This is a genomic window from Massilia sp. BSC265, from assembly GCF_000740675.1.
Classification (GTDB): Bacteria; Pseudomonadota; Gammaproteobacteria; order Burkholderiales; family Burkholderiaceae_D; genus Telluria.
The window spans coordinates 337,656-394,362 of record NZ_JPXI01000037.1; the positions used below are offsets into that span (position 1 = coordinate 337,656).

52 protein-coding genes (2 of these 52 only partly in view) are annotated in these 56,707 nt (G+C 65.4%); 18 read left to right on the plus strand and 34 right to left on the minus strand.

Annotated elements, in window-relative coordinates:
- Positions 1–477 carry the 5' portion of a glutathione S-transferase gene (locus MA09_RS18335; protein WP_036251618.1) on the minus strand. 195 nt of this gene lie to the left of the window's left edge, so only the first 477 of its 672 coding nucleotides appear in the window; its start codon is at positions 475–477; its stop codon lies beyond the left edge, outside the window.
- Between the two features lie 81 nt (positions 478–558).
- Here MA09_RS18335 and MA09_RS18340 point away from each other — a divergent pair, with 81 nt between their 5' ends.
- Positions 559–1,449, plus strand: a complete 891-nt coding sequence (locus tag MA09_RS18340) for a DUF72 domain-containing protein (protein WP_036251620.1) — start codon at positions 559–561, stop codon at positions 1,447–1,449.
- A gap of 42 nt (positions 1,450–1,491) precedes the next feature.
- Positions 1,492–1,869, plus strand: coding sequence for a lipoprotein (locus MA09_RS18345; RefSeq protein WP_036251621.1), 378 nt, complete (start codon positions 1,492–1,494; stop codon positions 1,867–1,869).
- A gap of 13 nt (positions 1,870–1,882) precedes the next feature.
- On the opposite strand, the gene MA09_RS18350 is transcribed toward MA09_RS18345, so the two are convergent.
- Genes MA09_RS18350 through MA09_RS18360 form a run of 3 tightly spaced genes read right to left on the minus strand, consistent with a single transcriptional unit; the run spans position 1,883 to position 4,291 of the window.
- Positions 1,883–2,146 carry a DUF6587 family protein gene (locus MA09_RS18350; RefSeq protein ID WP_051933570.1) on the minus strand — a complete coding sequence of 88 codons (264 nt, stop codon included), beginning with the start codon at positions 2,144–2,146 and terminating at the stop codon, positions 1,883–1,885.
- A 2-nt stretch (positions 2,147–2,148) separates the two neighbouring features.
- Positions 2,149–4,029, minus strand: coding sequence for a ferrous iron transporter B (locus MA09_RS18355; RefSeq protein ID WP_036251624.1), 1,881 nt, complete (start codon positions 4,027–4,029; stop codon positions 2,149–2,151).
- 4 nt (positions 4,030–4,033) lie between these two features.
- Positions 4,034–4,291 (minus strand): FeoA family protein, encoded by a 258-nt coding sequence (locus tag MA09_RS18360; protein WP_036251626.1) that lies wholly within the window; start codon positions 4,289–4,291, stop codon positions 4,034–4,036.
- 234 nt (positions 4,292–4,525) lie between these two features.
- On the opposite strand from MA09_RS18360, the gene MA09_RS18365 reads away from it, so the two are divergent.
- Both MA09_RS18365 and bfr read left to right on the plus strand, forming a co-directional pair.
- Entirely contained in the window at positions 4,526–4,735 is a 210-nt protein-coding gene (locus tag MA09_RS18365; protein ID WP_036251628.1) for a bacterioferritin-associated ferredoxin, read from the plus strand.
- Between the two features lie 264 nt (positions 4,736–4,999).
- Complete coding sequence (gene bfr, locus MA09_RS18370; RefSeq protein WP_027866505.1) at positions 5,000–5,470, plus strand: bacterioferritin; 471 nt, start codon at positions 5,000–5,002, stop codon at positions 5,468–5,470.
- A gap of 68 nt (positions 5,471–5,538) precedes the next feature.
- Here bfr and MA09_RS18375 read toward each other — a convergent pair whose 3' ends face one another.
- Together MA09_RS18375 and MA09_RS18380 are read right to left on the minus strand one after the other, a co-directional pair.
- The gene (locus tag MA09_RS18375; protein WP_036251631.1) at positions 5,539–6,486 is read right to left on the minus strand and encodes a PfkB family carbohydrate kinase; all 948 of its coding nucleotides are present in this window, start codon (positions 6,484–6,486) and stop codon (positions 5,539–5,541) included.
- Positions 6,483–7,097: a glutathione S-transferase N-terminal domain-containing protein gene (locus MA09_RS18380; RefSeq protein WP_036251633.1), complete on the minus strand. Its 615-nt coding sequence runs from the start codon at positions 7,095–7,097 to the stop codon at positions 6,483–6,485. The genes MA09_RS18375 and MA09_RS18380 overlap by 4 nt, the downstream gene beginning before the upstream one ends.
- 157 nt (positions 7,098–7,254) lie before the next feature.
- Between MA09_RS18380 and purB the strand changes: the two genes are divergently transcribed.
- The gene (purB, locus tag MA09_RS18385; RefSeq protein WP_036251636.1) at positions 7,255–8,646 is read left to right on the plus strand and encodes an adenylosuccinate lyase; all 1,392 of its coding nucleotides are present in this window, start codon (positions 7,255–7,257) and stop codon (positions 8,644–8,646) included.
- Positions 8,647–8,692: 46 nt separating this feature from the next.
- Here purB and MA09_RS18390 read toward each other — a convergent pair whose 3' ends face one another.
- A complete protein-coding gene (locus MA09_RS18390) occupies positions 8,693–10,675 on the minus strand; it encodes a TonB-dependent siderophore receptor (protein ID WP_081897673.1) in 1,983 nt (660 codons plus the stop codon).
- A gap of 206 nt (positions 10,676–10,881) precedes the next feature.
- Here MA09_RS18390 and MA09_RS18395 point away from each other — a divergent pair, with 206 nt between their 5' ends.
- The 3 genes from MA09_RS18395 to MA09_RS18405 are packed head-to-tail and all read left to right on the plus strand — an operon-like array spanning position 10,882 to position 12,618.
- Positions 10,882–11,430, plus strand: coding sequence for a cytochrome b (locus MA09_RS18395; protein ID WP_036251639.1), 549 nt, complete (start codon positions 10,882–10,884; stop codon positions 11,428–11,430).
- 8 nt (positions 11,431–11,438) lie between these two features.
- Positions 11,439–11,987 (plus strand): YceI family protein, encoded by a 549-nt coding sequence (locus MA09_RS18400; RefSeq protein WP_036251642.1) that lies wholly within the window; start codon positions 11,439–11,441, stop codon positions 11,985–11,987.
- 55 nt (positions 11,988–12,042) lie between these two features.
- Positions 12,043–12,618, plus strand: coding sequence for a YceI family protein (locus tag MA09_RS18405; protein ID WP_036251644.1), 576 nt, complete (start codon positions 12,043–12,045; stop codon positions 12,616–12,618).
- A gap of 74 nt (positions 12,619–12,692) precedes the next feature.
- Here MA09_RS18405 and MA09_RS25375 read toward each other — a convergent pair whose 3' ends face one another.
- The gene (locus MA09_RS25375) at positions 12,693–14,198 is read right to left on the minus strand and encodes a hypothetical protein (protein ID WP_036251647.1); all 1,506 of its coding nucleotides are present in this window, start codon (positions 14,196–14,198) and stop codon (positions 12,693–12,695) included.
- 284 nt (positions 14,199–14,482) lie between these two features.
- On the opposite strand from MA09_RS25375, the gene MA09_RS18415 reads away from it, so the two are divergent.
- The 3 genes from MA09_RS18415 to MA09_RS18425 all read left to right on the plus strand — a co-directional run bounded on the left by MA09_RS18415 (position 14,483) and on the right by MA09_RS18425 (position 18,406).
- Positions 14,483–14,752 carry a GlsB/YeaQ/YmgE family stress response membrane protein gene (locus tag MA09_RS18415; RefSeq protein WP_027866498.1) on the plus strand — a complete coding sequence of 90 codons (270 nt, stop codon included), beginning with the start codon at positions 14,483–14,485 and terminating at the stop codon, positions 14,750–14,752.
- Positions 14,753–14,830: 78 nt separating this feature from the next.
- Positions 14,831–16,108 carry a cardiolipin synthase gene (gene cls / locus MA09_RS18420; RefSeq protein ID WP_081897674.1) on the plus strand — a complete coding sequence of 426 codons (1,278 nt, stop codon included), beginning with the start codon at positions 14,831–14,833 and terminating at the stop codon, positions 16,106–16,108.
- Between the two features lie 132 nt (positions 16,109–16,240).
- Complete coding sequence (locus MA09_RS18425; RefSeq protein ID WP_036251650.1) at positions 16,241–18,406, plus strand: S46 family peptidase; 2,166 nt, start codon at positions 16,241–16,243, stop codon at positions 18,404–18,406.
- A gap of 134 nt (positions 18,407–18,540) precedes the next feature.
- On the opposite strand, the gene MA09_RS18430 is transcribed toward MA09_RS18425, so the two are convergent.
- Positions 18,541–19,182, minus strand: a complete 642-nt coding sequence (locus MA09_RS18430; protein WP_229440776.1) for a CatA-like O-acetyltransferase — start codon at positions 19,180–19,182, stop codon at positions 18,541–18,543.
- Between the two features lie 16 nt (positions 19,183–19,198).
- Complete coding sequence (locus tag MA09_RS18435) at positions 19,199–20,659, minus strand: APC family permease (protein ID WP_036251652.1); 1,461 nt, start codon at positions 20,657–20,659, stop codon at positions 19,199–19,201.
- Positions 20,660–20,914: 255 nt separating this feature from the next.
- Here MA09_RS18435 and hmpA point away from each other — a divergent pair, with 255 nt between their 5' ends.
- Positions 20,915–22,102, plus strand: coding sequence for an NO-inducible flavohemoprotein (gene hmpA / locus MA09_RS18440; protein ID WP_036251654.1), 1,188 nt, complete (start codon positions 20,915–20,917; stop codon positions 22,100–22,102).
- 120 nt (positions 22,103–22,222) lie between these two features.
- On the opposite strand, the gene MA09_RS18445 is transcribed toward hmpA, so the two are convergent.
- From MA09_RS18445 to MA09_RS18490, 10 genes are all read right to left on the minus strand, one after another.
- Positions 22,223–23,092, minus strand: coding sequence for a head GIN domain-containing protein (locus MA09_RS18445; protein WP_036251657.1), 870 nt, complete (start codon positions 23,090–23,092; stop codon positions 22,223–22,225).
- Positions 23,093–23,235: 143 nt separating this feature from the next.
- Positions 23,236–24,348 (minus strand): NADH:flavin oxidoreductase/NADH oxidase, encoded by a 1,113-nt coding sequence (locus MA09_RS18450; protein ID WP_036251659.1) that lies wholly within the window; start codon positions 24,346–24,348, stop codon positions 23,236–23,238.
- A 119-nt stretch (positions 24,349–24,467) separates the two neighbouring features.
- Positions 24,468–25,466: a succinylglutamate desuccinylase gene (locus MA09_RS18455; RefSeq protein ID WP_036251662.1), complete on the minus strand. Its 999-nt coding sequence runs from the start codon at positions 25,464–25,466 to the stop codon at positions 24,468–24,470.
- Positions 25,467–25,470: 4 nt separating this feature from the next.
- Positions 25,471–30,180, minus strand: a complete 4,710-nt coding sequence (locus tag MA09_RS18460) for an NAD-glutamate dehydrogenase domain-containing protein (protein ID WP_036251664.1) — start codon at positions 30,178–30,180, stop codon at positions 25,471–25,473.
- 194 nt (positions 30,181–30,374) lie between these two features.
- Positions 30,375–31,718 carry an N-succinylarginine dihydrolase gene (astB, locus tag MA09_RS18465; protein WP_036251665.1) on the minus strand — a complete coding sequence of 448 codons (1,344 nt, stop codon included), beginning with the start codon at positions 31,716–31,718 and terminating at the stop codon, positions 30,375–30,377.
- Between the two features lie 14 nt (positions 31,719–31,732).
- Complete coding sequence (gene astD / locus MA09_RS18470) at positions 31,733–33,214, minus strand: succinylglutamate-semialdehyde dehydrogenase (protein WP_036251667.1); 1,482 nt, start codon at positions 33,212–33,214, stop codon at positions 31,733–31,735.
- Positions 33,207–34,241, minus strand: a complete 1,035-nt coding sequence (astA, locus tag MA09_RS18475) for an arginine N-succinyltransferase (RefSeq protein ID WP_036251669.1) — start codon at positions 34,239–34,241, stop codon at positions 33,207–33,209. The genes astD and astA overlap by 8 nt, the downstream gene beginning before the upstream one ends.
- 11 nt (positions 34,242–34,252) lie before the next feature.
- Positions 34,253–35,293 carry an arginine N-succinyltransferase gene (locus MA09_RS18480; protein ID WP_036251670.1) on the minus strand — a complete coding sequence of 347 codons (1,041 nt, stop codon included), beginning with the start codon at positions 35,291–35,293 and terminating at the stop codon, positions 34,253–34,255.
- 80 nt (positions 35,294–35,373) lie between these two features.
- Entirely contained in the window at positions 35,374–36,615 is a 1,242-nt protein-coding gene (locus MA09_RS18485; RefSeq protein WP_036251673.1) for an acetylornithine/succinyldiaminopimelate transaminase, read from the minus strand.
- Between the two features lie 285 nt (positions 36,616–36,900).
- Positions 36,901–37,842, minus strand: a complete 942-nt coding sequence (locus tag MA09_RS18490; protein ID WP_036251674.1) for a GlxA family transcriptional regulator — start codon at positions 37,840–37,842, stop codon at positions 36,901–36,903.
- A 207-nt stretch (positions 37,843–38,049) separates the two neighbouring features.
- On the opposite strand from MA09_RS18490, the gene MA09_RS18495 reads away from it, so the two are divergent.
- The 4 genes from MA09_RS18495 (at position 38,050) to MA09_RS18510 (ending at position 41,501) form a co-directional block, all read left to right on the plus strand.
- Entirely contained in the window at positions 38,050–38,472 is a 423-nt protein-coding gene (locus MA09_RS18495) for a MarR family winged helix-turn-helix transcriptional regulator (protein WP_229440777.1), read from the plus strand.
- Positions 38,469–38,750, plus strand: coding sequence for a hypothetical protein (locus MA09_RS18500; RefSeq protein WP_036251677.1), 282 nt, complete (start codon positions 38,469–38,471; stop codon positions 38,748–38,750). Before MA09_RS18495 ends, MA09_RS18500 begins: the two co-directional genes overlap by 4 nt.
- 76 nt (positions 38,751–38,826) lie before the next feature.
- On the plus strand, positions 38,827–39,672 hold the full coding sequence (locus MA09_RS18505; protein ID WP_036251678.1) for an HDOD domain-containing protein: 846 nt from the start codon (positions 38,827–38,829) through the stop codon (positions 39,670–39,672).
- A gap of 416 nt (positions 39,673–40,088) precedes the next feature.
- Positions 40,089–41,501 carry an FAD-binding oxidoreductase gene (locus tag MA09_RS18510; protein ID WP_200883089.1) on the plus strand — a complete coding sequence of 471 codons (1,413 nt, stop codon included), beginning with the start codon at positions 40,089–40,091 and terminating at the stop codon, positions 41,499–41,501.
- 209 nt (positions 41,502–41,710) lie between these two features.
- On the opposite strand, the gene secF is transcribed toward MA09_RS18510, so the two are convergent.
- The 5 genes from secF to queA form a co-directional block, all read right to left on the minus strand.
- The gene (gene secF, locus MA09_RS18515) at positions 41,711–42,733 is read right to left on the minus strand and encodes a protein translocase subunit SecF (RefSeq protein WP_036251682.1); all 1,023 of its coding nucleotides are present in this window, start codon (positions 42,731–42,733) and stop codon (positions 41,711–41,713) included.
- A 2-nt stretch (positions 42,734–42,735) separates the two neighbouring features.
- Positions 42,736–44,625: a protein translocase subunit SecD gene (gene secD / locus MA09_RS18520; RefSeq protein ID WP_036251683.1), complete on the minus strand. Its 1,890-nt coding sequence runs from the start codon at positions 44,623–44,625 to the stop codon at positions 42,736–42,738.
- 54 nt (positions 44,626–44,679) lie between these two features.
- A complete protein-coding gene (gene yajC, locus MA09_RS18525) occupies positions 44,680–45,012 on the minus strand; it encodes a preprotein translocase subunit YajC (protein WP_036251684.1) in 333 nt (110 codons plus the stop codon).
- Between the two features lie 220 nt (positions 45,013–45,232).
- On the minus strand, positions 45,233–46,372 hold the full coding sequence (tgt, locus tag MA09_RS18530; RefSeq protein WP_036251686.1) for a tRNA guanosine(34) transglycosylase Tgt: 1,140 nt from the start codon (positions 46,370–46,372) through the stop codon (positions 45,233–45,235).
- A gap of 9 nt (positions 46,373–46,381) precedes the next feature.
- On the minus strand, positions 46,382–47,407 hold the full coding sequence (gene queA / locus MA09_RS18535; RefSeq protein ID WP_036251688.1) for a tRNA preQ1(34) S-adenosylmethionine ribosyltransferase-isomerase QueA: 1,026 nt from the start codon (positions 47,405–47,407) through the stop codon (positions 46,382–46,384).
- 105 nt (positions 47,408–47,512) lie between these two features.
- On the opposite strand from queA, the gene recG reads away from it, so the two are divergent.
- Positions 47,513–49,576: an ATP-dependent DNA helicase RecG gene (recG, locus tag MA09_RS18540; RefSeq protein WP_036251689.1), complete on the plus strand. Its 2,064-nt coding sequence runs from the start codon at positions 47,513–47,515 to the stop codon at positions 49,574–49,576.
- A gap of 57 nt (positions 49,577–49,633) precedes the next feature.
- Here recG and MA09_RS18545 read toward each other — a convergent pair whose 3' ends face one another.
- The 3 genes from MA09_RS18545 to MA09_RS18555 form a co-directional block, all read right to left on the minus strand.
- Positions 49,634–50,647, minus strand: a complete 1,014-nt coding sequence (locus tag MA09_RS18545; protein WP_036251690.1) for an alpha/beta hydrolase — start codon at positions 50,645–50,647, stop codon at positions 49,634–49,636.
- Positions 50,648–50,719: 72 nt separating this feature from the next.
- Positions 50,720–51,508, minus strand: a complete 789-nt coding sequence (locus MA09_RS18550) for an alpha/beta fold hydrolase (protein ID WP_051933572.1) — start codon at positions 51,506–51,508, stop codon at positions 50,720–50,722.
- A 101-nt stretch (positions 51,509–51,609) separates the two neighbouring features.
- Entirely contained in the window at positions 51,610–52,065 is a 456-nt protein-coding gene (locus MA09_RS18555) for a MarR family winged helix-turn-helix transcriptional regulator (protein ID WP_036251691.1), read from the minus strand.
- A gap of 190 nt (positions 52,066–52,255) precedes the next feature.
- Here MA09_RS18555 and MA09_RS18560 point away from each other — a divergent pair, with 190 nt between their 5' ends.
- Positions 52,256–53,002 carry a tetratricopeptide repeat protein gene (locus MA09_RS18560; protein ID WP_036251692.1) on the plus strand — a complete coding sequence of 249 codons (747 nt, stop codon included), beginning with the start codon at positions 52,256–52,258 and terminating at the stop codon, positions 53,000–53,002.
- 1 nt (position 53,003) lies between these two features.
- Here the strand turns inward: MA09_RS18560 and MA09_RS18565 are convergent, their stop codons facing one another.
- The 6 genes from MA09_RS18565 to MA09_RS18590 form a co-directional block, all read right to left on the minus strand.
- Positions 53,004–53,243 (minus strand): glyoxalase superfamily protein, encoded by a 240-nt coding sequence (locus MA09_RS18565; protein WP_036251694.1) that lies wholly within the window; start codon positions 53,241–53,243, stop codon positions 53,004–53,006.
- A gap of 1 nt (position 53,244) precedes the next feature.
- Positions 53,245–53,580 (minus strand): hypothetical protein, encoded by a 336-nt coding sequence (locus tag MA09_RS18570; RefSeq protein WP_036251696.1) that lies wholly within the window; start codon positions 53,578–53,580, stop codon positions 53,245–53,247.
- A 65-nt stretch (positions 53,581–53,645) separates the two neighbouring features.
- Positions 53,646–54,659, minus strand: a complete 1,014-nt coding sequence (locus MA09_RS18575) for a Gfo/Idh/MocA family protein (RefSeq protein ID WP_036251698.1) — start codon at positions 54,657–54,659, stop codon at positions 53,646–53,648.
- Between the two features lie 23 nt (positions 54,660–54,682).
- Positions 54,683–55,492 (minus strand): DUF3025 domain-containing protein, encoded by an 810-nt coding sequence (locus MA09_RS18580; RefSeq protein WP_036251701.1) that lies wholly within the window; start codon positions 55,490–55,492, stop codon positions 54,683–54,685.
- A 6-nt stretch (positions 55,493–55,498) separates the two neighbouring features.
- Complete coding sequence (pyrC, locus tag MA09_RS18585) at positions 55,499–56,548, minus strand: dihydroorotase (RefSeq protein ID WP_036251704.1); 1,050 nt, start codon at positions 56,546–56,548, stop codon at positions 55,499–55,501.
- A 75-nt stretch (positions 56,549–56,623) separates the two neighbouring features.
- Positions 56,624–56,707: the final stretch of an amino acid ABC transporter ATP-binding protein gene (locus tag MA09_RS18590; protein WP_036251705.1), read on the minus strand. Its footprint extends 642 nt past the window's final position; 84 of the gene's 726 nt are visible here — the last part of the coding sequence; its start codon lies beyond the right edge, outside the window; the stop codon is at positions 56,624–56,626.

Below are 56,707 nucleotides of genomic sequence, written 5' to 3' on the forward strand. Positions count from 1 at the left end.
GCCCAGTTCGCCCTCCAGGAAGTCGAGCTGGCTACGGATGTTCGGCATGATGAAGCTGTCCTTGACCTTGCGTGCGATCGAGCGCGCGATCGGCTTAGCAAAGAAGGGCATCGGGCTGTTCTCCACCTTGTCGAACACCAGCTTCATCAGGAGCGGCGGCATGGCCGAGCCCTCGGCGAAGTGCAGGAAGTAGGTGTAGCGCAGGCGCTCCGGCGTGCCGGGTGCCGGCACCAGGCGCCCGTTGCCGTAGCGTCCGGTGAGGTACTCGACGATCGCGCCGGATTCGGCCACGACCAGGCCGTCGTCCGTGATCACCGGCGACTTGCCGAGCGGGTGCACCGCTTTCAGTTCCGGCGGCGCCAGCATGGTCTTCGGGTCGCGCTGGTACTTCTTGATCTCGTAGCCGAGCCCGAGCTCTTCGAGCAGCCAGAGGATGCGCTGCGAGCGCGAATTGTTCAGGTGGTGGACGACGATCATGGCTTTTCCGCAGAATTCGAGAGCTTGCAAGCTTAGCATGGGTGCGCCTGCCAACGGACGAGGCAGTGTATCGTTAGCCCTATGAACGGATCGGTCTACATCGGCATTTCCGGCTGGCGCTACGTGCCGTGGCGCGGCGTGTTCTACCCGAAGGGGCTGGCCCAGCACCGCGAACTCGCATACGCGGCCGGCCAACTGCCCAGCATCGAGATCAACGGCTCGTTCTACTCCCTGCAGCGGCCGGAAAGCTATGCCGCCTGGTATGCGGCTACCCCGCCCGGCTTCGTGTTCGCGGTCAAGGGCAACCGTTTCCTCACCCACATGCTCAAGTTGAAGGACATCGAAGGTCCGCTGGCAAATGTGCTGGCCTCGGGCGTGTTCGAACTGCGCGACAAGCTGGGGCCTTTCCTGTGGCAATTCCCGCCCATCGTGAAATTCGAACCGCAGCGCTTCGAGCACTTCCTGTCCTTGCTGCCGCAGGACACCGATAGCGCCCGCGAACTCGCGCTGCAGTACCAGCCGCGCATGGAAGGCAGGGTATCGCTCGAGGCCGGGCCACGGCGCCCGATGCGGCACGCCGTCGAGATCCGCCACGAGAGCTTCATGGACCCGGCTTTCATCGCCATGCTGCGCAGGTATAACGTGGCGCTGGTAGTGGCGGACACCGCCGGCAGGTGGCCGCTGTGCGAGGACGTCACCGCCGACTTCGTCTACATCCGCCTGCACGGCGACAAGGAGCTGTACGCGAGCGGCTACGAAGACGATGCGATAGCAAGCTGGGCGGCGCGCATCCATGCCTGGCGCACGGGTGGACAGCCGGAAGGCGCGCGCCTGGTCTCGACGCTGCCTCCGCCGGCGGCAGCCTCACGCGACGTCTACTGTTACTTCGACAACGACATCAAGGTGCATGCTCCCTATGACGCACGTCGACTGATCACAGCAGTCGAGAGCCTGAACGGAACAGCTGGGTGAAAACGCTGTCTATCCCAGGCATTCACTGCCCGGGAGAGCACCATGATCTTGCTTCGAGTCAGTACCCTTGCCGCAGCCCTGCTGTTGCCTGCCGCCGTACTCGCCGAGAGCGCACCCTTGCGAATCGCAAACGGGGTGCTCGTCAATGCTGCCGGCATGACGGTCTACACCTACGACAAGGATGAAGCCGGCAGCGGCAAGAGCAGTTGCGTCGCCGCCTGTGCGAAAAACTGGCCGCCCGTGATCGCCGAGGGCAGCCCGCGCCCGCCCTACTCCGTGGTCACGCGCGCCGACGGCAGCAAGCAGCTGGCGCACGGCGGCAAGCCGCTGTACACCTTCGTGAAGGACAAGAAGGCGGGAGACAAGACCGGGGATGGGGTGGGCGGCGTCTGGCGCGTTGTCAGCGTGGCGGCGCCCTGAGTCCTGGGCGCGCCTAGCGGCGCTCGTGGATCTTGACGACCTTGCCGTTGCCCTTGCCGGGCGGCGGCGCGGGCTCGGATGGCCCGCAGGTGTTACAGCTCTTGCAGCCGCTGCCGCAGCTGGCCGAGGTGTCCAACCATTTCACCAGCCGCGACTGCTTGCCGCCTTTCGAGAGACGGTGCACGATCGCACGGCGCCAGCTGTCCGGCAGGTACTTCGCGCCGGCGTACAGCACGGCCAGCGCGACGATGATCCCGGCGACCAGCTCCTGCCACATGTTCAGGCCCCTGTAAGGAACAGCGTCGTGCGGTAGACGATGAAGGCCGCCACGTAGGCCAGGCCGAACATGTAGCCGGCCATGATCCAGGCGTAGCGGCGGCTGCCGGTCTCGCGCGCCACGGTGGCCAGCGTCGGCAGGCAGTGCGGCGCGTAGATGTACCAGGTGAGCAGCGACAGGCCGGTGGCCAGCGACCACGACTGCGCGACCAGCGGCGCCAGGGTGCTGGCGGCTTCGTCGCCGCCCGACAGGGCGTAGACCTGCGCCAGCGCGCCGACCGCCACTTCGCGTGCGGCCATGCCCGGCACCAGGGCGATCCCGATCTCCCACCCGAAACCGATCGGCGCCAGGATGACTTCCAGCGCGCGGCCGATCATGCCGGCCACGCTGTAATAGATCGGCGGATGGGTCGCGCCTTCCGGTGCGCCCGGGAAGCTCGACAGCAGCCAGAGCAGGATCATCATGGTGAGGATCAGGGTACCGACCCGCTTCAGGAAGATCTTGGCACGTTCCCACAGGCCGGATGCCAGTGCGCTGAGTTGCGGCAAGTGGTAGGCCGGCAGTTCCATCATCAGCGCATGCTGCTTGTAGTCGCTGCGGCGCTTCATGAACCAGGCCACCGCCATGGCGCTCAGGATGCCGGCCATGTACAGGCCGAACAGCACCAGGCCCTGCAGGTTGAGGCCGCCCGCCACGATCCGGTTCGGGATGAAGGCGGCGATCAGGAGCGCATACACCGGCAGGCGCGCCGAGCAGGTCATGAGCGGCGCGATCATGATCGTCACCAGGCGGTCGCGCGGATTCTGGATGGTGCGCGCGGCCATGATGCCGGGAATCGCGCAGGCGAACGAGGACAGCAGCGGCAGGAAGGCGCGGCCCGACAGGCCGACGCTGCCCATGATGCGGTCCAGCAGGAAGGCGGCGCGCGGCAGGTAGCCCACGTCTTCCAGCAACAGGATGAAGAAGAACAGGATCAGGATCTGCGGCAGGAACACCAGCACGCTGCCGACGCCGGCGATGATGCCGTCCACGATCAGGCTGTGCAGCACGCCTTCGCCCAGCAAGGCGCCGACCTGTTCGCCCAGGACGGTCACGCCAGCCTCGATCAGGTCCATCGGCGTGCCGGCCCAGCTGAACACGGCCTGGAAAATCAGGAACATCAGGGCGGCCAGGATCACCGGTCCCGCCACCGGGTGCAGCACCACGTTGTCGATCTTTTCCGTCAGGTTGCCGCGGTCGCCGGCGGTGGAGACGGCGAGGTCGAGGATGCGGCGCACTTCACGCTGGGTTTCCTCGACCGGCACCGCATCGATGGCAGACAGCGGATTCGGCTTGACCGGGGCGTCGAACACCATGCGGTCGAGCTGGGCCAGCAGGGCCTGTTCGCCGCCGGCCTGGATAGCGACGGTTTCGACCACCGGCATGTCCAGCGCGGCGGACAGCTTGGCGGCATCGATGGTGATCCCGCGCTTCTTGGCGACGTCGACCATGTTCAATACCAGCACCATCGGCAGGCCGAGGCGCTTGAGCTCGAGCACCATGCGCAGGTTCAGGCGCAGGTTGGTTGCGTTGACCACGCACAGGACCGCATCCGGCGCTTGCTCGCCCGCGCGCAGGCCGGCCACGACGTCACGCGTGATGGCTTCGTCCGGGGTATGGGCGCTCAGGCTGTAGGCGCCCGGCAGATCGAGCACGCGGAATGCGCGCCCCCCGGGCGAGGTGAAGCTGCCTTCCTTGCGTTCGATGGTCACGCCGGCATAGTTCGCGACCTTCTGGCGCGAGCCGGTCAGGCGGTTGAAGAGTGCGGTCTTGCCGCAGTTGGGATTGCCGAGCAGTGCGACCAGGGGCGTGCGCGACGCCACCTGTTGTTCCATGACACCCATCCGCTTATTCCGGCTTGATCGACACGAGGGCCGCTTCGAAGCGACGCAGTGCAAAGGTGGACTCGCCGACCTTGACGGCCAGCGGGCCGCCCAGCACGCGCTTGAGCACGCGGATGCGCTCGCCCGGCACGAAGCCGAGTTCCATCAGGCGGCGCTGGACGTCGAAACCACCCTGCTGCGCAGGCGGCGCCAGGTGGATCACAGTGCCGCTCTGGCCGGCCGGGAGGGCGTCGAGCGTGGTGAGGGAGGGAGCAAGAGTCATGGTCGCGTCCGGTAAGTGTAGCGCTGATGAGACAGATAATTAGCATCATAAACCTAAATGCGAATTATTTCTATTTGCGCTTTGATCACAGACCAAAGAAAGATCACGTAGACCCCAAATTCCTGTTGCAAACGCGATCGAGTTTACGGAGAATAGCAACACGAATGAGATTGATTCTCATTTAAATGCCAAGTGAACAAGTGTCAGTGCTCAACGAGCCCAAGGAATCGAAAGATGATCGTCTGTGTCTGCAACAACATCTCCGACCGCGAAATCCGCCAGGCGGTCGACATGGGCATTAGCTCGGTAGCCGAACTGCACAAGGAATTGGGCGTCGGCACCATGTGCGGCAAGTGCGTCAGCTACGCACGCGAAGTCCTGCACGAACACATCGACAGCAAAACCACGATCACCGAAGTCCGCCGCGTTCCGCAAGCGGCTTGACTTTACCGCAGTGTCTCTCTGGCCCCGCTGCAGCGGGGCTTTTTTTGTTCGGAGCGGTCGCAGACGCGGCCTGTGCAGGCCCCCCTTTCCGTGGTAGTGAGAAGCGTTCGCACACCGGAACGAGAACGCTTTTTATTACGGCCCGATTCTTCGCTTTTTCACGCATTTGACGGGCTTTTTTCAGCTTTTGCGGCGCTTTTGGGCCGAAATCTGGCGGCTTGTTTGTTATCATGGAGCCCATTCAAAATCACCAAGGGCATTGACATGAAAGGCGACCAGAACGTTCTTCGTTTGCTGAACGCACAGCTGACCAACGAACTCACCGCGATCAACCAGTACTTCCTGCATGCACGCATGTACCGCCACTGGGGCTTCGGCAAGCTGGCGAAGAAGGAGTACGACGAATCGATCGGCGAAATGAAGCACGCCGACAAGCTGATCGACCGCATCCTGATGCTCGACGGCCTGCCGAACCTGCAGGCGCTGCACAAGCTGCTCATCGGTGAATCGACCCAGGAAATGCTGGAATGCGACCTCAAGCTCGAGCGCGCGGCCCAGGTGACGGTCAAGGAAGGCATTGCGGCGGCGGAAGCGGCGGCGGACTACGTGACCCGCGACCTGTTCCTGATGATCCTCGAAGATACCGAGGAGCATATCGAGTGGCTGGAAACCCAGCTGGACCTGATCGTGAAGGTCGGCATCCAGAACTACCTGCAGAGCCAGATCAGCGAATAAGCGTTTCTTGCAGTGCGCTGAACCCCCCCCCCGCCTGTGCGGGGTGGTGTTTTTAACTATGCTTCGGCTCAGCGCCACTTCCTCATCCACTGGTCGTAAAAGCCCAGGTCGCGCGGCACCGCTCCAGGAATCGCGCAGATCGCCCCCGCGAACTCATTCGCGCGCGCCAGGCTGACATCGAGCGGCCAGCCCCGCATCCTCCCCAGCAGGAAAATCGCCGAGAAGGCATCGCCCGCCCCTACCGTGTCGATGACAAACGGCGGCGCCGGGTTGTCGCGGTGCATCAGCACCTGCCCATCCGCGCCGAAGTACACCGAGCCGCGGTGCCCCAGCGTGACGATCAGCGCGTCGAGCGAGAACATCTGCAGCAGCGCCTGGCACGAGGCGTGCACCTCGTCGGCCGCCATGGGTGGAGCGTCCGGCTTGATCTGGAAGTACCAGCCGAACATCGCCTGCAGTTCTTCCTCGTTGACCTTGGCGATGTTGGCTTCCTGCAGCGAGCGCGTGACGATGCGTTCATCCGCCTGCCCGTTGCGCAGGTTCAGGTCGAGGTAGCGCAGCGCCGGCGTGGCGCGCAGCAAGGCCATCAGGGTAGCGCGCGAGCGCTCGTGGCGCTGGGCCAGCGTGCCGAAATAAAAGATGCCCGGCGGCCCGCCCGCCAATGCGTCCAGCGCCGCCTGCGCCTGTGCGCGGTCGATGAAGTCGTAGGCCTGGTTCGGCAGGATCGTGAAGCGGTGGCTGCCACGCGCCCGGCGCTCGACCAGCACCCGGCCGGTCTCCTCGATGGCATCGACCTGCAGCCCGGCCTCGCTCATCGCGAAGCGCTCGAACTCGGCGCGCACCGCCAGGCCCGGCTTGTCGTCTCCGATGCGCGTGAGCATCAGCTGCGGCGCCATGAAGGCCGCCAGGTGGCGCGCCACGTTGAAGGGCGCGCCGCCGACTACCTGCTCGGTGGTGAAGTCGTCGACCAGCGCTTCACCGAAGACGACGGTCGCGGCGGAGACCGGGGCACTCACGCGACGGGCGGCGCGGTGTCGCGGAACGACGGACGCTCGGCGAGTTTGTCGGCCAGGCGCGCCAGGTTCGGATAGTCGCCGCGCCAGTCGATATCGGGGAAGCGCAGGGAGAGCCAGCCCAGCGCGCAGCCCACGGCGACGTCGGCCAGCGTGTAGTGGATGCCCATGCAGTAGTTCGCGTCGCCCAGCCGCACGGACATCTCGCGCAGGCCGGCGTGCACCTTGCCCATCTGGCGTTCGATCCACTTGGCGCTCTGCTGCTCGGGCGCGCGGTCGCGGCGCTCGACGAAGGCCAGCACGGCGGCGTCGATCACGCCGTCGGCGAGCGCTTCCCACACCTTGACTTCGGCGCGGTCACGGCCGTTCGGCGGCAGCAGCTTGCAGACCGGCGAGATGGTGTCGAGGTATTCGGCGATCACGCGCGAATCGTACAGCGTGCTGCCGTCTTCCATCACGAGGCAGGGAACCTTGCCCAGCGGGTTGACCTGCTGGATGTTGGTCTCCGGGGACCAGACGTTTTCCTGTTCAAGGCTGAAATCGAGCTTCTTGTCCGCCATCACGACACGGACTTTGCGCACATAGGGACTGGTGAGGGAACCGATGAGTTTCATACATGCCCGAATGAGAGGATTGGGTGCCAGTATAGCATCGCCATTTCGGCGCTTGTCTGCGCCAGACCGGCCTCCCTCAGTGCCGGCGCGACAGCCGGCGCAAGGCTCCCGGCTCCGCCCGGTGGTAAAATCCGCGTTTTTGCACGGACCGCCTGCCATGACCTCTACCGTCCCCTCATCTGCCCCGTCGCCTACCCTGTCGGCCCTGTCCCCGCTGGACGGCCGCTACGCGTCGAAAACCGACAAACTGCGCCCGATCCTGTCCGAAGCGGGCTTCATGCACCACCGCGTGAAGGTGGAAATCGCCTGGCTGCAGGCGCTGTCGCAGGCCGGCTTCCCGGAGATCAAGCCGTTCTCGGCAGAAGCGAACGCTCACCTCGAACGCATGGCCGCGAACTTCGGCGAGCCCGAGGCGGCGCGCATCAAGGAGATCGAGGCGGTCACCAACCATGACGTCAAGGCAGTGGAATACTGGCTCAAGGAGCAGGTGAAGGACGTGCCGGAGCTGGTGGCGGCGAGCGAGTTCATCCACTTCGGCTGCACCTCGGAAGACATCAACAACACTTCGCACGGCATGATGCTGAAAGCGGCACGCGACGGCGTGCTGCTGCCGGCCCTGCAGAACATCATCGCCAAGCTGACCGAGATCGCGCACGCCAACGCGGCCCTGCCGATGCTGTCGCGCACCCACGGCCAGACCGCCAGCCCGACCACCCTGGGCAAGGAATTCGCCAACGTGGTGGCGCGCCTGCAGCGCGCCGTCAAGCGCATCGCCGACGTCGAGATCCTCGGCAAGATGAACGGCGCGGTCGGCAACTACAACGCCCACCTGTCGGCCTACCCGGGCTTCGACTGGCCGGCCTTCTCGAAAGAGGTCATCGAGCAGCGCCTGGGCCTGGTATTCAATCCGTACACCATCCAGATCGAGCCGCACGACTACATGGCCGAGATGTTCGACGCCGTCGCGCGCGCCAACACCATTCTGCTCGACTTGAACCGCGACATCTGGACCTATGTCTCATTGGGTTACTTCAAGCAGAAACTGCGGGCCGGCGAAATCGGCTCGTCGACCATGCCGCACAAGGTCAACCCGATCGACTTCGAGAATTCGGAAGGCAACCTGGGCCTGGCCAACGCGGTGCTGCGCCACATGGCCGAGAAGCTGCCGGTCTCGCGCATGCAGCGCGACCTGACCGATTCGACCGTGCTGCGTAACATCGGCGTCGGTTTCGGCTACGCGCTGCTGGCCTACGACAGCTGCCTGCGCGGCCTGAACAAGCTGGAAGTGAATGCGGCCCGCCTCGAGCAGGACCTGGACGCGAGCTGGGAAGTGCTGGCCGAGCCGGTGCAGACCGTCATGCGCCGCTACGGCATCGAGAATCCGTACGAGCAGCTGAAGGAACTCACCCGCGGCAAAGGCATTACCCGCGAGGCGCTGCAGGAGTTCATCGGCACGCTGGCGATTCCGCAGGAAGCCAAGGACCTGCTGCTCTCGATGACGCCGGCGAACTACACCGGCCTGGCTGCCGAGCTGGCCAAGGCGATCTAAACAACTGTAGGGCGGTCGGCAGAGCCAACCGCCCTACGCCCCTTCTTCAATACTCCCACACCACCTTCACGCCGAGCCGCCGTTCGATCTCGGCCCGGTACACGATCGTCCCGTATTCCCCATGCCCCCCGGTGAGGTTCTCGCCGGTCAGCGCCAGTTCCAGCCCCGGCCGGATGCGCCAGCCGAAGCGTGCGTCGAGCGCCGTGTAGGCCGGCACCTCCGGGAAGGACTTGCCGGCCACCTTGCGCAGCGTAAGCTCGATGTCGCGCCGGTCGTCGATGCCGTAGACCGAACGCAGCTGGAAGGTATGCGCCGGGTCGCGGTCCGCCACGCGGGTGGCATTCACGTCGCTGCTACCCGGCTTCAGGCGCAGCTTCTGGTGCATGGCGGTCCAGCCGGCCGACAGGCGCCAGCGCTCGGCCGCCTGCCAGCTGCCCCAGGCCTCGATGCCGCTCGAGCGCCCTTCCATCAGGCTGTCGAAGGTGATGAAACCGGCTGGGTTGGTCTCGGTCGTGCGCAGGTAGTCGTAATCGTGGTGGAACAAGGTCACCGAATAGGACAGCGCCGGCGCCGGGTTGCCGCGGTAGCCCAGCTCGAATACCCGGGACACCTCCCCGCGTACCTGCGGCCCGCCGCGCAGCAGGTAGGGCGGGCGCCCCGGCAGGAAGGCATCGACGTCCAGGCGCGACGGTGCGCGCACGGTGCGCGAGGCCGCCGCCCACAGCGCATGCTGGGACGACAGCCGCCAGGACAGGCGCGCGCTCGGCAGCCATTCGCTACCTGTGTATTCGTTGTACTCGAGGCGGCTGCCCAGGGTCAGGTACCAATCTCGGGCAAGCGCAATCTCGTCCTGGGCGAACAGGTTGGCCCATTGCTGGGAGGTGCGCGGCGGCAGGAAGGCGACGACGGCGGAGTTGTCGACCCGGTCGCGGCTGTGGCGGACATTGGCACCCCAGACGATGCTGTGCCTGCCCCCGGGTCCGGCGACCGGCGCCAGCGTGTGCTGGAACTGCAGGTCGGTCGTGTACAGGCGCTCGCCGAACAGCGGTTCGGCGCGGCGCAGCGTGTGGTCGAAGTAGGCCTGCGCCATCAGGCTGGCGCCGCCCGCAAGCAGCCGTTCCCAGCGCGCGGTCAGGTTGACGCCGTCCGAGCGTACCTTGCCCAGGGTCGCGGGCACGCCGGGTGCATTGATCTCGCCAGGCGCCGGCTGGTCAAAACGGCCGCGATAGGCATTGCCGATCACGCTGAAACGATCAAGCCCGCGTTCCCAGTCGGCGCGCACACCCACCAGGCTGCGGCGATAAGCATCGTTGACCGGGGCGCCGCTGGCCAGTTCGCTGTCTTCGCGCCGCGTGGTCTTGCCGAAGGCGCGCCAGGCGATCCCGCCGGCGGTGGTGCCGCCGTGGCGGTAGGAGACGGTGGCGCCGTCGGTCGCGGCCTGCAGGGTCGCCAGGCTGCCCTGGGTGTCGCGTGCGGAACGGGTGGTGATGTTGATGACCCCGTTGACCGCGTTCAGGCCCCACAGCACGCCGCCCGGACCGCTGATCACCTCGATGCGCTCGACGTCCTCCAACAGCACTTCCTGGGCATCCCAGAACACGCCGGAAAACAGCGGGGTATAGACCGAACGGCCGTCGATCAGCACCAGCAGCTTGTTCGAGTAACTGTTGCCGCTCTGGTTCATGCCGCGCGCGCTGATCGAATAGCTGTAGCCGTTGACGCGTGCCACGTGCAGGTTCGGGGCCAGGCGCAGCACCTCCGGCAAGGTCGCGGCGCCGGAACGGCGGATGTCCTCGGCGGTGATGACGAAGATCGCCGCGGCGGCATCCTGCAGGCGTTCGGGACGCTTGGAGACCGACATCACCGGGATATTGGCCAGTTCTTCGATCGACAGGTCGGCCAGGTTGTCGGGGCGGCGCTCAGGCTCTTCCCCGTGCGCACCGAGCGCGACCGCCAGGCCGAGGCAAGCCGCCGCCAGGCGCTTGCGTGGCCCGAGAGGGCGATAGGTCAGCGGTGGTATGGCATTCATATGCTTACGGTGTGGCATGGGATGTAGCCGCCAGTTATCTCTGATAAACGATGTTCCAGACAGATTTTACATTCCGGACACCCCAGCTGTGCAGCTTTTGCAATCCGTGCTAGTGTACTTGGCGGAAAAATCATCCTCTTCAGCAGCATGCGGCAAAGACTGATATAGTTAGTCCTAACACGTACAACTTTCCAATAAGCAATTCCATGCAACGCTATACCTTCCCGGCCATTGCCCTGCACTGGTTGATCGCCCTGCTGATCATCGGGACGTTCACGCTCGGGCTGGTCATGACCGATATCCCGGGCATCACGCCGACCAAGCTGAAGTACTTCAACTGGCACAAATGGGCCGGCGTGACGGTGCTGCTGCTCGCAGCCCTGCGCCTGCTGTGGCGCTTGTTCCGCCACCCGCCGGCCTACGCCGACGAGATGCCGGCCTGGCAGCGCGGCGCCGCCCATGGCCTGCACTGGCTGCTGTACCTCCTGATGTTCGCGGTGCCCCTGTCCGGCTATTTCTACAGCCTCGCGACCGGCTACCCGATCGTCTGGTTCGGGGTGATCGAGCTGCCGGTGCTGATCGGGCCCGATCCGGCCTTGAAGGTCGTGCTGAAGGATGTCCACTACTGGCTCAACATGCTGCTGGCCGCGCTTGTCGGCCTGCACGTGGCAGCCGCGTTCAAGCACCTGCTCGTCGACCGCGACGGCGTGATGGCGCGCATGTTGCCGCGCATTGGCCCCACCTCTACCCGTTAGGAGTTACGATGAAACCAGTCAAGAGCCTGCTGCTCGCTTCGCTGTTCGCCAGCGCCGTCGTGGGCGCTGCACCGCTGAAAACCGACCCGGCGAAAAGCAGCGTGACGGCCACCTTCAAGCAGATGGGCGTGCCGGTCGAAGCGAAGTTCAAGCAGTTCACTGCGCAGATCGACTACGACGCCGCCAAGCCGGCCGCGTCAAAGGCGACGGTCGAGATCCAGACCGCCAGCCTCGACCTGGGCGACCCGGACTACAACAAGGAAGTCACCAAGAAAGAGTGGTTCAACACCGCGCAATTCCCGAAAGCGACTTTCGTATCCTCGAGCATCGCTCCGGCCGGCGCCGGCAAGTTCAATGTCACCGGAAAGCTGAGCATCAAGGGCCGCAGCGCCAACGTCAGCTTCCCGCTGGTGGCGAAAACCGAAGCAGGCAAACAGGTATTCGAGGGCCAGCTGCCGATCAAGCGGCTGGCCTTCAACATCGGCGAAGACGAGTGGAAGGACACGAGCATGGTCGCCGACGAGGTTGTCATCAAGTTCCGCGTTGTAGCCCAATAAGCGCGGTCCGTCATCACGAAGCAAGCACCTCAACACTTACGCAAGGATAGTTCCAATGAAAATCAAGCACCTGATCGCGGCCCTGGCCGCTTCGAGCACCCTCGGCGCCGGCATCGCCTTTGCCGCCGACACCTACAAGATCGACCCGAGCCACACCTACCCGAGCTTCGAGGCCGACCACATGGGCATCTCGGTCTGGCGCGGCAAGTTCAACAAGACCGAAGGTAGCGTGACCCTGGACCGCAAGGCCAAGACCGGCACCATCGACATCGTGATCGACACCAGCAGCATCGATTTCGGCCACGAAGGCATGAACGCGCACGCCAAGAAGGCGGACATCTTCGACGTTGCCCAGTTCCCTACCGCGACCTTCAAGGCCAAGTCGATTACCTTCACCGGCGATGTGCCGACCTCGGCCAATGGCGAACTGACCCTGCACGGCGTGACCAAGCCGCTGACCCTGACGATCAACCGCTTCAAGTGCATCGAACACCCGCGCCTCAAGCGCGAAGTGTGCGGCGCCGACGCCAGCGCAACGTTCAATCGCGGCGACTTCGGCATCACCTTCGGCCTGCCGGCCTTCTCGCCGGAAGTGAAGCTGGCGATCCAGGTGGAAGCGGTCAAGCAGTAATCGCTTCACCCACAAGAAAAAGCCTCGGTGCTGTTGGCACCGAGGCTTTTTTTACGTCAGGCCACCCTTGGCGATCAGCGGCCGTCGCCGTCCGCATCACCCGGGATGGCGCGCTCGACCTTGTGCCATGCGGCGCGCGAAGCGTGCTTGGCCTGGTCCCAGCTCAGGCGCGAAGTGCCCTTGGTGCGTTCCCATTCGCTCGACAGCTCCTGCTCGTGCTGGTCGTAGCCGCCCGGGTAACGGCCTGCCGAGTTGTAGCCCAGCGCATAGGCCGGGGCATAGTCGTCGTAGGTATAACCCGGGGTGTAGTACGGCTGGGTCTGGTACTGGCCGCGCCAGTGGGCATCTTCCTCCGCCGGGTTGACCATCTTGGCCACGCCCTTGCCGGCCATGCCGCCGATGGCTGCGCCGATGCCGGCACCGGCCACCGCGCCGAGCGGGCCGCCCACGGCACCGCCGATCACCGAACCGCCCACCGCCGCACCGGCGCCGGCGCCGGCGCCGGTTGCCAGGTGGTGGTCACGCAGTTCGTCGCCCGGTTTCGGGTTGATGACTTCGCCCGTGCCCTGGCCGGCTGCGCCGCCTGCCAGGCCGCCGATCACGGCGCCCGCAGCGGTGCCGATCGGACCCGCCACCGAACCGGCTGCCGCGCCCATTGCTGCGCCGCCGGCGCCGCCGACGCCCTGTGCCAGGTGATGGTCGTTCAGGTCGTCGCTTGCCTTCGGGTTCACGACTTCGCCCGTGCCACGGCCGGCTGCGCCACCTGCCAGGCCGCCGACCACCGCACCGGCAGCCATGCCGACCGGGCCTGCCGCCGCGCCGGCCATCGCGCCCACGGCCGCGCCGCTGCTGGCGCCGACGCCCTTGGCCAGATAGTGTTCCGACAGGTCATCGCCCGATTTCGGGTTCACGACTTCGCCCACGCCCTTGCCGGCCATGCCGCCGGTGACCGCGCCGATGGCGGCGCCCGCCACGGTGCCGACCGGGCCGGCTGCCGAGCCGATGGCTGCGCCCGCCATCGCGCCACCGGCGGCGCCGATGCCGGTGCCGATCACGTGGCTGCCGCCGTTGTCGCTGAACGATTGCTGGATGTGGCGCGCGTCTTCGTCCGAACGGGCGTTCACGCCCATGACGATGCCGCCGCGCTTGATGCCTTCTTCATAGTGCTGGGCACGGTCTTCCGGGATACCGGCGCCAATCAGCGCGCCGATCAGGCCGCCGGTGATACCGCCGGCGCCCGCGCCTGCCAGGGCGGCCGCCAGCGGACCTGCCACCACCAGGCCAACGCCCGGCAGCACCAGGCTGGTGCCGACGGCGGCGATGCCTGCCAGGACGGCGCCGATGGTGCCGCCGATGCCGGCGCCGATGCCGGCGCCTTCGGCTGCCTTGCTGCCCAGTTCAGTGTCCGTGTCGCCGAAGTGGGTCTTGCGTGCTTCGTCCGACATCATCAGGTTGACGTCGTCCTTGCCGTAACCGCGGGTCGAGATCGAGCTATAGGCGCGTTCTGCGCTGGCACGGTCAGGGAACAGGCCGGTAACCATGCGGGAATTCTGGTTGTTATTCGAATCGTAGTTGCTCATGGCGAATCCTTTCAAAAGGTTCAGGTGCTGGGTCCTGCAAACAAAATCGATATTGCAAGTGTTGAAACCTTATGCCCCACACAAGACCTCTTCTGTTCGCTGACGCACCCTACCCACTTCTTTTCGCTCAGCCGTAAGCCGCGCCAGAACAGGCTTGCAGATTCGCCGTCTAACGTTCGTTGCCGCACCGACCTGAAGGGGACTGGTCTCTAGACTTTTCTCCATGGCCACGGCAATTCAATCGGCCTGGGGGTATGTTTTCTCACACTTGAAGGAGGTACACCATGTTATTCATCATTTGGATCGTCGTCGGTGGCATTCTGGGCTGGCTCGCCAGCATGGTCATGAAAACCGACGCAGAACAGGGCATGATCCTGAACATTGTTGTTGGTATCGTCGGCGCCTTCCTGGGTGGCTGGCTCCTGTCGCCGCTGTTCGGCACCGGCACCATCAACTCCGATGACTTCAGCGTTTCGTCGCTGCTGGTTTCGTTCTTGGGCGCTGTCATCCTGCTGGCCATCGTGAACCTGCTGCGTCGCGGCCGCGTTCGCTAATAAGACGGTGGGTAGCCCCATTTAAAAACCAACGCTTCATGCGTTGGTTTTTTTACGCCTGTATTTTTCCGTATCCCCATGTCACCCAAGAAATTCTGGACAATCCTGGTCACGGCCGCTGTCACGCTGGTCGGTGGCGTGCTTGCGCTCAATTTCATGCCGAGCGAAACGCAGATCGAAACCCGCCTGACCCGGCAATATGACACGGACGACGCACAATTCCGCCGCTCGCTCGGCGTCCTGCTCGGCCCGCCAATTGTCGAAGGGAACAAGGTCGAGGTCCTGCTCAACGGTGACCAGATCTTCCCGGCCATGCTGGAAGCGATCCGCGCCGCCAAGAAGACGATTACGTTCGAGACCTATATCTACTGGTCCGGTAGCATCGGACAGGAATTCACCGACGCACTGATCGAGCGCGCCCGCGCCGGCGTCAAGGTCCATGTGATGCTGGACTTCATGGGCAGCCTCAAGCTGGACCTGGCGCAGATCGATGCCATGAAAGGGGCCGGCGTGCAGGTGCAGCGCTACCACAAGCCGGTGTGGTGGAAGCTGGCGCGCCTGAACAACCGCACCCACCGCAAGCTGCTGGTCATCGACGGCAAGGTCGGATTCACGGGCGGCGTCGGCATCGCCGACCAGTGGCGCGGCAATGCCCAGGACAAGGATCACTGGCGCGACACCCATTTCCGCATCGAAGGACCGGTGGTCGGCCAGGTGCAGGCCGTCTTCAACGACAACTGGACCAAGGCGACGGGCACCGTGCTCGACGGTGCCGACTATTTCCCGGCCCTGCAGCACGCGGGCGACATGCCGGCCCAGATGTTCTCCAGCTCGCCGACCGGCGGCGCGGAGTCGATGCACCTGATGTACCTGATGGCGATCACCTCGGCGCGCAAGACCATCGACCTGGCCGCGGCCTATTTCGTGCCCGACGACCTCACCATCCGTACCCTGATCGAAGCGGCGAAGCGCGGCGTGCGCGTGCGCATCCTGATGCCGGGCGAGATCATCGACTCGGACCTGGTCAAGGCCGCGTCGCGCGAGCGCTGGGGCGAACTGCTGGCTGCCGGCGTGAAACTGGCCGAATACCAGCCCACGATGTACCACGTGAAGGCGCTGATCGTCGACAACCTGCTGGTGTCGGTCGGCTCGACCAACTTCGACAACCGCTCCTTCAGCATCAATGACGAGGCCAACCTCAACATCCTGCACGAAGGATTCGCGCGCGAGCAGACCGCCATCTTCGAGGACGACTGGCGGCGCTCGAACCAGGTGACGAAGGCGGAATTCCGCGAACGGCCGTGGTGGCAGCGGCTCACGACCGGGCTGGCTTCGCTCGTGGGTGCCCAGTTGTAAGCACGCGGATTTCTGGTGGGAAACCAGCCGTTTGTCGGTACGAAATACTGGTTGACGATACGTATAAGGATTACGGATACTCTTGGGTGCTCAATGAGCCTCAGTGTTCACTTCCCAACCAGACAGACGCGAATGAAAAAGACCCTCCTCTCGCTGGCCATCCTGACCAGCTTCGCCGCACAAGCGGACGAAGGCATGTGGATGCCCCAGCAGCTGCCACAAGTAGCCAAGCAACTGAAAGCCGCCGGCCTCAAGCTGGATCCGGCCACCTTGACCAAGCTGACCGAATTCCCGATGGGCGCGATCGTGAGCCTGGGCGGCTGCTCGGCCTCGTTCGTCTCGCCGCAGGGCCTGGTTGTCACCAACCACCACTGCATCTACAACAGCATTGCGGTCAACTCCAAGCCGGAACGCGACCTGCTGGCCAACGGCTTCCTGGCCAAGAGCTTCGACGAAGAGCTGCCGGCCGCGCCGGGCAGCCGCGTCTACGTGACCGAGGAAGTGGCCAAGGTCACCGACCAGATCATCACCCCGGACGTCGCCAAGCTGACCGGCAAGGCGCGCATCGACGCCATCGAGAAGAACCAGAAGACGCTGGTGGCCGAGTGCGAACAGTCGGCCGGCTACCGCTGCACCGTGGCCAGCTTCTACGGCGGCCTGGATTTCTACCGCCTGAAGCAGCTCGAAATCCGTGACGTGCGCCTGGTGCACGCGCCGCCGGCCGGCGTCGGCAAATTCGGCGGCGACACCGACAACTGGATGTGGCCGCGCCACACCGGCGACTACGGCTTCTACCGCGCCTACGTGAGCAAGGACGGCAAGGCCGCCGAATTCTCGAAGGACAACGTGCCTTACCAGCCGAAGCACGTGCTGAAGATCGCCGACCCGAGCGCCAGCGCCAAGGAAGGGGATTTCGTGATGGTGCTGGGCTACCCGGGCCGCACCAACCGCCACCGCCTGCCGTCGGAAGTCGAATCGACCTTCACCTGGAACTACCCGGCCTTCGTGCAGGCATCGGGCGAGACTCTGGCCATCATCGAGCGCGAGACCAAGAACGACCCGGCCGCCAAGCTCAAGTACGCCGGCCAGATCGCCAGCGTCAACAACTACTACAAGAACCGCAAGGGCATGCTGACTTCGTACGCGAACAGCGACTTCCTGCAGCGTAAGACGGCCGAGCACAACGCCCTGAAGGCCTGGGTCAACGCCAACCCGGCCCGCAAGGCGCAGTACGCCGCCGACATCGAGCAGGCCGAGAAGTTGATCGCCGAGCGCGACGCCAACGCCAAGAAGGGCTTCTACCTGTCGTACGCCCAGCCGAAGTTCCTGTCCTCGGCACGTTCGCTGTACCGCCTGGCCAACGAGCGCACCAAGCCGGACACCGAGCGCAAGACCGGCTTCCAGGAACGCGACCTGGCGCGCTGGAACGCAATCATTGCCGGCCAGGACCGCACCTACGACGAAAAGGTCGACAAGGCGCTGGTGCTGAACTTCCTGACCAAGTACAACGCGCAGCCTGCCGCCGAGCATGACGCCGCCTTCGACGCCGCTCTCGGCATCAAGCCGGGCATGACGGAAGCCGAGCTGAAGGCCGCGCTGGACCGCATCTACGCCGGTTCCAAGCTGGCCGACACGGCCGAGCGCAGCGCATGGCTGAAGCGGTCGCCGGCCGAATTCCAGGCCTCGAACGACAGCTTCATCAAGGCCGCCGTCGCGATGTATGACGCGTCGATGCGCGACGAAGCCAAGGAAGAGGAACTGGCTGGCAAGATCCAGCAAGCCTACGGCAACTACATGCGCGCCAAGATCGCCTACATGAACAGCAAGGGCCAGGCGGTCTACCCGGACGCCAACGGCACCTTGCGCGTCACCTTCGGCAAGGTTACCGGCCGTGACGTCGGCGCCGACGGCACCGGTTCCTGGACCGCGTTCACGACCCCGAAAGGCATCGTGGCCAAGCACACCGGCGAAGGCGAGTTCAACGCGCCGGCAGCCCAGCTGGCGGCGATCCAGTCCAAGGACTTCGGCAAGTACGTCGATCCGAAGCTGAAGACCGTGCCGGTCAACTACCTGGCGACGCTGGACATCACCGGCGGCAACTCGGGTTCGGCCGCGCTGAACGCGAAGGGCGAGCTGATCGGCCTGGCCTTCGACGGCACCCTGGATTCGATCATCTCGGATTGGGACTTCAACAAGGCCATGACCCGCTCGATCCAGGTCGACAGCCGCTACATGCTGTGGAACATGAAGCATGTGGACAAGGCCGACAACCTGCTGAAGGAAATGGGCGTCCAGTAATCGGATCCCGTGCCTGATCAGAAAGCCGCACAGCCGCAAGCTGTGCGGCTTTTTTCATGCCTGGACTACTGCCTCGAATACTTCGAGGAGATCAAGGACTTCATCCGGCAGGCAGCCGCGCGGGCTGCTCGGGCTCAGCGCATCATCGCTTCCAGCTCGGCCGCAATCTGCTGGGCCAGCTGGTGGATGTGGAAGCCGTCGACGAAGCCGTGGTGGGCCTGCACCGAGAACGGCAGCTCCAGGCGGCCGTTCGGCGCATCGCGGAATTTTCCCCAGGCGAGGGACGGGATGTCGGGATGGGCCAGCGAGGCGCTCGGATGCTGGATCGAGGTAAAGGCGAGCCAGGGGATGCAGGTGATGAAGACCTGTTCCTTGGCCTCGCGCGGACTCACTGTACGGTAAGCCGCGTTCAGCTCCGTCATGGCCGCCGCCTCTTCGCGCGCCGCGATGCCGCGCGCGACGAATTCGCGCAGGTCGTCGCTCCAGTCGAACAGCGCAAAGTTCAGGTCATTGTGCTGGTTAATCACCGTGAAGGACGGCCGCAAGCGGTCGATGCGAATGGCCTCGCCATCGAGCAGGCGGTAGCGGAAGTTCTCGACCTTCAGCACCGAGCGCAGCACGGCGCACAGCAGGACATGGAAAGGCGCCAGGCCCGCCTCCCGGCACCAGGGCCGGAAGTCCGGCAGCTCGAGCGGAAAGCAGATATTGACGGCGGCGCTGTCCATGGCATCGAACAGCTCGAAGCGGTCGCGCCGCCTTTCAAAATTCTCCAGCACCAGCTTCTCCGTGCGCTTACTGCGCCTTGTTCAGGCGGCTGTGGCGTACGCTGTACAGGAAGTAGGTGGCCACGGCCACGCCTATCCAGATGAAGAACACGCGGAAGGTCGCCGGCGACAGGTCCTTCATGATGTACAGGCAGGCCAGCACCGACAGGCCCGGGATCACGTAGGGACCGAAAGGCACGCGGAAGTTACCCGGTTCGCCCGGTCCTTGCTTGGCGCGGATCACCGGCACGGCGATCGACACCACGATGAAGGCGGTCAGCGTGCCCATGCTCACCATGTCCCACAGGAAGCCGGAATCGACCAGGCCGGCCACCGTGCCCACCACGAGGCAGACGATGACGGTATTGCTGACCGGGGCCAGGGTGCGCTTGTTCACCTTCTGGAAGGTCTTCGGGATCAGGCCGTCGCGGCTGATGGCGTACAGGATGCGGGTCTGGCCGTAGATCGTCACCAGGGTCACCGAGAACACCGACACCACCGCCCCAAGCGACAGCACCAGCGCCGGCCAGGCCTGGCCGGTGACGTTCTGCAGGATCACCGACAGGCCGGCTTCCTGGCCCGCGAACATGCGGGCAGGCTGGGCGCCCATCGCGGCCACCGCCACCAGCATGTAGAAGGCGGTCACGATCAGGAGCGCGGCCAGGATCCCGATCGGCACGTTGCGGCGCGGGTTGTTGGTTTCCTCGCCCGCGGTGGCGATGGTGTCCAGGCCGATGAAGGAGAAGAACACGGTGCCGGCGGCGGCGGTCACGCCGGCCATGCCGACATAGCCGCTGTCGGGGTCCGGGCTGAAGAAAGGCGTGAAGTTGGCGGCGTCGAAGCCGGTAAAGGCGATCACGGCAAAGAAGATCAGGATGGCCAGCTTGACCAGCACCATGATGGTATTGGTGGTCGCCGATTCCTTGGTGCCGCGCACCAGCAGGAGGCAGCACATCGCCACCAGGATCACCGGCGGCAGGTTGAAGTTGCCCGGGTTGAACTGGATGTTGTGGTGGCTTGATTCGAACATCGGCGAGCGCAGGTGCGCCGGGATCTCCCATCCGAAGGCATTGGACAGGAAGTTATTCAAATAATCCGACCAGCCGATCGCCACCGCGCTTCCCGCCAAACCGTATTCGAGCAGCAGGCAGGCCGCCACGATGAAGGCGGCGAACTCGCCCACGGTCGCATAGGCGAAGGAATACGAGGAGCCCGCGGCCGGCACGCGGCCGGCGAGCTCGGCGTAGCACAGCGCGGTCAGGCCGGCGGTGAGGGCGGCAAGCAAAAAGGAGAGGATCACGGCCGGGCCAGCCTTTGGCACCGCTTCGACCATGGTGAAGAAGATACCGGTGCCGATGGTGGCGCCGACGCCGATCATGGTCAGCGGGAACAGGCTGAGCGATCGCTGGAGGCCGCCGCTGCCCGCTTCGTCATGATGACGTTCAGCCTGTTTGGTACGGATCAGCTTTTGGCCCAGGGTCAGATTCACGGCATGTCCTTTGGTGGCGCAGCCTGTCGCAGCGCGGTTGTCACATTCGGCGGCTCGCTTCATTGACAGGAAGCCGCAATCAAACCAGCGATTATAGGGGTTTTGCGTTCGGCCAATAAAATAGTTTGCTCAAACATGCATTTACTCAGCATCTTTTGATAGAATGGCTGCGTTCGCACTGATTTGCCCATCCAGTCCGGACCTCTTTTTTGGCTTTAAACATGCATAAATAATGCATCAATAAGGAAACCCACCATGATCTCGAGCGCTTCCCGTCCCTACATCGACGCTTCCGTCCCAGTCCTGCGCGAGCACGGCCTGACCATCACCACGACCTTCTACCGCAGCATGTTCGAGGCCCATCCGGAGCTCAAGAACCTGTTCAACATGGGCAATCAGACCAGCGGCGTGCAGCAGCAATCGCTGGCCTCGGCGTTGTTCGCGTACGCCGCCAACATCGACAACGCCGCGGCGCTCGGTCCGGTGGTGAGCCGTATCGTGCACAAGCATGCTTCGGTGGGCATCCGTGCCGACCACTACCCCATCGTCGGTCACCACCTGCTCGGCGCGATCAACACCGTGCTGGGCGATGCCGCCACCGAGCCGCTGCTCAAGGCCTGGGAAGAGGCCTACACCTCGCTGGCGCGCCTGCTGATCGATGGGGAAGCGAAGATGTACGAGGAAGCCGGCGTGCAGCCGGGCGAGACGCGCCAGATGCGCGTGCTTGACGTCGCGCGCGAGAGCGACAACGTGGTGTCGATCCGCTTCGCCCCGGCGGACGGCGGCGCCCTGCCCCCCTTCAAGGCGGGACAGTACCTGAGCGTGGCGGTGGACTTCAAGGACGGCCGCCGCCAGCTGCGCCAATACAGCCTGTCGGACGCGCCGGGCAAGGACAGCCTGCGCATCTCGGTCAAGCGAGAGGATGGAGGCGCGCATCCCGCCGGCGAGGTGTCGACCTGGCTGCACCACAACGTGAACGTGGGCGACCTGCTGAACGTGATCCACCCGTTCGGCGACTTCCTGCCCGATACCGAGTCGAACGAGCCGATCGTGCTGCTGTCGGCCGGCGTCGGCATCACGCCGATGATCGCGACGCTGAACCGCATCGCGATGGTGAATCCGGAGCGCCGCGTGATCTTCGCCCACGCCGCACGCAATGCGGCGCATCATGCGCACCGGGCCGATATCGCCGCCGCGCAGGCGCGCATGCCGCACCTGCACGTGGTGACCTTCTACGAAGAGGAAGAGACAGCCGGCGCCTTGAAGGGCAAGATGGAACTGGAACGCCTGCCGTCGTGGCCGCGTGACGAGACCGACGTCTACATGTGCGGCCCGCTGCCCTTCATGCAGGCGCAGTGGCATGCCCTGCGGGCGGCAGGCGCCCCGGCAAGCCGCCTGCACCGCGAGGTGTTCGGTCCGGACCTGCTGGACAACCTGCTCTAAGTTTGGTCTGGACTTTCGTAGGGTGGGCGGGTCTCCCGCCCACGCGGTGGTAACTGCAATATGAAACTCCACGGCTGTTCTGGCGCCGGTTGACCGCGTGGGCAGGAAACCTGCCCAACATCAATCCAGGAGATGCACGTTACGACCGGTGACGCTGCGCTGCGCCGGGTGGCCATACACCCGGATACCGCCCGACCCGCCGCCGTGCGCGACCAGCGACTGCTTGACGGTCGCGCGGATCCCGCCCGAACCATCCGCCGCCAGGTCGGCATCCTGCGTCGACAGACCGGCCAGGTCCAGGCTGCCCGAACCCGCGACACGGGCATTCAGCGAACGCACCGCGCCACCGGCCTGCAGCACGCCGGAACCGGCGACACTGGCGCGCACATAGTCGCCACGGATTTCGCCGATGTTCATGCGGCCCGACCCCGCCAGGCTCAGGTCGGCGCTGGCGCTGCGCAGCTCACCCGCATCGAGGACGCCCGAGCCGCTCAGGCGCGCGTGCAGGCTGTCGACCTTGCCGGCCAGGGCGACCGTCCCGGAACCGCTCTTGCGCACTTCCAGCGGCGCGCCGTTCAGGTCGCGCACGACAACCTGGCCGGACCCGGTGGCACGCACCTCGGTCAGGCGCGGCGTGGTGTAGACGATGCGCACTGGCGTCTTGCTGCGCAGCTGGCGCTCGTTGGCGATCTTGAGGGTATTGCCCTGCGCCTCGGTGCGGATGTAGGGCAGCAGGTTGCCGTCGGCTTCGACCAGCAGCGAGGGCGCCGGGCCGACACGCACCTCGACCTGCATCGAACCGCTCACTTCCAGCACGCCATGCGCCGCCACCTGGCGCTGGTCGCGCGCCGCGATGCCGTCGCCCTCGACCGTGCTGTCGCTGAATACCGAACGCATGCGCACGTCGCCATCGTTCGGCGAGACGATGATGGCACAGCCGCTCAGGGATGCGACAGCGGTGAGGGTGGCGATGGCGACGAGCGTACGCATGGCAGGAATCCTTTGTGGTTGTTAACTGGTATGACTTTAACAATCACCCCGCCGCGCCGCCCGCCCCGTGCGACAGGCTGCAAGAAACGATAGCTGAACTGTGGCTGGGCCGGCTGCAACTGCGTGCTACCGGCGTGAGTCTCTCAGCCCACGCGCATGTTGCCGAACAGCTCCTTGTACTCACGCGGCTGCGAGCGCCAGTACTGCGGCGGGGCGAATACCTGCGCCCCCAGCTCCGCTGCCGCATGCCATGGCCAGCGCGGGTCGTACAGCATGGCGCGCGCCAGGCCGATGAGGTCGGCCTGGCCCTGCTGCAGGATGCTTTCCGCATGCTGCGGCTCGGTGATCAGGCCGACGCCGATGGTCGGGATGCCGGTCTCCCCCTTGATGCGCTGCGCGAACTCGACCTGGTAGCCGGGTCCGACGGGGATCTCTTGGCGCGGCGACAAACCACCGGTCGAGACGTGGATGAAGTCGCAACCGCGCGCCTTGAGCTCCCGGGCGAAACGCACGCTCTGCTCGATCTCCCAGCCGCCTTCGATCCAGTCGGTGGCCGAGATGCGCATGCCCACCGCCATCTCCCGGGGCACCGCGGCGCGCACCGCAGCGAAGACCTCGAGCGGGAAGCGCATGCGGTTTTCCAGCGAGCCGCCGTAGTCGTCGTCGCGGGTGTTCGACAGCGGCGACAGGAACTGGTGCATCAGGTAGCCGTGGGCGGCATGCAGTTCGATGCCGTCCAGGCCCAGCGCCTGCGAACGGCGGGCCGCGTCGACGAATCCCGCCTTGATGCGCACCAGCCCCTCGGCGTCGAGCGCCAGCGGCGGCACTTCGCCTTCGGCATGCGCCAGGTTCGACGGTGCCACGGTCTGCCAGCCGCGCGGCTGGCCGGGTGCGATCTGTGCGCCGCCCTCCCACGGTACATCGGTCGAGGCCTTGCGGCCTGCGTGGGCCAGCTGGACGGCGATCTTGATGGGCGAATGGCGGCGCATGGCACGGATGACCGGCGCCAGCGCTTCCTGGTGGTCGTCCGACCACAGGCCCAGGTCGTCGGGAGAAATGCGGCCCTCGGGCGTGACGGCAGTCGCCTCGATGATGAGCAGGCCGGCGCCGGACAGCGCCAGGTTGCCGAGGTGGATCATGTGCCAGTCGGTCGGCAGCCCATCGACGCTTGAATACTGGCACATCGGGGCGATCGCGATGCGGTTGGGAAGTTGCAGGGGACCCAGTGTGACTGGAGAGAAAAGCATGCTGCTCATGCGGCCTCCGCTTGAAAGCAAAGGCTTCAGTCTAGCTCGGTGGGGAATTTGGCGCTGCGAGCTTGCTTGAGGATATGGGGCACGATGCCCATGGCACTGTGCCCTTCAGGCTTGTTCGATCAGCCGATCCGCGTGACCATCAATCCAGCGCGCAAGCCTACTCGCACCTCAGGATTTGGAAACACCACCAACTCCTCATCGTGCTCCACGGTGTAGACCGTATCGCCGTCGGTCGCGATCACTTCCCCCTTCTTCATCGGTGTGAAGTTCCAGGTCTCGCGCCCCACCGACATGGTGAAGGCATCCGACAGCTTGATCACCTGACGCGCCGTAGCGAACACGTGCGGCGCCGCCTTGGCGTCAACGCCAGGCTGCCCGCGCAGCAGGCGGTCCAGCGCAGCCGAGGCATCGGCGAACTGCGACAGGTCGTTCTGCCCCAGCGTCCCGACCCGTCCCAGCTCGACGGTGCTGCCTGCAGCCCCGTGGTGCTCGGACGAATAGTAGCTGTAGGTGCCCACCGACTTCGGGTTCATGATGACGGCGCCGATCGCCGCCTGTCCCAGCCAGTCGATGAGCGCCTTGCGTGGTTCTTCGGCAATGATCTCGGGCACGATCGCGAACATCGGATAGTGCGAAGGCCGGATCGCCGTGTGCAGGTCGAGGTGCCAGCGCTGCGGCCCCGCGCCTTCGAAGAAGGCGCAGGTGGCAGCGATGAGCGCATCGGCCCGTCCTGCTTCCGCGGTGCCCGCCAGGGATCCCCGCTCCAGACGGAACATGCGGTTCAGGTCCGCGTCGATGAAGCGCTTGCCTTGGGCGATGGCGTCGATGTTCCCGACGCAGAGCATCAGGTCCACCGCCAGCTCGGTCGGAGTGCGCGACAGGGCTTCGATGAGCCAGGCCACCATCTCGATCGGCCCGGTCTCGTCGCCATGCACGCCCACCGACACCAGTACGCTCGGACGCTGCACATGGGCAGCGCCTTTCACGATCAGGATGCCGGGGGCCGGCAGGCTGACCGCGAAGCCAGCTTCCGAAAAGCGCTGCGCGACCGCGCCGAAATCCGCTTCGGCAAGGGCGCGCACCGCTTCCGGCAGCACAGTGTTAGCGGCTGCGCTCATCGGCTCAGGCAGCCAGGCGGTCCGGGCTCGAACCTTCCGACAGCGCCCAGACGTCCAGCATGGCCTGCTCGAGCTCGACCGGCTGCGCGAAGCCGGTCAGGCCGCGCGCCTCGGTAACCTCGGCAACGGCGGCCTGCGGGTCGCCGCCCATGCCGGCACGCTCGATCACCTGCAGCAGCAGGCGCTGCTGGGTGCGGCGCAGGGCCTGCATCGCGTAGTTGCGCAGCTGTTCCTGCGACTTGCTCTGGGCCGGCAGCTTCAGGCCGCGCTCGAGCGTGTCGATGCCGGCCTGCTGGCGCAGGGCCATGCCGACCTGCAGGAACTGGGCCAGGCTCATGCCGCTCGGGCGCTGCACCGACACGGCCGCGAACAGGAAGGTGGCCAGCGACTCGATGGTCTCGACCGCCTTCCAGGCCGCGGTGAAGGAAGCCGGCAGGCCGCTGTGGCCGTCGGCTTCCGAACGGGCCGGGGTCAGCGAACGCAGCTGGTCGGCCTGGCCGAACAGGCTCGAGAGCTCGGCCATGCCGTCGGTACCGGCCGGCAGCGACAGCACGCCTTCGATCACGGCGCGCAACAGCGCACGGGTGCGCGTATCGACCGCCATCGAGACGTCACGCGGCACCTTCAGCGATTCAAGGTCGAGCGCGTCGAACACCGGCGCCAGGTGCAGCGCCGACCAGGCGCGGGCCCAGGCCTTCACCACTTCGGTTTCCTCGACGCGGTGCTCGGCAGCCAGGTCGCGCAGCATCAGCGGACCGCATCGGTTCACCGCTTCGTTGGCCAGAACGGTCGCCAGGATGGCGTTGGCCAGCGGGTGGTTCAGCGGGTTGCGGGTGGCGACCAGCTGGGCCGGGAAGTACGGGCGCAGCAGCGACTCGGCCCAGGTTTCCCCCGTCAGGTCGAGTGCCGACAGGGTGCGCTTGAAGCGGTTCTTCACGTTGGCGACGACCACTGCCAGTTCCGGCGCGGTCAGACCCAGGCCCAGCGCCTTGCGGCGGGCCAGCTCGGTGTCGGTCGGCAGCTGTTCCAGCTCGCGGTTGACGGCGCCTTCCGATTCCAGGTTGGTGATCAGGGCGGCGTAGCCGTCCACGGTCGAGGCGGTGGTCTGCGCCTGCGCTTCGCGCGTCAAGAGGTGGGTCTGCAGGGTGTTGTCGCGCAGGACCAGGTCTTCCACGGCGCCGGTCATCTCGTTCAGGATGCGGTTACGGTCTGCTTCCGGCAGCTCGCCGGCGTTGACTTCGGTGTCCAGCCAGATCTTGATGTTGACTTCGTGGTCGGAGCAGTCCACGCCCGCCGAGTTGTCGATCGCATCGGTGAAGATGCGGCCGCCCGCCAGGGCGAACTCGATACGGCCGGCCTGGGTCGCGCCCAGGTTGCCGCCTTCGGCCACCACCTTGCAGCGCAGTTCGTTGCCGTTGACGCGGATGCGGTCGTTGGCGCGGTCCTTCACCTGGGCATGGGTCTCGTTCGAGGACTTGATGTAGGTGCCGATGCCGCCGTTGTAGAACAGGTCGACCGGCGCCAGCAGGATGCGGTGCATCAGCTCTTCCGGCGACAGCGAGGTTTCCTTGATGTCCAGGGCAGCACGCACTTCCGGGGTCAGCTCGATCGAGCGCGCGGTACGCGGGTACACGCCGCCGCCCTGCGAGATCAGCGACTTGTCATAGTCCTCCCACGAGGAGCGCGGGAGCGCGAACATGCGCTCGCGCTCCTTGAACGACACCGCGACGTCCGGGGTCGGGTCCAGGAAGATGTGGCGGTGATCGAAAGCCGCCACCAGCTTGAGCTGGCGCGACAGCAGCACGCCATTGCCGAACACGTCGCCCGACATGTCGCCCACGCCGACCATGGTCACCGGGGTGGTGTTCATGTCGTGGCCCAGTTCGTAGAAGTGGCGCTTGACCGCTTCGAACGCGCCCTTGGCGGTGATGCCCATCTTCTTGTGGTCGTAGCCGTTCGAGCCGCCCGAGGCGAAGGCATCGCCCAGCCAGAAGCCGCGCTTGACGGCGATGCTGTTGGCGATGTCCGAGAAGGTTGCGGTGCCCTTGTCGGCGGCCACCACCAGGTACGGGTCGTCCTGGTCGTGGCGCACGGTGTTCTCCGGCGGGACGATGGCGCCGCGCACGCGGTTGTCGGTCACTTCCAGCAGGCTGGCGATGAACTCGCGGTAGCATGCCTCGCCTTCGGCCGCCACGATTTCACGCGGGGCGCCGGTCGGCATCTGCTTGCACACGAAACCGCCCTTCGAGCCGGCCGGCACGATGACGGCGTTCTTGACCATCTGTGCCTTGACCAGGCCCAGCACTTCGGTGCGGTAGTCTTCCATGCGGTCCGACCAGCGCAGGCCGCCGCGGGCAACCGGGCCGCCGCGCAGGTGCACGCCTTCGAAGCGGCGCGAGAACACGTAGATCTCACGGTACGGGCGCGGCTCCGGCGCCAGCGCCAGGTTGCTGGTGTCGACCTTGAAGATGATCTTCTCGCCGCCGTTCTGGAAGTAATTGGTGCGCACGGTGGCCAGGGCCAGGTCGACCAGGGCAGCCATGATTTCCTCGGTGTCGGCGTGGTTCACGGCCGACAGGCCGGCCTTGAGTGCGGCCAGCTTGGCGGTGCCGGCAGCGTGCTCGGAATCGCCCAGCTTTGGATCGAAGCGCAGCAGGAAGGCAGTGACGAATTCCTTCACCAGGGCCGGCTGGGTGCGCAGGGTTTCGGCCATGTAGCGCACCGAGAACTTCGAGCCCAGCTGGCGCCAGTAGCTGATGTAGGCGCGCACCAGCTGCACTTCGCGCAGCGACAGGCCGCCTTCGATGGTCAGGCCGTTCATGCGGCCGTCTTCGGCCTCGTTGTTGAACAGCGCGGTGAACAGTTCCTCGGCCACCGGGATGATGCCCGGCTTGACCAGCTTGGCGCCGCTTTCGTCGTCCACGGCCAGCGCGGTGACGTGGTGGCGGGTGCCGTCGGCGGTGGTGAACGACCAGGTCTGCTCACGGTCCACGGCAATGCCGGCGTTCTGCAGGGCCGGCAGGATACGCGACAGCGACGGTACGGTCTCGCCCGAGTACAGGCGGATCGAGGCATCGATGCCGTTGGCGTCATCGCCCGGTTCGACGCGTGCGACGACGCGGTCCGCCTGGCCGTTCTTCAGCAGGGCCTGCAGGTCGCGGAAAGCGGTTTCCGGCGCGGTGTTGGTGACAAAACTGACCGGCAGGTTGGCGCCGAGCTTGCGCAGGCTGCTGCGCAGGCTGGCGTCCTCGATGGTGTTGGTGACGGCGGCGAAACGGTCATGCCAGCCGTCCAGCACCGCCAGCAACGGCTGCTGGATGTCGGTTTCGAGGTCGAGCGGGTAGCGGGCTGCCTGCGCGATCAGATACACGCGGGCCAGCGGGCCGTCGGCCACCAGGGTCTGCACGCGCACATCGACGGCGCCCGAGCTGTTCTTCAGGGCCGAAGCCAGGCTGGACGCGACGGCGGCGCTGTAGCGCTCGCGTGGCAGGTAGACCAGCACGTTCAGGTGGCGCGCATACACGTCGCGGCGCGCGAAGACCTTCGGGCGCGGCTGCTTGTACAGCGACACGACCGACGAGCACACCTGGGCCAGCCATTCCGGATCGGCTTCCAGCGCTTCGGTGCGCGGCAGCGATTCGAGGATCTCGACGAACTTCTCGGCACGGAAGCCTTCCTGGCGCACGCCGGCGATCGACAGCACCTTGGCGACGCGGCCGCGCGCGAACGGCAGGCGCGCCAGCGGGGTCGAGGTGGCGGCGCGGGTGAACAGGCCGACGAAGCAGTGCTCGCCCAGGATGCGCCCTTGCGCATCGGTATTGCGCACGCCGATGAAGTCGAGCGGCTGGTCGCGGTGCAGGGTGCCCTCGACGTCGGCCTTGACGATCGACAGGGTGTCGGCGCGGCGCGACAGGGTTTCGAAGTCGCCCGGGATGTTGGCCAGGCAGGTGCCGTAGACCGGGTGGGCGGTGTCGGCAAGCACGCCGATGCGGCTCGGAATGTCGCGCTCGAGTTCGCGCGCGCCTTCCTTCACCACGTAGTAGGCGTAGCCGAAGGGCTCGAAGCCTTCGTTCTTGGCCCACTCGAGGAATGCGGCCACTTCCTGGCCTTCGGCGCTGCCGGCTTGCGCGCTTGCCGCGGCCACCGCGGTCATGCGGTCGGCCATCTTGACGGCGTCGTGGTGCACGGTGGCCGCATCGTTGGCCACCATGCGGATGCGCGCGGTCAGGGAATCCAGTTCGGAGAATTCGAGCTCGTCGCTCATCAGGATCAGGACGATCGACTCCAGCGGCGCGCCGGCTTCGCCGACGCTGGTGGCCAGGCCGGTGGCGTCACGGCGCACCGGCAGCACGGCGTTCATCACGCCGCTGGCGGTCTGGCGCTCCTTGCGCAGGGCCATGACGAAGGAGTCGACCAGGTAAGGCATGTCGTCGTTCAGGATCAGCAGGGCAGTCGCCATGCCGCCACGGCCGTCGGAGTAGCTCATCGTGGCGATCTGGCAGCCGGGACCGCTGCGCTGGGCCAGCTGCGAGAATCCTTCCCACAGCACCGGGGCCAGGCTTTCGGGGGCGGTGCCGGCCAGGTCTTCGTCGTCGAGCGATCCGAGCCAGGCGCTGATGAGCGCCCCTACCTGCGCATTGGCGCCGGCGGCGGACTGGTTTGCGTTGACCAGGTTGAGCGTCTGGCTGCGCAAATCTTGAGGCATGTCTTTCATGTTGCTTCTCCAAAGTTTGTGTGCCGAGGCGCGCATCTGGCTTGTGGCTTGGCGCCGCCCTGGCTTTATATGGACGGGGGTGTCCCGTCCGAATTCCGTGCGCGCCTTTCAATCCGGGGCGCGCAATCCGCAATTAGAACATGCCGCGGGAACAGGGTCACGCCCTGTTCCGTTACACCTACGCGGCCCGGGGTTTACGACAGGTCGTACAGGCCCGGCAGGCCGAGGATGCGTTCCAGTTCCTCGAGCGCGGTAATGCATTCGATCGCCAGCTGCGGGTCGGCCAGATCCTTCGGCTCGACCCGGTCGCGGTAGTGTTTCTCGACCCAGGAGACCAGCAGCCCGTACAGCGTTTCGGTCATGATGACGCCGCCGTGCATGGCCTGCGCTTCGTCGTCGGTGAGGGCCACCCGCAGGCGCAGGCAGGCCGGTCCGCCGCCGTTGCGCATGCTCTGGCGCAGGTCGAATTCCAGCAGCTCATCGATCGGGCCGCCACCCGCCACCATCGCATCGAGGTAACGCGCCACCGCATCGTTCTCGCGGCACTCATGCGGCACCACCAGCGCCATGCGGCCATCCTGTTTGGTGAGCAGCTGGCTGTTGAACAGGTAGCTGGCCACGGCGTCGGCCACCGGCACCTGGGCGCTGGAGACGCGCACCGGCACCAGATCGGTGTCGACGCTGCCCAGTGCGCCGCGCAGCGCATCCAGCGTGCCGGCCTCGTCGAAGAAGGCCTGCTCGTGGTAGAACAGCACGTTGCCGTTGCCGACCGCGATCACGTCGTTGTGGAACACGCCCTGGTCGATCACGTCCGGGTTCTGCGAGGCGAACACGGTGCGCGCCGGGTCCAGCCCGTGCAAGCGCGCGACCGCCTGCGAGGCTTCCAGGGTCTGGCGTGCCGGGTATTTCTTCGGCGCCGGGGCGGCGGGGTCGAATTCGGCGCGGCCGTACACGAAGAACTCCACGCCGGCGGCGCCATGCGCCGCGGCGAAGCGGGTGTGGTTGGCGGCGCCCTCGTCGCCGAAGGCCGGCACCGGCGGCAGCGCGTCATGCACCACGAAGCGGCTGGAATCCTTGAAGATCGCACGCAGGGTGCGCGTGGCCTGCACATGCTCTTCCGAGCGGTGCAGCTTGTTGTTCAGGTTCGCCGGAGTGAAGTGCACGCGCCCGTCCGCCGTGTCGCTTGATGGACTGACCGTGGCCGCGTTGGCGGTCCACATTGGCGCCGCCGAATAGGCGCAGGCCAGGATCACCGGCGCTTCGCGCCAGGCGCGCGCCAGCACGTCGGCGTCGGTGCCGGAAAAGCCGATGCGGCGCAACAGGCGGAAGTTCGGGCGCGCCTGCGGCGGCATCACCGCCTGGGCGAAGCCGCGCGCGGCCAGGTCACGCATCTTGGCCAGGCCCTGCAGGGCGGCCTGGCGCGGGTTCGAGGCGCTGCGCACATTGCTGAACGAGGCGACGTTGCCGAATGAGAGTCCGGCGTAGTTATGGGATGGCCCAACCAGGCCGTCGAAGTTGTATTCGCGGGCAGAACGCATAAGCGGCATAGGTGTTAGAAAGTCAGGCCGGGAGACAGCTTGGCCGGCATGTCGAGTTCCGCCGTCTCGATCGAAGCGACCGGGTAGGCGCAGTAATCGGCGGCATAGTAGGCGCTCGGGCGGTGGTTGCCCGACTTGCCGACGCCGCCGAACGGGGCCGAACTGGCCGCGCCGGTGGTCGGGCGGTTCCAGTTGACGATGCCGGCGCGGGCGCGCACCGAGAAGCGCTTCCACAGTGCCTCGGAAGGCGACAACAGTGCCGCGGCCAGGCCGTATTCCGTGGCATTGGCCACGCGCAGGGCTTCGTCGAAGTCCTTCACGCGGATCACCTGCAGCAACGGGCCGAACCACTCTTCGTCCGGAATGCCTTGCGCCTCGGTGGTGTCGACGATGCCGGCGGTGACGAAGCCCGCGTCCGGGTCCAGCTGTTTCATCTGCAGCAGGACCTTGCCGCCCTTGGCTTCCATGTCGGCCTGCGCCTGCACCAGGCGGGCAGCGACTGCGCTCGACACCACCGGTCCCATGAAGGGTTGCGGATCGGCCTTCGAGGGGCCCGGCTGCAGGGATGCCGAGATGTTTACCAAACGGTCAAGAAATGCCTGTGCTTGCGGCGTGTCCTGGATGACCAGGCGGCGCGCGCAGGTGCAGCGCTGGCCGGCCGAGATGAAGGCCGACATCACGGTGTGGTGCACGGCGGCGTCGAGAAGCTTCGGGTCTTCCGGGATATCCCACACCACCAGCGGGTTGTTGCCGCCCATTTCCAGCGCCAGCATCTTGCCCGGCTTGCCGCCGAACTGCTTGTGCAGGGCCATGCCGGTCTGGCTGCTGCCGGTGAACAGGATGCCGTCGATGTCCTGGTGCTGGCCGAGCGCCACGCCGGTGTCGCGGCCGCCGTTGACCAGGTTCAGCACGCCCTTCGGCAGGCCGGCCTGCGCCCACAGCTGCACGGTCTTCACCGCGGTGCGCGGCGCGTACTCGCTCGGCTTGAACACCACGGTGTTCCCGGCGATCAGGGCCGGCACGATGTGGCCGTTCGGCAGGTGGCCGGGGAAGTTGTAGGGGCCGTAGACGGCGAACACGCCGTGCGGACGGTGGCGCAGCACGGCATTGCCGTCGGCCACCTTGGCAGCCGTTTCACCGGTGCGCGCGCCATAGGACTGGACCGAGATGTCGATCTTGTTCGCCATGGTAGCGACTTCGGTGCGCGCTTCCCACAGCGGCTTGCCCACTTCTTCGGCGATGATCGATGCCAGGTCCTCGCTGTGTTCCTTGAGCAGGTCGCGGAAGCGCGTGCAGATGGCGATGCGTTCTTCCAGCGGCGTGAGCGCCCAGGCTTCGAAGGCATTGCGGGCAGCGGCGGCGGCGCGTGCCACGTCTTCTTCGGTGGACGCATTGCTGGTCCAGGTCTGGCGGCCGGTCGAGGGGTCGATGGTGGCCAGTTCCGGACCGCTGCCGGCGAGCCACTCGCCGTCGATGTAATTCGAGAGATTAGGCATTCGCGTTCTTCCTTGTATTGAGGGGCAGCGTGCGCACTTCGTCGCCGGCCTGCACGTGCAGCTGCGACAACTCCTGGGCGCTCAAGGCAATGCGGGTGGCGCCGGGCACGGCGCGGGTCAGGATCATGCGGAAATCGGTGAGCTTCGTGTTTGACACCAGCAGATGATCGGTCTCGCCTTCAGCGTGACCTTCCTCGACGATGGCCAGCACGCTGTCGCGCACCGCGCGCAGCTCCGACACGCGGCCCTGCAGCACCGGGCCGGCGTCGAAGATGTCGACATAGCCTTCGTAGTGCATGCCCTCGTTTTCCAGCAGCTTGCGCGCCGGCAGGGTCGAGGTGTGCACCTTGCCGATGACGTCGCGCGCCGACTCCGGCAGGTAGTCCACGTACAGCGGCTGGCGCGGCATCAGCTCGGCGATGAAGGACTTCTTGCCGATCGCGGTCAGGCCGTCGACGTGGTCGAAGTCCATCTTGAAGAAATGGCGGCCCAGGCCTTCGTAGAAGGGCGAGACGCCGTTCTCGTCCTGGAAGCCGCGCATCTCGGCGATGATCTTCTCGGTGAACAGGTGCTGGAACTGGGCGATGAACAGGAAGCGGCTCTTCGACAGCCACTTGCCGTTGAAGCCGGCGCGGTACTGCGGCAGCAGGAACAGCGAGCACAGCTCCGATGCGCCGGTCAGGTCGTTCGACAGGTACAGGGTCTCCATCCGCGTGAACACGTTCAGTTCGCGGCTGCAGTGCACCAGGGTGCCGATGCGGTAGTTGTAGAAGGGTTCGGTGAGGCCGACCGCGCCCTTGATCGCGCACACGCCGGCAATGCTGCCATTGTCAGTGTGCTCGAGCACGAACATGTAGTCGCGCTGCTCGGGCGGAATGGTTTCGTTGAACGAGGCCACCGCGGTCGCGACCCGGTCGCCCAGCATCTTGCGGTCGGGTTTCAGCGTGGTCATGCCGCTGCCGGCCTGGCGCGCCATCTCGATCAGAGCGTCGAGGTCGTCGGTTTTTACTGCACGGATAACGAGCATCGTTTCCTCTCTCAGATGCGCACGCAGGTGACGCTGTCGCCGGGGCTCACGCCGAGCGCCTGCTGGGCGTCGCGCGGCAGGCAGATCACCTGCGCCGAGTCCACCGGCGGGCAGGCGGTGATGACGGCGCGGAAGTTCTGTTCGGTGCTGGCCACCGCATACGTGACCAGCTCATCGTGCCCATTCGCGCTGCCGGCGGCGCGGCCGGCGCTCTCGACCTGGCGCACCTGCGAGGCACAGAAGGAACGCAGCGCGTTCCGGTGAGCCTGCAGGATCGGACCGCCGTCGAAGATGTCGATGTACTCGTCGGCTTCGAAACCCTCCTCGGTCAGCAGCTTGAAGGCCAGCTGGCCGCTCGGGTGGATCTGGCCGAGCGCGGCCTGGGCGTCGCCCGGCAGCAGCGGTACGTAGACCGGGTAGTGCGGCATCAGCTCGACGATCAGGGTGCGGTTTCTTGCGCCGTCGATGACGCGCTCGGCGTCGAGGAAGTCCATCTTGAAGAACTTGCGGCCCAGCGCATTCCAGAACGGCGACTGGCCTTCGCTGTCGGTGACGCCGGCCAGCGGCACGAAGAAGCGGTCGCCGAAGCGTTGCGGCGCCAGCACGGCGTACAGCAGGCGCGCGCGCGACAGCAGCGCCGCCTCGGGGCCGGCGCCCTCGCGGTTGCGGACATAGAAGCCCGACAGGTGCGAATAGGCCGTCAGTTCCGAGCACAGGGTCAGGGCGTGCACGCTGTGGCTGATGTTCAGGTCGCGCGAGACCTGTTGGATCACATCGTTGCGGAAGGCGAAATAGGTGCCGTTCGAGCCGGCCGAGGCGTGGATCGACGATGTACCGACGACCTCGCGCGTGCGCAGGTCTTCCAGCACGAACTGGTACGACTCCTCGCTCGGAATGTCGACGTGGGCGGCAAACGAGGCGATGGAACGCTCGACCGCCGCGACGATGGCTTCGCGCGTGCGCGGCAGCGTGTGCACGCCGGGGATCGTCACCGCGGCCATGGCCTCGAGGGCGCCGATATCCGCGCGTTCAACCGGTCGGACTACAAACATGCGAACTCCTGGAAGAGATCAACTCAAACAGCGAAGCCGGCACACCTGCAAGAGTGCGCCGGCCGGATGCAAACGGCTCGTCAAGCGGCGATGAAAGCCTCGACCGCTTCGCGCATCAGGCGGTCCGCCTCCGCGATCTGCTCGTCCGACACCACCAGGGCAGGAGCCAGGCGCACCACGTCCGGGCCGGCGATCAGGAGCATCAGGCCCAGCTTTTCGCAGGTCTTGGTGTAGTCCTTGGAACGGCCCTTGTAGTCGCCGGCCATCGGCAGGCCGATCAGGAGACCCAGGCCGCGCGGCTTGCCGAACACCTGCGGGTAGTCGGCGGACAGTTTCTCGAGGTTGGCGAAGATCTTGGCGCTGGCTTCCTTCACGCGCGCCAGGAAGGCCGGCTGGTTGATGGTCTCGACGACCTTCAGGCCGACGGTGCCGGCCAGCGGGTTGCCGCCATAGGTGGTGCCGTGCGAACCGACGTTGAGGTGCATGCCGATTTCCTCGGTGGTCAGCATGGCGCCGATCGGGTAGCCGTTGCCCAGGGCCTTGGCCGAGGTCAGGATGTCCGGGGTGACGCCGGTATCCATGTAGGCGAAGAAGGCACCGGTGCGGCCGACGCCCGACTGCACTTCGTCGAACACCAGCAGCGCGCCGGTCTGGTCGCAGATCTCGCGCAGGGCCTTCAGGAAGGCGTGGTCGCCCGGGATCACGCCGCCCTCGCCCTGGATCGGCTCGACGATCACGGCGGCGACGTCATCGGTAATGGCGGCGCGTGCGGCCTCGATGTCGTTGTACGGGATGTGGGTCAGTTCCGGCGGCAGCGGCTCGAAGCCTTCGGTGTACTTCGACTGGCCGCCCACCGAGACGGTGAACAGGGTGCGGCCGTGGAAGGACGACAGGAAGGACACGATGCGCGACTTGTGCGGGCCGAACTTGGTGTGCGCATACTTGCGCGCCAGCTTCAGGGCCGCTTCGTTGGCTTCGGCGCCCGAGTTGCAGAAGAAGGCGCGGTCGGCGAAGGTGGCTTCGGTCAGGGCGCGGCCCAGGCGCAGTACCGGCTCGTTGGTGTAGCCGTTACCCAGGTGCCAGACGGTGTTGAGCTGTTCGGTCACGGCCGCGACCAGTTCCGGGTTGCAGTGGCCCAGGCTCGACACGGCGATGCCCGAGGTGAAGTCCAGGTAACGCTTGCCTTCCTGGTCCCACACGTCCAGGCCCTTCGCGCGCACCGGCACCATGGCGGCCGGGGCGTAGGTCGGGAGAAGGACTTCGTCGAAGGTCTGCCGGGTGACAGGCCGCGTGGTGACACCGGAGTCAAGGTTTGCGTTCATGGCTTCTTCCTCATCTATGTAGTCGCATCAATCGTCGATTATGCGCGGCTGAAACAAAGTGCGCGCATGGTCGAGCCATTATAGAAAGCCATCCTGGCAAGTTCTTGCAGAACTGCGACAGGGATTTTCGTTTTTAGTCGGAGAAATATTATGCGGTTGCCAACATTAGAGCGCCTGACAAAAACCCGAGGGCAAGGCGCATCGCCGCAGTGGCGGACCACGAAGACAGTACGCTAGTACGGCGAGACGATGCAACGCAGCCATCGGGGGAATTGGCAGGCGCTCTCACTGGCCCAGCTTGCGCTGCCGTTCTTCGCGCGGCGTATTCCCGAACAGCGCCCCGAAAGCCGTCGAAAAGTGCGAGCCCGACGAGAACCCGCACATCAGCCCCACCTGCACGATCGAATAATTCGTCTCAAGCAGCAGCTTGCGCGCCCGTTGCAGGCGCAGCTCCAGGTAGTAGCGCGAAGGCAGGCTGCCGAGGTATTGCTTGAACAGGCGCTCCAGCTGGCGCCGCGAAATGCCGGCCAGTTGGGCGATCTCGTCCGTCGAGAGCGGCTCTTCGATGTTGGCTTCCATCAAGGCAACCGCTTCGGTCAGCTTCGGCTGCAGGTTGCCGAAGCGTGCCTGCAGTGCCACCCGCTGGCGCTCGTCCTTGCCGCGCACGCGGTCCACGCACAGGATTTCCTTCACTTGGGCCTGCACCGCCGCGCCGAACAGCGTCTCGATCAGGGTGAGGGCGAAATCGATGCTGGCCGCGCCGCCGCAGCAGGTCAGGCGGTTGCGGTCGAATTCGTACAGGTTGGGGGTGAACAGGGCCTGCTCGGCCAGCGCATTGGTGTCCGGGTACAGCGCCCAGGGCAGCGCGGTGCGTACGCCGTGCAGGGCGCCGGCGTCGGCCAGCCAGAGCACGCCGGCGCCGACACCTCCCCAGAACGGCGCCGCGCGGCAGCGATCGACCAGGGCGCGGCAGTTGGCCGGCTTCAGGGCCGCCTCGGCCTCGTCGGCGACCAGCAGCACCAGGTGCCAGTGGCGTCCCGCGTCGGCGGCGAACTTGTCGGGACTGCGCACGTCGACGTGCAGCAGCTCGGGGCCCAGCAGCTTGGCGGCCAGGCGCAGCGGCTGGACCAGGCCGGACCAGGTCAGCATGTCCGGCTCGCCGGCGTTCACCAGCAAGATGCGCAGCGGACGTTCCTGTGCCAGGTGGGACAGGTCAGCAGGCTGCATCGGAACGGACGGGCGGTGTCATCAAGGAAAACGGGCATGGCGCCCGGCGATACGCAATCGGGTCTAATGATACCGGAGATAACTCAACGGGGAGCAATTGCATAGCCGGGTCCGTTTGATGCCTTTCCGGCAAAACCTCTGCGGCCAGCTATAATCCTGCCCATGGGGGAACGATATTTAAAGAGCGTCCGGCTGCTGGCCGAGTGCATGCAAGGCTTCGAGCGTTTTTCCGGCGAATCGGTGCGCCAGCACGGGTTGACGCACGCGCAGTTCGATATCATTGCCACCCTGGGCAACACGCCCGGCATGAGCTACAAGGAACTCGGCGAGCGCACCCTGATCACCAAGGGCACCCTCACCGGCGTGATCGAACGGCTGGAACAGAAAGGCCTCGTGATGCGCGAACGCAGCAGCGACGACAAGCGCTCTTTCTTCGTGCGCCTCACGCCTGCCGGCGACGCCGTGTTCTGCGATGTGTTTCCCAAGGTGGTCGCGCATGGCAAGCAGCTGTTCTCGAGCTACGGCGAGGCCGACTTCGATGCCCTGGAAAGCGTGCTGCGCAAGCTGCGCGACCAGATCGCCGCCGGCAGCCTTCCTCCCCACCCACCACAAGCAAAGGAAATGCCTTGAAAACATCCCTGATCGAAGGCAGGAAGCCTGCCCATTTCGACAAGCACATCATCGGTAACATCCTGCTGGATGTCGCTCCCCTCGACGAAGTCCAGCAGGAAGCAATGTTGATCGGCGTGCGCAACGAGGCCGGCGAGATCTACCGTCTCATCGGCGCAACCAAGCTCAACAGCTTCATGAACGCAACCGAAGAGCTGCTCGACCTGGGCCTGGTCGACGAGCTACAGGACACCGAAGAGCAGAAGGAAGGCTGCGACGCCATCTTCAGCGAACCTTGATGTAAATCAAACAGCAGAATAATTCCACAAGGCAATTTTTTCTGGCTGAGCCGGGCGTTGGGGGTATAATTTTTTGATGGACCGACTCTCCGCCCTCAAGAGCATCGCCGCCCAGGCCAGCCGCGGCGAACTCAGCTTTCCTACGAACGTCGACGCGACGCTCAAGCTGCAGCGCGCCCTGAACGAACCCGATTGCCACACCGACATGGCGGCGCGCCTGGTGCAGGCCGAGCCCCTGCTCGCTGCGCGCACCGTGGCGATCGCCAATTCGGTGGCCTACAACCGCGCCGGCCACGACGTCACCAATGTCCGCGCAGCCGTGCAGCGTGTCGGTTTCCGCACCCTGGGCGCCCTGGCCGCCTCGGTCATCGTGCGCCAGCTGGCCAGCGAAATCAGCGATCCCGGCCTGCGCGCCAGGGCCGACGCCCTGTGGATCCACTCGGCCCATGTGGCCGCGCTGGCCCAGGTGATCGCGCGCCGCGTGTCCTTCGTCGATCCGGAAACTGCGATGTTCGCCGGCATCGTGCACGAGGTGGGCGGCTTCTACCTGCTCTCGCGTGCCGGGGAATTCCCCGGCCTGCTCGACGAGGGTGCCAACCACTGTGCCGAGGAATGGATCGAGCATGGCGAAGTGGCGGTCGGACGCGGCGTGCTGCTCAAGCTCGGCGTGCCGGTGCCGGTCATGGGCGCCATCGAGGCGCTGTGGAACGGCATGCGCGCCCTGCCACCGGAAACCCTGGGCGACACCCTGCTGCTGGCGAACGACCTGGCGCCCTTCCCCTCCCCTCTGCACGAGCGTCCGGGCGCCACCACCCTGGACTCGGCCGCCACCATCGATTTCACGATTGGCGAAGGCACCCTTGTGCAGGTGCTGGCCGAATCGGCCGATGAAGTGAAAAGCCTGACTGCCGCGCTCTTGTAGCGACACCGCGCAGACAAAAAAAATGCCCGCTCGGAGAGCGGGCAAAGTCCAAAACTAGGGATGTCCTGAAAGAGACGGCTCCACTATAAATCTTGCACGAGGCCGCTTCCGTACGCTGGTTCACACAGGCTGTCGCGTGTGCGTTTTTCCGACGCCGCGGCAAAAAAAAACCCGCTCGGTGGGAGCGGGTGAAGTCCAAAACTAGGGATGTCCTGAAAGAGACAGTTTCACTTTAAGGCTTCCCTGCAATCCGCTCCGTGCGCTGATTCACTTACGCGAGCAAATTGTCGGCATGTCCACACGATACGCGCGGTATCGGGCCGCGCTACCGGCGCAGGATTGTTTTGCCAGGCCGGCAGCAGATGGTGGATGCTCCGGATTCGCCACCTTCGGCCAAGCCTTTACCAGTCAAACACATGCATCCATCACGTCGCCGCTTCCTCGTCCAGGCCATGGCCGGGGCCGGCCTGCTGGCCCTGTCGCCGCCCCACGCCCTGGCCGCGCCCGGGATCGCCATTCCCAACATCACCGGGCTCTATCCGGTGGAAGTCGCCCGCGTCGTCGCACCGCGTACGACGCAGGAGGTCGCCCAGGCCGTGCGCGCCTGGCCCGGCAAGGTCGCAGTCGGGGGCGGCCGCTACAGCATGGGCGGCCAGGTCGCGATCACCGGCGGTCTGCACCTCGACATGCGCGGCATGAACCGGCTCATCCGGCTCGATGCGGGGGCAAAAGTGGCCCGGGTCCAGGCCGGGATGCGCTGGCGCGACCTGCAGGATGCGCTCGACCCGCTGGGCCTGGCCGTGCACACGATGCAGAGCTTCTCGAACTTCACCGTGGGCGGGGCCGTGTCGGTCAATGCCCACGGGCGCTACGTCGGCAACGGGCCGGTGGTGAACTCGGTGCGCGCCCTCCAGCTGGTGCTGGCGGACGGCACGGTCGTGGAAGCGACGCGCACCCGCAACGCCGGCTTGTTCGGCGCCGCCGCCGGCGGCTACGGCGCGGTGGGCGTCATCACCGAGGTCGAGCTTGACCTGGCGCAGAACACCCGCATCGAGCGGAGCGTGGAGGCGGTGGCGCTCGACGATTATCCCGCCTGGTTCCGGCGCATGCAGGAAGCCGGCGACTGCGTCTTCCACAACGCCGACCTGCTGCCGCCGATGTTCGACGCACCGGTGGCAGTCTCCTGGCACCGCACGTCCAAAGCCCTGACCGAAACGGCGAAGCTGGTGCCCCGCGGCCGATCCTACGGCCTGGAGCAGAATGCGCTGTTCGCCATGACCGAGCTGCCGCGCGGCGACTTGTTGCGCACCAAACTGATTCACCCGCTGCTGCTGGCCCGCCCTGCCGTGAAGTGGCGCAATCACGAAGCCAGCCTCGATGTCGCGGAACTGGAGCCGCGCACGCGCCTGGTCTCGACCTATGTGCTGCAGGAGTATTTTATCCCGGTGCGGCATTTCGCCGCCTTTGCCCGGGCCATGGCGGCGACCATCCGCAAGCATGATGCCCGGGTCCTGAACGTGTCGGTGCGCCATTCGCCGGCCGACGGAACCGCGCTGCTGCCGTGGGCAAAGGAAGAAGTGTTTTCCTTCGTGGTGTATTACAAGCAGCGCACCCATGCGGCAGCCCGGCGCAGGGCCGGCGAGTGGACACGCGAGATGATCGACACCGCGCTTGCCTTCGGCGGGCGTTATTACCTGCCCTACCAGCTGCACGCCACCCGCGCCCAGTTCGACCGCGCCTACCCGGAGGCGGAAGCGTTGCGCGCCATCAAACGCAAGGTGGACCCGGGCGGCCGTCTTACGAACGAACTCTGGGCCAAATACCTGTGAGCGCAAAAAAAAACCCGCTCCGATGGGGAGCGGGTGAAGTCCAAAACTAGGGATGTCCTGAAAGAGACGGGTCCACTATAGGCACCGCCCCTCTTCCGTTCTGTGCGTTACCACACATAAACTATCTAAATGTCACATCGGTTTGATCTCGGTGTAAAAAAATGCCGCCGCGACAAGGCCGGGGCGGCATTCCTGCGACAGAGAAGGGCTTACACGACGGCGCCGTCGGTCTCGTCCTTCTCCTTGACCGGCTTGATCAGGTCTTCGCGCTTCACGCCCAGCCACATGGCCAGCGCCGCGGCGACGAATACCGACGAATAGATGCCGAAGCAGATGCCGATGGTCAGCGCCAGCGCGAAGTAATGCAGCGCGTGGCCGCCGAACAGCAGCATCGACAGCACCATGATCTGGGTCGAACCGTGGGTGATGATGGTACGCGAGATGGTGCTGGTGATCGCGTGGTCGATCACTTCCGGCACGCTCATCTTGCGCTGCTTGCGGAACATCTCGCGGATCCGGTCGAAGATGACGACCGATTCGTTGACCGAGTAGCCCAGCACCGCCAGGATCGCCGCCAGCACCGTCAGCGAGAATTCCCACTCGAAGAAGGCGAAGAAGCCCAGGATGATGACCACGTCGTGCAGGTTGGCGATGATCGCCGACACCGCGAACTTCCACTCGAAGCGGACCGCCAGGTAGATGACCACGCCGATGACCACCATGATCAGTGCGTTCAGGCCGTTCTGGGCCAGTTCATCGCCGACCGCCGGACCGACGAACTCGACGCGCTGCAGGCTGACCAGTTCCTTGTTGTCCGCAGTCAGGCAGGCGGTGCGATTGACCTGCTCGCCCTTGTCGGTCGTGACCTGGGTGACCTTCGGCGTACCCTGCTCCGACGCGCAGACCGCGCTGAAGACGCGGGTCGAGGTCCCGGCCTGGTCCTGGCCTTCGATGATCGGCAGGCGCAGCAGGACGCTCTGGGCGGTGCCGAAACCGGTCACCTCGGGCGCTTCGTAGCCGATGCCGCGCAAGGTGTTGCGGATCTTTTCCTGGTCGGCCGCGTGCGGATAATGCAGCTCCATCACGGTGCCGCCGGTGAACTCGACCGACCAATGCAGGCCCTTGGTCACCAGGAAGAACACGGCTGCCAGGAAGGTCACCACCGAGATCACGTTGAGGATCACGGCGTGGCGCATGAACGGGATATCCCGTTTGATCTTGAAAAATTCCATCTTTATTCCTGAGTCGCGTTTTGCTTGTTAGGCGTAAAGCCTTCTTTCCAGACCGTGCCGATCGAGATGTTCGCCAGTTTCTTCTTGCGGCCATACCAGAAGTTGATGAGGCCGCGGGACAGGAACACGGCGGAGAACATCGAGGTCAGGATGCCCAGGCAGTGCACCACGGCGAAGCCGCGCACCGGACCGGAACCGAAGATCAGCAGCGCCAGGCCGACGATCAGGGCGGTGACGTTGGAGTCGAAGATCGTGTCCCAGGCGTGCTTGTAGCCGGCATTGATCGCCACCTGCGGCGCGGCGCCCGCGCGCAGCTCCTCGCGGATGCGCTCGTTGACCAGCACGTTGGAGTCGATTGCCATGCCGAGCGTGAGCGCGATGGCCGCGATACCCGGCAGGGTCAAGGTGACCTGCAGCATCGACAGCAAGGCCAGCAGGAACAACACGTTGGACGCCAGTGCCAGCGCGCTGACGAAGCCGACCAGGTGGTAATAGATGACCATGAAGATCGCGATCGCCACGAAACCCCAGATGGTGGACTTCAGGCCGCGCTCGATGTTCTCGGCGCCCAGCTGCGGGCCGATCACGCGTTCCTCGATGAATTCCATCGGCGCCGACAGCGCGCCGGAGCGCAGCAGCAGCGCCAGCTCGTTGGCGTCTTCGATGCTGCCGATGCCGGTGATCTGGAAGGTCGAACCCAGTTCCTGGTTGATGACCGGGGCCGTCGGCACGCTGTACACGCCTTTTTCCTTCAGCAGCACCGCCAGGCGCTTGCCGACGTTGTCGCGGGTAGCCAGACGCATCCTGCGGCCGCCGTCGCCGTTCAGGTCGATCGAGACGGCCGGCTGCTGGTTCTGGTCGAAGCTGGCGACGGCGCTCGAGATGTAGTCGCCGGTCAGGATGATGTCCTTCGACACCACGACCGGGGCGCCGCGGCCCTCGGTAAACAGTTCCGAGTTCAGCGGAATGGCGGCGGTCTGTTCGGTGCCCGGCGTCACGGTCGGGTCGACCAGGCGCAGTTCCAGGGTGGCGGTGCGGCCGATGATGTCCTTGGCACGCGCCACGTCCTGCACGCCCGGCAGCTGGACGATGATACGGTCGGCGCCCTGCTGCTGGATCAGCGGCTCGGTGGTGCCCAGTTCGTTGATACGCTTGGACAGGGTGGAAATGTTCTGCTTCACGCCCTCTTCTACCGTGCGGCGCAGTGCCTCCGGCTTGAGGCTGACGACCAGCTTCAGCTCGGTGCCATCGGCAGTCTCGGCGAAGGCCAGGTCCTGGGACTGCTTGGCCAGCGTATTTTGGGCGCTAGTGCGGGTGGCCTCGTCGCGGAAGCGCACTTCGATGGTATTGCCGACGCGCTCGATGCCGGCGTGACGGACGTTAGCGTCCCGCAGTTGGCTGCGTACGCTGGCCTGCAAGCCCTTTACCTTGGTGTCGAGCACGGCCTTGCTGTCGATCTGCAGCAGGAAGTGCACGCCGCCGCGCAGGTCCAGGCCCAGGTTCATGGGCTTGGCGCCGATCGATTCCATCCAGGCCGGGGTGTTCTTCGCCAGGTTGACGGTGACGATGTAGTCGGGATTGTCCCGGTCGCGGTTGAGGTCGCGTTCGAGCGCTAGCTTGGCCTTGAACTGGGCGTCGGTGCTGGCAAAGCGCGCGCGTACCGCGGTACTGTTACCGGTGCCTTCCAGGGCGATCTTCGTCGCCGGAACACCGTTGCGCTTGAGGGTATCCTCGACCAGGCTGACGGTGGCGCTGGTGATATTGACCGTCGTTTTACCGGTGGTAACCTGCAGTGCCGGCGATTCGCCGAAGTAGTTCGGTGCCGTGTACAACGCACCGAGCAGGAGCACGACGGCGATCAATAGATATTTCCAGACGGGATAGCGATTCATAGTGTTCCAGCGTTCAAAGTTGGGCACGACGCGGCCCCGGAGGGCCGATGGTGCTTACAGTGCCTTCAGGGTGCCTTTCGGCAACAGCGTTACCACTGCGTTCTTCTGGACCACGATTTCGGTACCGGTAGCGATCTCGAGGGTCACGTAGGTGTCGGCCACCTTGACGACACGGCCCAGGACGCCGCCGGCGGTCGCCACTTCGTCGCCCTTGGTCAGTGCGTCCATCATCGCTTTCAGCTCGCGCTGGCGCTTCTGCTGCGGACGGATCATGAGGAAATACATGACCACGAACATCAGGATCAGCGGCAGGAAGGTGGTCAGGCTACCCATCAGGCCAGGATCGGCTGCAGCCGGGCTTTGCGCGTACGCGTTGGAAATGAACACAAGGACTCCGTAGTTAAAGATGTACAGTGAGGATAAAAAATAAGCGGTGTATTCTAGCACCGGCGCGGGGGCCGGGGACAATTTGAGGGTATGTAGGTCTGTAATTCCGAATTGCAAGATGTTGCTGTAAAAATAAGTCGAAGTGCTGGCCGCCCGATAAGAAAATGGGCTCCTCCTGCAGGAAGAACCCATTTCGGCAAGCTCAACAGTAAGCGCTTGCTTACACGCCGCGCGAGCGGTCCGCGCGGAACTGAATCCGGAACTCGTTGAAGCGGTCGGCATCGATCGCATCGCGCATCTCCTGCATGATCTTCAGGTAGAAGTGCAGGTTGTGGATCGTATTCAGCCTTGCCCCCAGGATCTCGTTCGAGCGGTGCAAGTGGTGCAGGTAGGCGCGCGAGAAGTTCTTGCAGCAGTAGCAATCGCAGCTCTCGTCCAGCGGCGCCTGGTCATCCTTGTAGCGCGCGTTCTTGATCTTGACGTCGCCGAAGCGCGTGAACAGCCATCCGTTGCGGGCATTGCGGGTCGGCATCACGCAGTCGAACATGTCGACGCCATTGGCCACGCCTTCGACCAGGTCTTCCGGCGTGCCGACGCCCATCAGGTAGTGCGGCTTGTTCTCGGGCAGGCGCGGGCCGACGTGGGCCAGGATGCGCTGCATGTCTTCCTTCGGCTCGCCCACCGACAGGCCGCCGATCGCCAGGCCCGGGAAGTCGATGTCTTCCAGCCCTGCCAGCGACTCGTCGCGCAGGTGCTCGTACATGCCGCCCTGGACGATGCCGAACAATGCGTTCGGGTTTTCGCCGCGGTTGAATTCGTTCATCGAGCGCTGGGCCCAGCGCAGCGACATGCGCATCGACTTGGCCGCTTCCTCGGCGGTGGCCGGACGCCCGTCGATCTCGTAGGGAGTGCACTCGTCGAACTGCATCACGATGTCCGAGTTCAGCGAACGCTGGATCTGCATCGACACTTCCGGCGACAGGAACTGGCGCGAACCGTCGATCGGCGACGCGAACTTGACGCCCTCTTCCGTGATCTTGCGCATCGCGCCCAGCGAGAACACCTGGAAGCCGCCCGAGTCGGTCAGGATCGGGCCGTCCCAGCCCATGAACTTGTGCAGGCCGCCGAACTTGTCCAGCACCGCCGTGCCCGGGCGCAGCCACAGGTGGAAGGTATTGCCGAGAATGATCTGCGAGCCCACTTCCTTCAGTTCGATCGGGTCCATCGCCTTGACCGAGCCGTAGGTCCCGACCGGCATGAAGATCGGGGTTTCGATGGTGCCGTGGTTGAGCTTCAGGCGGCCACGGCGCGCGTGCGACAGGCCGCTGGTGTCTTTCTTCAGTAGGGTAAATTCGAGCATCGGTATTCTTTATTGGCGTGAGCGCGTCGTGAGCAGCATGGCGTCGCCATAGCTGAAGAAGCGGTATTCGTTGGCGATCGCATGCTGGTAAGCCTTGCGGATCTCGTGGTAGCCGGCAAAGGCCGACACCAGCATCATGAGCGTCGACTTCGGCAGGTGGAAATTGGTGATCAGCCGGGTCACGGTCTTGAAGGTATAGCCCGGCGTGATGAACAGTGCCGTATCGTCGCTGCCCGCCACCAGCTCGCCCGATTGCGAGGCCGATTCCAGCGCCCGCAGGCTGGTGGTGCCGACCGCCACCACGTCGCGGCCCGCCGCTTTCGCTGCGCGCACCGCCTCCACCGTCTCCTGCGAAATGGTGTACCACTCGGAGTGCATCTTGTGCGCCGACAGGTCCTCGACCCGCACCGGCTGGAAGGTGCCGGCGCCCACGTGCAGGGTCACGTAGGCGAACCGGATCCCTTTCTCGCGCAGGCGGTCCAGCAGCGGCTGGTCGAAGTGCAGCCCGGCGGTCGGCGCAGCGACGGCGCCCGGCTCCTTCGAGTACACGGTCTGGTAGCGCTGCTCGTCGAATTCGTCGGCATTGTGCTCGATGTAGGGCGGCAGCGGCAGGCGACCGTGGGCCTCGATCAAGTCAAATACATCGCCCTCGAAATGCAGGGTGAAGAACTCGCCGGCGCGCTCGCCGGTCGTGACCTCGAAAGCGTCGGCCAGGCGGATGCGGTTGCCCGGCTTCGGCGACTTCGATGCGCGCACCTGCGCCAGCACCGTGCGGTTGTCCAGCACGCGCTCGACCAGCACTTCCACCTGGCCGCCGGTTTCCTTGACGCCGAAGAAGCGCGCCTTGAGCACGCGCGTATTGTTCATCACCAAGAGGTCGCCCGGCTGGAGCTGGTCGATGATGTCGGCAAAATGGCGGTCAGTGATCTGGTCGCCATCGAGCTGCAACAGGCGCGAAGCGCTCCGGTCTGGCAGCGGATGCTGCGCGATCCGCTCTGGCGGCAGGTCGAAATCGAAATCGGAAAGCGAGTACATTGTTGTCAATTCTGGGAAAATGGATGCTGCCAGCCTTACAATAGAGGCTGCAGCGCGTGCGGCGAACCCTCTATTTTACGCCAGCATCTGCTTAAATGCCGCAATATGCCCGCCACCAAGACGCCATCCGCCCCCAAAACCCTTGAATCCAAGCTCGCCCGGCTGGGCCTGCGCACCGACATGGACCTGGTGCTGCACCTGCCGATGCGCTACGAGGACGAGACCAAGGTGGTCACGATCCGCGAAGCCGGCATGCGCGGCCTGCAGACCTGGCAGGTCGAAGGGGTCGTGGTCAAGAATGAAATTACCTACAAGCCGCGCCGCCAGTTGCTGGTGCAGATCGCCGACGACACGGGCGAGCTGCAGCTGCGCTTCATGAATTTCTACGGCAGCCAGGTCAAGCAACTGTCCGAAGGCGTGCGGGTACGTGCCCGGGGCGAGCTGAAACACGGCTTCTTCGGGGCCGAGATGGTGCACCCTACTTACAAGGTGATCAACGAGGGAGCGCCCCTGCCGACCTCGCTCACGCCGGTCTATCCGGCCGGCGAAGGCCTGTCGCAAACGGTGCTGCGGCGCGCGATCAACGACGCCATGAAGCGGGTGGACTGGCGCGACACCCTGCCCAACGCTTTTCTATCCCGCCTGCAGCTGTGGGACTTCGAACCCTCGGTACGCCTGCTGCACTACCCGCCTGCAGACGTGGACGAATACGCGCTGACCGAACGCTCGCATCCGGCCTGGACGCGCATGAAGTTCGACGAGCTGCTGGCGCAGCAGCTGTCCCTGAAGCGGGCGCAGCGCGCGCGCCGTGAAAAAGGCGCGCCGCAGTTGCGTGCGGTTGGCGAACTGTCCGAGTCCTTCCTGGCCGCCCTGCCCTTCAAGCTCACTGGCGCGCAGCAGCGCGTGGTGAAAGAGATCGGCGCCGACCTGCGCGAAGGCTATCCGATGCAGCGCCTGCTGCAGGGCGACGTCGGCAGCGGCAAGACCGTGGTGTCGGCGCTCGCCGCCGCCCAGGCGATCGACAGCGGCTACCAGGCGGCGCTGATGGCGCCCACCGAGATCCTGGCCGAGCAGCACTTCCGCAAAATCGCGGCCTGGATGGAGCCGCTGGGCGTAAAGGTGGCCTGGCTGACCGGCAGCCTGAAGAAGAAGGAAAAGGATGCGGCCAAGGAGCTGATCGAGTCGGGCGAAGCGAAGCTGGTGATCGGCACCCACGCCCTGATCCAGGACACGGTGCAGTTCGCCCGCCTGGGCCTGGTCATCGTCGACGAGCAGCACCGCTTCGGCGTCGGCCAGCGCCTCACCCTGCGCAACAAGGGCAGCGACGGCCTGGTGCCGCACCAGCTCATGATGTCGGCCACGCCAATCCCGCGCACCCTGGCCATGACCTATTACGCCGACCTGGAAGTCTCGGTGATCGACGAACTGCCGCCGGGCCGCAGCCCGATCGTCACCCGCGCCATCGACCAGAACCGGCGCGAGGAAGTGATCGAGCGCGTGCATGCTGCCGCCCTGGAAGGCCGCCAGGTGTATTGGGTGTGTCCGCTGATCGAGGAATCCGAAGTGCTGCAGCTGCAGACCGCGACCGAGACCTACGAGACCCTGGCCGAAGCCCTGCCCGATTTGCAGGTGGGGCTGGTGCACGGACGCCTCAAGCCGCTCGAAAAGCAGGTGATCATGGACGCCTTCATCGCGGGCGACATCCACGTGCTGGTGGCCACCACCGTGATCGAGGTCGGCGTCGACGTGCCGAACGCCTCGCTGATGGTGATCGAGCATGCGGAACGCTTCGGCCTGTCGCAGCTGCACCAACTGCGCGGCCGCGTGGGCCGGGGCTCGGCGGCGAGCGTGTGCCTGCTTCTCTACCAGAGCCCCTTGGGCCAGGTGGCCAAGCAGCGCCTGATGACGATGCGCGAGACCACCGACGGCTTCGAGATCGCGCGGCGCGACCTGGAGATCCGCGGCCCCGGCGAATTCCTCGGTGCGCGCCAGTCGGGCGAGGCGATGCTGCGCTTCGCCGACCTGGAAACCGATCAGTGGATCGTGGAAAAGGCGCGCGACGTCGCGCAATACCTGCTGGATAACGGCGACCGGCCGGAGTACATGGCGGTCATCGATGCGCACCTGACCCGCTGGTTGGGCGGGCGCGAGGAATTCCTCAAGGTCTAGCCGGATACGGCTGCGCCCCGCCGGCAATGTACGGCGGGGCGCCATGTCTTGGCCGGCTTATTGCAGGCGCTGCTTCAGTTCCTGCGACGCCTGCTGCAGGGCGCTGCGCACGGCCGGGACCTCGCTCAGTGCGTTGAGCAGCCCGAAATCGTGGATCATGCCGTTGTAGCGCACCGACTTGACCTCGACACCGGCGGCGTCGAGCTTGCGGCCATAAGCTTCACCTTCGTCGCGCAGCACGTCGAACTCGGCGGTCTGGATCAGCGCTGGCGGCAAGCCCTTGAGCTGGGCGCTGGAGGCCTGCAGCGGCGATGCGTAAATTTCACGGCGTGCGGCGGCATCGCGGGTGTAGTTGTCCCAGAACCAGATCATCATGTCGCGCGTCAGGAAGTGCCCGTTCGCGAATTCCTTGTACGAGGCGTTATCGAAATTGGCATCGGTGACCGGCCACAGCAGGACTTGGGAACGCAGGGCCGGCGCGCCCTTCTCTTTCGCCATCAGGCTGACCACGGCCGCCATGTTGCCGCCCACGCTGTTGCCTGCCACGGCGAGGCGCTTGCCGTCCACGCCGATCTGCTCCCCATTCTCCGCCACCCAACGCGTCGCCGCATAGGCTTCGCGGATCGCGACACCGTAGCCGGCTTCCGGCGAAGGCGTGTAGTCGACGAACACCGCCACCGCGCCGGATCCGGCCACCAGGTCGCGCACCAGGCGTTCATGGGTCGGGTAGTCGCCCAGCACCCAGCCGCCGCCGTGGAAATACATGAACGCCGGCAGGATTCCCTTGGCGCCGGCCGGGCGCACGATGGTCAGCTTGACCGGCTTTCCGTCCAGGGTGACGGTTTTTTCGCTCACCTCGGCCGGGGCCAGTTTCGCCTTTGCGCCCGCCTGCGCTCCCGCCAGGACGGCACGCGCTTCCTGCGGATGCATCTGTTCGATGGGCTTGCCGCCTTCGATCGCCTTGAGGAAGCCGGCGGTGTGGCGTTCGACGCCCGGCAGGCTGGCGGCGCCGGCGTACGTTGCGGTAGCGGCCAGGAGGGCGGCGGCGAGAAAGGTTTTAGCGGTGTTCATGGTGATTTCCTTTGCTGGTTATTAGATCGTGTACTACTTATTTATGGGCTCGAGGGCCTCGCGGGTGATCGCTTAGTTGGCTTGGGCTGCTTCTTCGATCAGGCGGGCGACCGCCGCAGGGTGCGAGGTCATCACCACGTGGGAAGCACCGGGCACCGCGACGGTCTTGCGGGACTTGGCGCGTTCGGCCATGAAGCCCAGTGCCGCGGCCGGAATATTCTTGTCGCCGGTGCCGTAGATGAAATAGGACGGCAGCTTCTTCCAGGCGGGAGCGCCCGCCGCCTCGGTCAGTGCCGCTTCCGCGATCGGACGCTGGGCAACGGCCATCAGCTCGGCTTGTGCTTTTGGCAGGTCGGCCGCGAACTGCTGGTGGAACTTGTCCTGCTGGATGTAGAAGTCCTTGCCGCCGTCGGCCAGGGCGACCGGTTCGGCCAGTGCACTGCCGAGGGTGCCGCCCGGGTAGCGTCCCGACAATTCGAGCGCGGTCTCGCCCTGCTCCGGCGCAAAAGCGGCCACGTACACCAGACCTTTCACATTCGGCTGTCCGTTCGCCGCCGCCGAGATCACGGCGCCGCCGTAGGAGTGGCCGACCAGCACCACCGGTCCGGTTACGCTCTTCACGATGTTGGCGACCGAAATTGCATCGCCCTTCACGCTGCGCAGCGGATTGGCCGCGCCGATCACGGTATAGCCATCGGCGCGCAGTTGGGACGCGACGCCGTTCCAGCTGGCCGCGTCGGCAAAGGCGCCATGCACGAGGATGACGGTCGGCTTGACGCTCGCTGCCGGCGCAGCCAGTGCCGGTGCCGCGGCAACGGCCGTGATCGACAGGGCGAGGGCGATGTTGTTGATGGCTTTCATGGTGAATCCTTTCATTGTTTGTTAGCGATTAGATCGTGCACTACTTATTTGCCTTGACGAACCGGGCACACAAGACCCGGCTCGACCTGTCTACTGCCGTGTTACGAATTCTTTGTCAGGTTGCCGCGCAATGCGTCGAGCTGCTGCTTGAGCACCACGACATCCTGCAGCGCGCATCCGGTGGCGCACAGGAGCTGCGGTTGAAACGCCGCGGCTTCCTTGCGCAACCCACTGCCATGCCCAGTCAGGGAAACGATCACCTGGCGCTCGTCGCCGGCTGCACGTACGCGCCTGACCAGTTCTGCCTGTTCCATGCGCTTGAGCAGCGGCGTCAGGGTCGCGGAGTCGAGCTGCAGCCGTTCGCCGATGCCCGATACCGTTTGCTCGTCCTGTTCCCACAGCACCATCAATACCAGGTATTGCGAGTAAGTGACACCCATCTTCTTCAGCAGCTTGCGGTAGACCTTGCTCATCGCCAGCGAGGTCGAATACAGCGAAAAGCACAGCTGCTGATCGAGCTGGGGAACCTGGTTTGCCGGTGTTTGTTTGCTATCCATGCAAATCAGTTTACATAGCACGCTATTAAATTGCAAGCTATTTTTAAACTTTTTTGTTCCCGCGTGCGTGGATGCCCTCAGTGACAATCCGATAGACATCTGCATCACGGGAAAGGATATCGTTGCAGCCGGTACGTTCCGGCTGCGTTTGCCAGGGCGCCTCTTCGACCATATAGATTCCTTGACGCCCATGCCCTTTCTCGGACTCGGACTCCACCTGATCGCCGCCATCTTCTTCGCCGTCCATGCCGTGCGCACGGGGCGGCCCATGGTCTGGCTGCTGATCCTGTTCTCTTTTCCCCTGCTCGGCAGCATCGTCTATTTCGCGGCGATCTTCCTGCCGCATTCACGTCTGGAACGCCAGGCCAGGATGGCCGGTCACGCCTTGCAGAAGAAGCTCGATCCGGGTCGCGACGTGCGCGAAGCCAGGGCCGCCTTCGACCTGACGCCGACCGCGCACAACCAGATGCGCTTGGCCGCCGCGCTGCTGGACGCGGGGCAGACCGCGGAAGCGGTGGCACAGTATGAAGCCTGCCTGCAGGGGCCCTTCGCCAAGGACGCCGAAGCGATTCTCGGCGCGGCCCGCGCGCGTGCCGCGAACGGGCAGCCGGAAGCGGCTATCGGGCTGCTGGAGCCGCTGCAGGCGGCGCAGCCGGGCTTCCGTCCCGAAGAAACGGCACTGGCGCTGGGTCGCGCCTACGCCGCCAGCGGGCGGCAGATGGAAGCCGGCGCCCAGTTCATGTCGGCCGCGGAACGCTTCGGCGGCATCGAGGCGCGGGTGGAACTGGCGCTGTGGGCGCTGGCCAGCCGCGACGAGGCGCTGGCCCAGCGCGAGCTGAAGGAAATCGCGCACGCGCGCCGCCACATGACGGCGTACACGCTCGACTTGCACCGGGAGCTGTTCCGGCGACTGGATGCCGCCGTCGGAGCCCACTGATTCAGGTGCCGATGGCGTTCGTGAAGGTCAGCCGGTTTCCGAACGGGTCCTTGACCGACATATCGCGCGAGTCCCTGGGTGTATCGCCGATATCCGGCCGGGCGTAGCCATACTGCTTCGATGCCAGCTCCGCATGGTAGGCATCGATGTCGCCGACCTGGAAGCCAGGGAAGTCGACGTAGAACTCGCGCGCTTCGGCTTCGTCGAAGATGCGCAGGATGGGCGTGACGGCGCGCAGCATCTCATTCGTCCCGGGTCAGCTCGACGCCGTCGACCGTCATCTTCCACTTCCCGCCCTCGCGGTGCGGCGGCTTGCTGACCACGAAGGTGGAACGCATGAAGCTCCAGCCGGCATCGAAGTGATGGCCGTCGAATCCCAGCAGGTCGATGCTGAGGTCGACCTTCTTTTTCTCCTGCTCGCGCTTGTACTTGATCTTGCCGTCCTTCGACAACGACAGGCGCATATCCTTGCCCTGCCAGTTGCCGACATAGTCCATCTTATCAAGCGGGACGGGATCGGCCCAGGCGGCGCCGGAGAGCAGGCCGGTGGCAAGGACGAGGATGGGCAGGATACGCATGGAAGCTCCGCTGGAAGGGATAGGAAATCCCTTCCAGTATTCGCACCGCGCCCACCCTTGTCAATTCAGGCCGCATGCGCAGGCCGGAGGCTCCTGCGGTCACTCTCGTAGGCCAGGCCGATCTGGCGCCGGATCTCGTCCATCACGCCCATCAGCGCCAGCGTCTCGTCCAACTTCATGCCGGGACTTTCCAGCAGGCCCTCGTTGAAGCAGCGCTGCGCTTCGATCACTTCGTGCACGTAGCCGTTGCCGAGATAAGGCGTGTCGACCGTGCGCGAACTGCCATCCTCGAGGCTCACGGTGACGCTCGTCGCGCGATGGAACATGGTGTTCATGCGGACGTGGCCGCGCGAGCCCGACACCGTCAGCTCGCAGGGCGTGCGCGCCTGGAACGAGCAACTGCAGACGGACAGGCCGCCGCCTTCGTGCCGGAGCGTGAAGCCGGTCTGCACGTCGACGCCGGTTTCGCCCAGCTCGGCCTGGGCCTTGATCCCGGCGACGGGACCGAGCAGCGCAGTGGCGATCGACAGCGGATAGATGCCCAGGTCGAGCAGCGCGCCGCCGCCGAGTTCCGGATTGAAGGCGCGGTGCTCGGGGCCGAAGTTGGCGGTGAAGCCGAAGTCCGCCACCACCTGGCGCACCGTGCCGATCTCGCCCGAGGCGATGATGCGCCGGACCTCGTCGAAGGCCGGCAGATAGCGCGTCCACATGGCTTCCATCAGGAACAGGCGGCGCGAGCGCGCCAGCGTGACCACCTGCTCGGCTTCGCGCAGGTTCATCGTGAACGGTTTCTCGACCAGCACGCCCTTTCCGGCACGCAGCGCCATCAGGGCGTTATCGGCATGCTGGGGATGCGGAGTGGCGACGTAGACCAGGTCGACGCCGGCGGCACCGGCCAGTTCCTGGTAACTGCCGAAGGCCGCTCCAGCGCCGAATTCCTGCGCGAAGCCTTGGGCCTTGTCGAGGCTGCGCGAAGCGACCGCCACCAATACGGCGTCAGGCACATCCTTCAGTGCATTGGCGAAGGCGCGCGCGATCTTGCCCGTGCCGAGGATGCCCCAGCGTACTGCGTTGGCCATTGTCGGTCCTTTCAGGTCGTCCGTCAGCGCTCCTGGCGCTTGGGACGGAAGACACTCGTATCGAGATAAAAATCCTGGTCCTGCCCCGGCCACCAGCCCGGCACGCCGAGCACCGGCAGCGGCGTGAAGCCGGCGGTGCTCAAGCCTTCGCTGGCCAGCTGGTCCGCGACGTGGGCGTCGATCCAGGTGCGCTGCGCCTCGGGCGCCAGCGCGAGCACATCATCGCCCACGAAGATGACACGCGTATGAGCGGTGATGGCCTTGCGCGGTGACACCAGCTTTTCCATCAGCGCGTGGCCAAACAGCCAGATTCGCACATCGCTCCCGAACATGGCGCGCTTTTCATGCAGGGCGCCAAGCCAGCCGTGGGCGCGCAATTCGTCGACCAGCGCGCGTCCGGCGCTACCTTCGCGCACGACGAGCAGCGCGGCGTTCTCGTCGAAGATGGTGGCGGCATCGCGCGCGGGGCCGCGCGACTTGCCGATGCCGACCTGCGCGATCTGCGCCGCCTGCAGGGCGTTGAGCTGGCGCTTGATGAGCGGGAAGGTCTGCCACACCAGGCCGTTGAAGAAGTCGTGCAGGTTGTCGCGGGTCGGGACCTGACCGGTAGCACCGATGAATTCCTCGTAGGCGGTGCCTTCCGGCAGCGCGGCTTGCGGAACAAAGCGCAGCGGCATGCCTGCATGGTTGCGCAGGCCGAGCGCCGCGGCGCTGCGGTTGAAGGCGTCGAGGAAATCATCGTCGCCCAGGCCCAGCCGTTCAAGGGAGAGCTGTTGATACGCCGGCCGCACCGCGTCATACCACGGGCGCGACCAATCGATCTGGGACAGCATGCAGGCTTACACCATCTTCCAGTTGATGGTCTCGCCGGCGTTGAGCGGCACCAGCGAGTGTTCGCCCAAAGGCACGGTTTCCGGCAGGGTCCAGGACTCGCGCTTGAGCGTGATGGTCCCTTCGTTGACCGGCAGGCCGTAGAAGGCCGGGCCGTTCAGGCTGGCGAAGGCTTCCAGCTTGTCGAGCGCCCCCGCCTGGGCGAAGGCTTCGGTGTACATCTCCATCGCGTGCAGCGCGGTGTAGCAGCCGGCGCAGCCGCAGGCGGCGTACTTGGTATGCACTGCGTGCGGGGCCGAGTCGGTGCCGAGGAAGAAGCGTTCGTCGCCGCTGGTGGCGGCGGTCACCAGCGCCAGGCGGTGCTCCTCGCGCTTGAGCACCGGCAGGCAGTAGTAGTGCGGGCGGATGCCGCCGCGGAAGATCTCGTTGCGGTTGTACAGCAGGTGGTGGGCAGTGATGGTCGCCGCGATCGGGCCTTCGGCCTCGGCCACGTACTGGGCCGCTTCCTTGGTGGTGATGTGCTCGAACACCACGTTCAGGGCAGGCATGGCGCTGCGCAGGGGGCGCATGACGCGCTCGATGAACACGGCTTCGCGGTCGAACAGGTCGATGTCGTTGTCGGTCACTTCGCCGTGAACCAGAAGCGGCATGCCGACTTCCTGCATCACTTCCAGGGTCTTGTAGCACTTCTTCAGATCGGTCACGCCGGCATCGGAATTGGTGGTGGCGCCGGCCGGGTAGAGCTTGACCGCGTGGACGAAGCCGGAATCCTGGGCCCGGCGGATCTCGTCCGGATCGGTATTATCCGTCAGGTACAGCGTCATCAGCGGTTCAAACGACATGCCCTCAGGCAGGGCCGCCAGGATGCGGTCGCGGTAGGCGCTAGCCATGGCGGTGGTGGTGACCGGCGGCTTCAGGTTGGGCATCACGATCGCGCGGGCAAACTGGCGCGCACTGTGCGGCAGAACGCTGGACAGGGCTGCGCCGTCGCGCAGGTGCAGGTGCCAATCGTCGGGGCGGGTGATGGTGATGGTGTCGGGGGTGTCGATAAGGGACATGGCGGCTCTCGGATGACGGATGCCGACATTTTACCCGCAGCGCAGCCCGGACAGCGCGCCAGGCAGCTTCATTGATTAATGAATAATACGCGCCAAAAACTCGCGCGCCCGCTCGGAGCGCGGGGCACTGAAGAACTCGTCCTTCGGACTGTCCTCGAC

Bases quoted from the DNA above. Each gene is read 5' to 3' on its own strand.
- MA09_RS18340 (WP_036251620.1), top strand. From the start codon at position 559: ATGAACGGATCGGTCTACATCGGCATTTCCGGCTGGCGCTACGTGCCG.
- MA09_RS18345 (WP_036251621.1), top strand. From the start codon at position 1,492: ATGATCTTGCTTCGAGTCAGTACCCTTGCCGCAGCCCTGCTGTTGCCT.
- MA09_RS18350 (WP_051933570.1), bottom strand. From the start codon at position 2,146: ATGTGGCAGGAGCTGGTCGCCGGGATCATCGTCGCGCTGGCCGTGCTG.
- MA09_RS18355 (WP_036251624.1), bottom strand. From the start codon at position 4,029: ATGGGTGTCATGGAACAACAGGTGGCGTCGCGCACGCCCCTGGTCGCA.
- MA09_RS18360 (WP_036251626.1), bottom strand. From the start codon at position 4,291: ATGACTCTTGCTCCCTCCCTCACCACGCTCGACGCCCTCCCGGCCGGC.
- MA09_RS18365 (WP_036251628.1), top strand. From the start codon at position 4,526: ATGATCGTCTGTGTCTGCAACAACATCTCCGACCGCGAAATCCGCCAG.
- bfr (WP_027866505.1), top strand. From the start codon at position 5,000: ATGAAAGGCGACCAGAACGTTCTTCGTTTGCTGAACGCACAGCTGACC.
- MA09_RS18380 (WP_036251633.1), bottom strand. From the start codon at position 7,097: ATGAAACTCATCGGTTCCCTCACCAGTCCCTATGTGCGCAAAGTCCGT.
- purB (WP_036251636.1), top strand. From the start codon at position 7,255: ATGACCTCTACCGTCCCCTCATCTGCCCCGTCGCCTACCCTGTCGGCC.
- MA09_RS18390 (WP_081897673.1), bottom strand. From the start codon at position 10,675: ATGAATGCCATACCACCGCTGACCTATCGCCCTCTCGGGCCACGCAAG.
- MA09_RS18395 (WP_036251639.1), top strand. From the start codon at position 10,882: ATGCAACGCTATACCTTCCCGGCCATTGCCCTGCACTGGTTGATCGCC.
- MA09_RS18400 (WP_036251642.1), top strand. From the start codon at position 11,439: ATGAAACCAGTCAAGAGCCTGCTGCTCGCTTCGCTGTTCGCCAGCGCC.
- MA09_RS18405 (WP_036251644.1), top strand. From the start codon at position 12,043: ATGAAAATCAAGCACCTGATCGCGGCCCTGGCCGCTTCGAGCACCCTC.
- MA09_RS25375 (WP_036251647.1), bottom strand. From the start codon at position 14,198: ATGAGCAACTACGATTCGAATAACAACCAGAATTCCCGCATGGTTACC.
- MA09_RS18415 (WP_027866498.1), top strand. From the start codon at position 14,483: ATGTTATTCATCATTTGGATCGTCGTCGGTGGCATTCTGGGCTGGCTC.
- cls (WP_081897674.1), top strand. From the start codon at position 14,831: ATGTCACCCAAGAAATTCTGGACAATCCTGGTCACGGCCGCTGTCACG.
- MA09_RS18425 (WP_036251650.1), top strand. From the start codon at position 16,241: ATGAAAAAGACCCTCCTCTCGCTGGCCATCCTGACCAGCTTCGCCGCA.
- hmpA (WP_036251654.1), top strand. From the start codon at position 20,915: ATGATCTCGAGCGCTTCCCGTCCCTACATCGACGCTTCCGTCCCAGTC.
- MA09_RS18445 (WP_036251657.1), bottom strand. From the start codon at position 23,092: ATGCGTACGCTCGTCGCCATCGCCACCCTCACCGCTGTCGCATCCCTG.
- MA09_RS18450 (WP_036251659.1), bottom strand. From the start codon at position 24,348: ATGAGCAGCATGCTTTTCTCTCCAGTCACACTGGGTCCCCTGCAACTT.
- MA09_RS18455 (WP_036251662.1), bottom strand. From the start codon at position 25,466: ATGAGCGCAGCCGCTAACACTGTGCTGCCGGAAGCGGTGCGCGCCCTT.
- MA09_RS18460 (WP_036251664.1), bottom strand. From the start codon at position 30,180: ATGAAAGACATGCCTCAAGATTTGCGCAGCCAGACGCTCAACCTGGTC.
- astB (WP_036251665.1), bottom strand. From the start codon at position 31,718: ATGCGTTCTGCCCGCGAATACAACTTCGACGGCCTGGTTGGGCCATCC.
- astD (WP_036251667.1), bottom strand. From the start codon at position 33,214: ATGCCTAATCTCTCGAATTACATCGACGGCGAGTGGCTCGCCGGCAGC.
- astA (WP_036251669.1), bottom strand. From the start codon at position 34,241: ATGCTCGTTATCCGTGCAGTAAAAACCGACGACCTCGACGCTCTGATC.
- MA09_RS18480 (WP_036251670.1), bottom strand. From the start codon at position 35,293: ATGTTTGTAGTCCGACCGGTTGAACGCGCGGATATCGGCGCCCTCGAG.
- MA09_RS18485 (WP_036251673.1), bottom strand. From the start codon at position 36,615: ATGAACGCAAACCTTGACTCCGGTGTCACCACGCGGCCTGTCACCCGG.
- MA09_RS18490 (WP_036251674.1), bottom strand. From the start codon at position 37,842: ATGCAGCCTGCTGACCTGTCCCACCTGGCACAGGAACGTCCGCTGCGC.
- MA09_RS18495 (WP_229440777.1), top strand. From the start codon at position 38,050: ATGCAAGGCTTCGAGCGTTTTTCCGGCGAATCGGTGCGCCAGCACGGG.
- MA09_RS18505 (WP_036251678.1), top strand. From the start codon at position 38,827: ATGGACCGACTCTCCGCCCTCAAGAGCATCGCCGCCCAGGCCAGCCGC.
- MA09_RS18510 (WP_200883089.1), top strand. From the start codon at position 40,089: ATGCATCCATCACGTCGCCGCTTCCTCGTCCAGGCCATGGCCGGGGCC.
- secF (WP_036251682.1), bottom strand. From the start codon at position 42,733: ATGGAATTTTTCAAGATCAAACGGGATATCCCGTTCATGCGCCACGCC.
- secD (WP_036251683.1), bottom strand. From the start codon at position 44,625: ATGAATCGCTATCCCGTCTGGAAATATCTATTGATCGCCGTCGTGCTC.
- tgt (WP_036251686.1), bottom strand. From the start codon at position 46,372: ATGCTCGAATTTACCCTACTGAAGAAAGACACCAGCGGCCTGTCGCAC.
- queA (WP_036251688.1), bottom strand. From the start codon at position 47,407: ATGTACTCGCTTTCCGATTTCGATTTCGACCTGCCGCCAGAGCGGATC.
- recG (WP_036251689.1), top strand. From the start codon at position 47,513: ATGCCCGCCACCAAGACGCCATCCGCCCCCAAAACCCTTGAATCCAAG.
- MA09_RS18545 (WP_036251690.1), bottom strand. From the start codon at position 50,647: ATGAACACCGCTAAAACCTTTCTCGCCGCCGCCCTCCTGGCCGCTACC.
- MA09_RS18550 (WP_051933572.1), bottom strand. From the start codon at position 51,508: ATGAAAGCCATCAACAACATCGCCCTCGCCCTGTCGATCACGGCCGTT.
- MA09_RS18555 (WP_036251691.1), bottom strand. From the start codon at position 52,065: ATGGATAGCAAACAAACACCGGCAAACCAGGTTCCCCAGCTCGATCAG.
- MA09_RS18560 (WP_036251692.1), top strand. From the start codon at position 52,256: ATGCCCTTTCTCGGACTCGGACTCCACCTGATCGCCGCCATCTTCTTC.
- MA09_RS18565 (WP_036251694.1), bottom strand. From the start codon at position 53,243: ATGCTGCGCGCCGTCACGCCCATCCTGCGCATCTTCGACGAAGCCGAA.
- MA09_RS18570 (WP_036251696.1), bottom strand. From the start codon at position 53,580: ATGCGTATCCTGCCCATCCTCGTCCTTGCCACCGGCCTGCTCTCCGGC.
- MA09_RS18575 (WP_036251698.1), bottom strand. From the start codon at position 54,659: ATGGCCAACGCAGTACGCTGGGGCATCCTCGGCACGGGCAAGATCGCG.
- MA09_RS18580 (WP_036251701.1), bottom strand. From the start codon at position 55,492: ATGCTGTCCCAGATCGATTGGTCGCGCCCGTGGTATGACGCGGTGCGG.
- pyrC (WP_036251704.1), bottom strand. From the start codon at position 56,548: ATGTCCCTTATCGACACCCCCGACACCATCACCATCACCCGCCCCGAC.